Origin of the sequence: Flavobacterium olei, assembly GCF_039749035.1 — a bacterium.
Lineage (GTDB): Bacteria > Bacteroidota > Bacteroidia > Flavobacteriales > Flavobacteriaceae > Flavobacterium > Flavobacterium olei.
Window position 1 is genome coordinate 57,672 of the sequence record NZ_JBDKWC010000005.1, and the last position, 48,686, is coordinate 106,357.

General features: G+C 35.7%; 40 protein-coding genes (1 of these 40 only partly in view). 18 read left to right on the top strand and 22 right to left on the bottom strand.

Translation table 11 applies throughout. The features are described 5' to 3' along the window. The 7 genes from ABEB31_RS14205 to ABEB31_RS14235 all read left to right on the top strand — a co-directional run. On the top strand, nucleotides 1-144 hold the 3' portion of the coding sequence (locus ABEB31_RS14205; RefSeq protein ID WP_347052293.1) for a hypothetical protein. 90 nt of this gene lie to the left of the window's left edge; only the last 144 of its 234 coding nucleotides appear in the window; its start codon lies beyond the left edge, outside the window; the stop codon is at nucleotides 142-144. Then, entirely contained in the window at nucleotides 134-514 is a 381-nt protein-coding gene (locus ABEB31_RS14210) for a YchJ family protein (RefSeq protein WP_347052294.1), read from the top strand. The genes ABEB31_RS14205 and ABEB31_RS14210 overlap by 11 nt, the downstream gene beginning before the upstream one ends. Nucleotides 515-620: 106 nt before the next feature. Next, nucleotides 621-1,739, top strand: coding sequence for a vWA domain-containing protein (locus tag ABEB31_RS14215; protein ID WP_347052295.1), 1,119 nt, complete (start codon nucleotides 621-623; stop codon nucleotides 1,737-1,739). A 151-nt stretch (nucleotides 1,740-1,890) separates the two neighbouring features. Then, nucleotides 1,891-3,354, top strand: coding sequence for a magnesium chelatase (locus ABEB31_RS14220; RefSeq protein ID WP_347052296.1), 1,464 nt, complete (start codon nucleotides 1,891-1,893; stop codon nucleotides 3,352-3,354). Nucleotides 3,355-3,681: 327 nt separating this feature from the next. Then, nucleotides 3,682-4,536: an EamA family transporter gene (locus tag ABEB31_RS14225; protein WP_347052297.1), complete on the top strand. Its 855-nt coding sequence runs from the start codon at nucleotides 3,682-3,684 to the stop codon at nucleotides 4,534-4,536. 430 nt (nucleotides 4,537-4,966) lie between these two features. Next, nucleotides 4,967-6,253 (top strand): Glu/Leu/Phe/Val family dehydrogenase, encoded by a 1,287-nt coding sequence (locus ABEB31_RS14230; RefSeq protein ID WP_347052298.1) that lies wholly within the window; start codon nucleotides 4,967-4,969, stop codon nucleotides 6,251-6,253. A gap of 125 nt (nucleotides 6,254-6,378) precedes the next feature. After that, the gene (locus tag ABEB31_RS14235; protein WP_347052299.1) at nucleotides 6,379-7,602 is read left to right on the top strand and encodes a sterol desaturase family protein; all 1,224 of its coding nucleotides are present in this window, start codon (nucleotides 6,379-6,381) and stop codon (nucleotides 7,600-7,602) included. 420 nt (nucleotides 7,603-8,022) lie between these two features. Here ABEB31_RS14235 and susR read toward each other — a convergent pair whose 3' ends face one another. Further along, nucleotides 8,023-9,621, bottom strand: coding sequence for a SusR family glycan utilization regulator (gene susR / locus ABEB31_RS14240; RefSeq protein ID WP_347052300.1), 1,599 nt, complete (start codon nucleotides 9,619-9,621; stop codon nucleotides 8,023-8,025). Between the two features lie 461 nt (nucleotides 9,622-10,082). Between susR and ABEB31_RS14245 the strand changes: the two genes are divergently transcribed. The 6 genes from ABEB31_RS14245 (at nucleotide 10,083) to ABEB31_RS14270 (ending at nucleotide 19,832) form a co-directional block, all read left to right on the top strand. Next, complete coding sequence (locus tag ABEB31_RS14245) at nucleotides 10,083-10,607, top strand: DUF5004 domain-containing protein (protein WP_347052301.1); 525 nt, start codon at nucleotides 10,083-10,085, stop codon at nucleotides 10,605-10,607. Between the two features lie 7 nt (nucleotides 10,608-10,614). Next, nucleotides 10,615-11,697 (top strand): hypothetical protein, encoded by a 1,083-nt coding sequence (locus ABEB31_RS14250; protein ID WP_347052302.1) that lies wholly within the window; start codon nucleotides 10,615-10,617, stop codon nucleotides 11,695-11,697. 28 nt (nucleotides 11,698-11,725) lie between these two features. After that, nucleotides 11,726-14,737 carry a SusC/RagA family TonB-linked outer membrane protein gene (locus ABEB31_RS14255; RefSeq protein WP_347052303.1) on the top strand — a complete coding sequence of 1,004 codons (3,012 nt, stop codon included), beginning with the start codon at nucleotides 11,726-11,728 and terminating at the stop codon, nucleotides 14,735-14,737. A gap of 28 nt (nucleotides 14,738-14,765) precedes the next feature. Beyond that, on the top strand, nucleotides 14,766-16,277 hold the full coding sequence (locus ABEB31_RS14260; protein ID WP_347052304.1) for a RagB/SusD family nutrient uptake outer membrane protein: 1,512 nt from the start codon (nucleotides 14,766-14,768) through the stop codon (nucleotides 16,275-16,277). A 268-nt stretch (nucleotides 16,278-16,545) separates the two neighbouring features. Continuing rightward, nucleotides 16,546-17,790 (top strand): glycoside hydrolase family 99 protein, encoded by a 1,245-nt coding sequence (locus ABEB31_RS14265; protein ID WP_347052305.1) that lies wholly within the window; start codon nucleotides 16,546-16,548, stop codon nucleotides 17,788-17,790. 23 nt (nucleotides 17,791-17,813) lie between these two features. Further along, nucleotides 17,814-19,832, top strand: coding sequence for a glycoside hydrolase family 97 protein (locus ABEB31_RS14270; RefSeq protein ID WP_347052306.1), 2,019 nt, complete (start codon nucleotides 17,814-17,816; stop codon nucleotides 19,830-19,832). 152 nt (nucleotides 19,833-19,984) lie between these two features. On the opposite strand, the gene ABEB31_RS14275 is transcribed toward ABEB31_RS14270, so the two are convergent. The 3 genes from ABEB31_RS14275 to ABEB31_RS14285 form a co-directional block, all read right to left on the bottom strand. Next, the gene (locus ABEB31_RS14275) at nucleotides 19,985-20,899 is read right to left on the bottom strand and encodes a hypothetical protein (protein ID WP_347052307.1); all 915 of its coding nucleotides are present in this window, start codon (nucleotides 20,897-20,899) and stop codon (nucleotides 19,985-19,987) included. 356 nt (nucleotides 20,900-21,255) lie between these two features. Next, nucleotides 21,256-21,690, bottom strand: coding sequence for a DUF6526 family protein (locus ABEB31_RS14280; protein WP_347052308.1), 435 nt, complete (start codon nucleotides 21,688-21,690; stop codon nucleotides 21,256-21,258). 296 nt (nucleotides 21,691-21,986) lie between these two features. Then, nucleotides 21,987-22,472, bottom strand: a complete 486-nt coding sequence (locus ABEB31_RS14285) for a DNA-deoxyinosine glycosylase (protein ID WP_347052309.1) — start codon at nucleotides 22,470-22,472, stop codon at nucleotides 21,987-21,989. 189 nt (nucleotides 22,473-22,661) lie between these two features. Here ABEB31_RS14285 and ABEB31_RS14290 point away from each other — a divergent pair, with 189 nt between their 5' ends. After that, nucleotides 22,662-23,687 carry a helix-turn-helix domain-containing protein gene (locus ABEB31_RS14290; RefSeq protein WP_347052310.1) on the top strand — a complete coding sequence of 342 codons (1,026 nt, stop codon included), beginning with the start codon at nucleotides 22,662-22,664 and terminating at the stop codon, nucleotides 23,685-23,687. A gap of 224 nt (nucleotides 23,688-23,911) precedes the next feature. Continuing rightward, nucleotides 23,912-24,862, top strand: a complete 951-nt coding sequence (locus tag ABEB31_RS14295) for a bifunctional helix-turn-helix transcriptional regulator/GNAT family N-acetyltransferase (protein WP_347052311.1) — start codon at nucleotides 23,912-23,914, stop codon at nucleotides 24,860-24,862. 72 nt (nucleotides 24,863-24,934) lie between these two features. Here ABEB31_RS14295 and ABEB31_RS14300 read toward each other — a convergent pair whose 3' ends face one another. The 7 genes from ABEB31_RS14300 to ABEB31_RS14330 all read right to left on the bottom strand — a co-directional run bounded on the left by ABEB31_RS14300 (nucleotide 24,935) and on the right by ABEB31_RS14330 (nucleotide 34,503). Further along, nucleotides 24,935-26,134, bottom strand: coding sequence for an NAD(P)/FAD-dependent oxidoreductase (locus ABEB31_RS14300; RefSeq protein ID WP_347052312.1), 1,200 nt, complete (start codon nucleotides 26,132-26,134; stop codon nucleotides 24,935-24,937). Beyond that, nucleotides 26,131-26,652 (bottom strand): low affinity iron permease family protein, encoded by a 522-nt coding sequence (locus ABEB31_RS14305; protein WP_347052313.1) that lies wholly within the window; start codon nucleotides 26,650-26,652, stop codon nucleotides 26,131-26,133. The genes ABEB31_RS14300 and ABEB31_RS14305 overlap by 4 nt, the downstream gene beginning before the upstream one ends. Further along, entirely contained in the window at nucleotides 26,652-29,486 is a 2,835-nt protein-coding gene (locus tag ABEB31_RS14310; RefSeq protein ID WP_347052314.1) for an AsmA family protein, read from the bottom strand. Before ABEB31_RS14310 ends, ABEB31_RS14305 begins: the two co-directional genes overlap by 1 nt. Nucleotides 29,487-29,552: 66 nt before the next feature. Continuing rightward, nucleotides 29,553-30,392 (bottom strand): MlaD family protein, encoded by an 840-nt coding sequence (locus ABEB31_RS14315; protein ID WP_347052315.1) that lies wholly within the window; start codon nucleotides 30,390-30,392, stop codon nucleotides 29,553-29,555. Between the two features lie 24 nt (nucleotides 30,393-30,416). Beyond that, nucleotides 30,417-31,196 (bottom strand): ABC transporter ATP-binding protein, encoded by a 780-nt coding sequence (locus tag ABEB31_RS14320; RefSeq protein ID WP_347052316.1) that lies wholly within the window; start codon nucleotides 31,194-31,196, stop codon nucleotides 30,417-30,419. Nucleotide 31,197: 1 nt separating this feature from the next. After that, on the bottom strand, nucleotides 31,198-31,956 hold the full coding sequence (locus ABEB31_RS14325) for an MlaE family ABC transporter permease (protein WP_347052317.1): 759 nt from the start codon (nucleotides 31,954-31,956) through the stop codon (nucleotides 31,198-31,200). 276 nt (nucleotides 31,957-32,232) lie between these two features. Continuing rightward, the gene (locus tag ABEB31_RS14330) at nucleotides 32,233-34,503 is read right to left on the bottom strand and encodes a glycosyltransferase (protein WP_347052318.1); all 2,271 of its coding nucleotides are present in this window, start codon (nucleotides 34,501-34,503) and stop codon (nucleotides 32,233-32,235) included. A 484-nt stretch (nucleotides 34,504-34,987) separates the two neighbouring features. On the opposite strand from ABEB31_RS14330, the gene ABEB31_RS14335 reads away from it, so the two are divergent. Next, on the top strand, nucleotides 34,988-35,149 hold the full coding sequence (locus ABEB31_RS14335) for a DUF1328 family protein (RefSeq protein ID WP_347052319.1): 162 nt from the start codon (nucleotides 34,988-34,990) through the stop codon (nucleotides 35,147-35,149). 176 nt (nucleotides 35,150-35,325) lie between these two features. On the opposite strand, the gene ABEB31_RS14340 is transcribed toward ABEB31_RS14335, so the two are convergent. From ABEB31_RS14340 to ABEB31_RS14385, 10 genes are all read right to left on the bottom strand, one after another. Then, nucleotides 35,326-35,838 carry a DinB family protein gene (locus ABEB31_RS14340; protein ID WP_347052320.1) on the bottom strand — a complete coding sequence of 171 codons (513 nt, stop codon included), beginning with the start codon at nucleotides 35,836-35,838 and terminating at the stop codon, nucleotides 35,326-35,328. A gap of 9 nt (nucleotides 35,839-35,847) precedes the next feature. After that, nucleotides 35,848-36,225, bottom strand: a complete 378-nt coding sequence (locus ABEB31_RS14345) for a VOC family protein (protein WP_347052321.1) — start codon at nucleotides 36,223-36,225, stop codon at nucleotides 35,848-35,850. Between the two features lie 82 nt (nucleotides 36,226-36,307). Next, nucleotides 36,308-36,517 (bottom strand): hypothetical protein, encoded by a 210-nt coding sequence (locus ABEB31_RS14350; RefSeq protein ID WP_347052322.1) that lies wholly within the window; start codon nucleotides 36,515-36,517, stop codon nucleotides 36,308-36,310. Between the two features lie 13 nt (nucleotides 36,518-36,530). Next, nucleotides 36,531-36,911: a DoxX family protein gene (locus tag ABEB31_RS14355; RefSeq protein ID WP_347052323.1), complete on the bottom strand. Its 381-nt coding sequence runs from the start codon at nucleotides 36,909-36,911 to the stop codon at nucleotides 36,531-36,533. A 363-nt stretch (nucleotides 36,912-37,274) separates the two neighbouring features. Then, nucleotides 37,275-38,006 (bottom strand): GNAT family N-acetyltransferase, encoded by a 732-nt coding sequence (locus ABEB31_RS14360; protein ID WP_347052324.1) that lies wholly within the window; start codon nucleotides 38,004-38,006, stop codon nucleotides 37,275-37,277. A gap of 39 nt (nucleotides 38,007-38,045) precedes the next feature. Continuing rightward, nucleotides 38,046-38,684: a Crp/Fnr family transcriptional regulator gene (locus ABEB31_RS14365; protein ID WP_347052325.1), complete on the bottom strand. Its 639-nt coding sequence runs from the start codon at nucleotides 38,682-38,684 to the stop codon at nucleotides 38,046-38,048. Between the two features lie 414 nt (nucleotides 38,685-39,098). Further along, nucleotides 39,099-40,517, bottom strand: a complete 1,419-nt coding sequence (locus tag ABEB31_RS14370; RefSeq protein WP_347052326.1) for a TolC family protein — start codon at nucleotides 40,515-40,517, stop codon at nucleotides 39,099-39,101. Nucleotides 40,518-40,645: 128 nt separating this feature from the next. Continuing rightward, a complete protein-coding gene (locus tag ABEB31_RS14375; RefSeq protein ID WP_347052327.1) occupies nucleotides 40,646-43,810 on the bottom strand; it encodes an efflux RND transporter permease subunit in 3,165 nt (1,054 codons plus the stop codon). Nucleotides 43,811-43,821: 11 nt separating this feature from the next. Then, the gene (locus ABEB31_RS14380; RefSeq protein WP_430408232.1) at nucleotides 43,822-45,039 is read right to left on the bottom strand and encodes an efflux RND transporter periplasmic adaptor subunit; all 1,218 of its coding nucleotides are present in this window, start codon (nucleotides 45,037-45,039) and stop codon (nucleotides 43,822-43,824) included. Between the two features lie 245 nt (nucleotides 45,040-45,284). Continuing rightward, nucleotides 45,285-45,878 (bottom strand): TetR/AcrR family transcriptional regulator, encoded by a 594-nt coding sequence (locus ABEB31_RS14385; protein WP_347052329.1) that lies wholly within the window; start codon nucleotides 45,876-45,878, stop codon nucleotides 45,285-45,287. A gap of 481 nt (nucleotides 45,879-46,359) precedes the next feature. Between ABEB31_RS14385 and ABEB31_RS14390 the strand changes: the two genes are divergently transcribed. Both ABEB31_RS14390 and ABEB31_RS14395 read left to right on the top strand, forming a co-directional pair. After that, a complete protein-coding gene (locus tag ABEB31_RS14390) occupies nucleotides 46,360-46,791 on the top strand; it encodes a cupin domain-containing protein (protein ID WP_347052330.1) in 432 nt (143 codons plus the stop codon). A gap of 242 nt (nucleotides 46,792-47,033) precedes the next feature. Next, complete coding sequence (locus tag ABEB31_RS14395; protein ID WP_347052331.1) at nucleotides 47,034-47,582, top strand: type 1 glutamine amidotransferase domain-containing protein; 549 nt, start codon at nucleotides 47,034-47,036, stop codon at nucleotides 47,580-47,582. A gap of 453 nt (nucleotides 47,583-48,035) precedes the next feature. Here ABEB31_RS14395 and ABEB31_RS14400 read toward each other — a convergent pair whose 3' ends face one another. Then, entirely contained in the window at nucleotides 48,036-48,353 is a 318-nt protein-coding gene (locus ABEB31_RS14400; protein ID WP_347052332.1) for a GIY-YIG nuclease family protein, read from the bottom strand. Between the last annotated feature and the right edge of the window lie 333 nt (nucleotides 48,354-48,686).

The following is a 48,686-nucleotide window of genomic DNA, read 5'->3' on the forward strand; positions in this document are numbered from 1 at the left end:
TTATTGGAAGTAAGCGAAACACTGGACGAAATGCTGGACTTCGCCGAAGAAGATGAAGAACTGAGAGAAATAAGCCGTTATCAGGTTTTATTAAATCAGCTTCATGTAAAGATTAATGGAGAAGAAGGAGTTGATGGAAAGTAAAAAATGCTTTTGCGATACCGGATTGTTATTTGAAAACTGCTGTAAATTATATTTAAGCAGTCAACAAAAAGCACCTTCTGCATTAGCGCTAATGCGTTCCCGATATTCTGCTTACGCCACTCACAATGCTGACTATTTGTTGGAAACGACTTATAGATCGGAAAGAAAATATTATTCGAAAGCTGAAATTTTAAAATGGGCTGTTTCTAACAAATGGCAAAAGCTCGAAATACTGAGTTCTGCAGAAAATACGGTTGAATTTAGAGCGCATTTTTTAGATTACAACAACCAACCCCAAATCCACTATGAGTTTTCAACTTTTAAATTTGAAAATGGTGCGTGGTTTTATCTTGACGGAAAGTTTGAATAATTGTGAGATTTAACACTGTTAGTGTCTTATTTTATTTAAATATTTTAACTAAAAATTAATAAACGATTCTTTTTTCATAATTCTAAAAAGATGTAATTTTAGAATTATGAAAAATGAATTTAAAAAAGGCTTTTATTTTAAGACTTACGAAGCTCCTTTTCAGTCTCCGTTCGACAAACTTTTTACGATTTTTAAAGAGTTAATCACCCATACTTCAGGTGATTTTGATGAAGCAATCAGCTGGCTTCGGGAACTGGATATCGAATATAAACTTACCGACGAGAACTATACGATCGACGATTTTATTGAAGACCTTAAGAAGAAAGGGTATATTAAAGATGAAGTGAAAGGCGATGGAAGTTCAGGTTTAGGAATTACAGCCAAAACAGAACGTGCAATAAGACAACAGGCTTTAGACCAGATTTTCGGGAATTTAAAACGTTCCGGAAGCGGAAATCATAAAACAAAGCACGCCGGAAATGGTGATGAACATACCGGAGAATTCCGCGAATTTACTTTTGGAGATGGTTTAGAAAGGATTTCCTTGACAGAAAGTCTTCGAAACGCGCAAATAAACAACGGAGTGGAAAGTTTTATGCTCACCGAAAACGATTTGGTTGTAGAAGAAACGCAGTACAAAGCACAAATGAGTACGGTTTTGATGATTGACATCAGCCATAGTATGATTTTGTACGGCGAAGACCGAATTACACCAGCAAAAAAAGTGGCAATGGCGTTGGCCGAATTAATTACAACGCGTTATCCAAAAGATACTTTGGATATTTTAGTTTTCGGGAACGATGCCTGGACAATTCCAATTAAAGATCTGCCTTATTTACAAGTTGGTCCGTATCACACTAATACGGTAGCTGGTTTGCAATTGGCGATGGATATTTTGCGAAGAAAACGAAATACCAACAAACAAATCTTTATGATTACCGACGGAAAACCAAGCTGTGTTCGTGAACGCGATGGTTCGTACTATATGAACAGCAACGGCCTGGATGAATATATCGTCGACAAATGTTATACACAGGCACAACAGGCCAGAAAACTACATATTCCGATTACTACTTTTATGATTGCTCAGGATCCTTATTTACAGCGATTTGTCAATCAGTTTACAGAAGCCAATCAGGGAAAAGCATTTTACACCGGACTCAAAGGTTTGGGCGAAATGATTTTTGAAGACTATGAAACGAATCGAAAAAAGAGAATTAAATAAGGCAGTAAGGTTCTGAGGAACAAAGGCACAAAGTTTTTCTCCGTGCTTTCCACAGTTTCGCTTAGCGCAATCCAGGAAAATCTTTGTCGCTTTGCAACTCTGAACCTTATTACCTTAAAAAAAATATATAAACCGATATCAGAATATACAAATGAACATACTTGACATAAAAACATTAGGCGAATTACAAGATGCCGGATACAAAACCAAATCTATCAAAGACGAATTAAGAGAAAACCTGCGCGAAAAAATCAGATCGGGGAAACCTGTTTTTGAAGGTGTTCACGGTTTTGAAAATACCGTAATTCCGGAACTGGAACGTGCGATTCTTTCTCGTCATAATATTAATTTACTCGGACTTCGCGGACAGGCAAAAACACGTTTGGCGCGTAAAATGATAGAATTATTAGACGAATACATTCCGTACATAGAAGGCTCAGAAATTAATGACGATCCTTTTAATCCGATTTCTCGTTATGCGAAAGATTTGATTGCAGAACTAGGTTATCAAACACCCATTTCATGGTTGCACAGAAGCGAGCGTTTCTTTGAAAAACTTGCCACGCCAGATGTAACGGTTGCCGATTTAATTGGAGACGTCGATCCTATTAAAGCAGCAAATTTAAAATTATCGTATGCTGATGATCGCGTCATTCATTTCGGAATGATTCCAAGGGCCAATCGCTGTATTTTCGTTATCAACGAATTACCCGATTTACAGGCAAGAATTCAGGTAGCATTATTTAATATCCTTCAGGAAGGCGATATCCAGATTCGTGGGTTCAAATTAAGAATGCCTTTGGATATGCAGTTTGTATTTACAGCCAATCCGGAAGATTATACCAATCGCGGAAGCATTGTAACGCCTTTAAAAGACAGAATTGGTTCTCAGATTTTAACACATTATCCGGAAAATATTCAAATTGCAAGAACTATTACAGAACAGGAATCTAAGTTAGACCAAAATCAGACCGATTTGGTTTATGTGCCAGGTTTGGCGAGAGATATTTTAGAGCAAATTAGTTTTGAAGCTCGTGAAAGCGAATATATCGATAATAAAAGTGGTGTAAGTGCCAGAATGAGTATTACCGCTTTCGAAAACTTAATTAGTACAGCCGAGCGTCGTGCTTTACTTTCCGGAGTAGAGAAAACTACTTTGCGTTTATCTGATTTTGTTGGAATCATTCCTGCTATTACAGGAAAAGTAGAGTTGGTTTACGAAGGAGAGCAGGAGGGAGCAGACGTTGTTGCGGAAAGTTTAATTGGATCTGCCATCAGGACTTTATTTCCGGAATATTTTCCTAAAATCGAAAAATTAGAAAAGCCGGACGAGAAAACACCATATTCTGATATTGTAGAATGGTTTTTCGCGGAAAGCGGTTTCGAATTGTTAGATGATGCCTCAGATGCGGATTACAAAAGCATTTTGGATGAAGTGGCGCCTTTGGATGTTTTACTGAAAAAATATCAGCCCCAACTAGCGCCGGAAGATGAATATTTCGTGAAAGAGTTTGTGCTTTGGGGATTAGTAGAATATAAAAAACTTAGCAAAGACAGATTCGCAAAAGGAAATCAGTTTAGGGATATTTACGGAAGTTATATCAGTAAGTTTTAAACTTAATAATTATAAATTATTAAACCCGACAGGTTTTTAAACTTGTCGGGTTTATTTTTTTATACACATAGAGACATCATATTTTTTGATTTTCAGAAAGCTAATTGAAAGAACTAGTTTCTCAAACAAAGACAAACATAAGAGAAATTGCCAATCGCTATGTTTATTTAAGCAAGTGAAAGCCTTTTGATACACAAAGAAAAACTATGATACTATGTGTTGAAAAATACTTAGTCATTAAAAATAATCTGGTCTATCTTCTTTTTTAAAACCGGCTGAATCATTTTCTCTTCGAATACTTTACTTTTACAATCCAAAAGTCAATTTATGTTATTTCTTCTTTTAAGTATTCTATGCAGTGTAATTGTCGGCGTAATTTTCAAAATTGCCCGAAAGTACAATAGCAATCCGTCACAGATTATTTCCTTTAATTATGTTGTAGCAATTGCACTTTGTTATTTCACGTTTAGTCCAGAACTTCAGGAATTGGATCATCATGCGCCCTGGAATATCTATACTGCGGTCGGAATTCTGCTTCCGGTTGTTTTCCTTTTTCTGGCTTTTTCTATAAAATATATGGGAATCGCCAAAACAGACGCCGCGCAAAGGCTTTCCCTTTTTATTCCGATTTTAGCTGCCTGGTTATTGTTTGGCGAAGAATTTAATACCTATAAAACAATTGGAATTATAATTGGTTTTACAGCACTTTTGTTCATACTTAGAAAACAAACCGATAATAACGAGAACAAATGGATTTATCCGGCAGCGGTTTTATCTGGTTTCGGAATCATTGATATACTTTTCAAAAAAATCGCTTTATATACCGTTGTTCCTTATACAACTTCCTTGTTTTTTGTCTTTATAATTTCGTTTGCGGTTTCTGTATTTATTGTTTTGTATAAATTATTGGTAGAAAAAGAAAAACTGGCAGTTCAAAATCTTCTGTTTGGAGCTTTGGTCGGAATCTTTAATTTCAGTAATATTTTATTTTATTTAAAAGCACACAAAGCATTCGCAGACAATCCGTCAACTGTTTTTGCGGGAATGAATATGGGAGTTATAATTCTTGGAACTTTAGTTGGTGCTTATTTCTTCAAAGAAAAACTTTCTAAAATCAATATTTTAGGTCTGTTTTTAGCTTTAACAGCGATTATTTTTATTGTTTTTTCACAATTATCTTAATTTTTTATCTTGTAATATGTTGTTTTTTAATCATTTATGTGCTTTTGTTTAATTCTTTGAAATAAACTCTACTAATTCTATAGAATTTATGAATATAATTTTGTAGATTTGCTTCAACAATGAAAAACTATAGTCAAAATATAATAATGTCTTTCTCATACAGCTTTGCGATGTGCTGTATGATGAATCACGTTATGAAACGGCGTTAATAGAGAAAGTACTTGTTAGTTATTTTTTTTTAGCCTTTCATTGCACCATGAAAGGCTTTTTTTTGAATTATTAAAAATGAAAATATGAGAACCAATAGAAATACAAATAGTAGAATGCATTGCTGTTTCAGAAAGATTCCGTGTTGCATGTGGTGGTCACATACAAGTTTAAAGTAATGCTAAAAATCTATTAAATAACCCAAATCCAAAAACTATATATTATGAGTTCAGAAATTATAAAACAGAATCCTTTTCAATCGATGATTGATCGTTTCAATATTGCTGCTGATATTTTAAATTTAGATGAGTCAATAAGACAAAAACTACAGCGTCCCGAAAAACAAATCACAGTTAATTTTTCTGTTGTTCTGGATAACGGAAATGTTCAGAATTTTGAAGGTTATCGCGTTATTCACAACACCGCATTAGGACCTTCGAAGGGCGGAATACGATATGATAATGCGGTTAATCTGGACGAAGTAAAAGCACTTGCCGCCTGGATGACCTGGAAATCTGCTGTAACCGGAATTCCGTTTGGTGGAGCAAAAGGCGGCATAATTTGTGATCCCAAAAAACATTCTAAAACAGAATTAGAAAAAATTACAAGAGCCTATACAAAAACCTTATCGGATATTTTTGGCCCGGAAAAAGATGTTCCAGCGCCTGACATGGGAACTGGGCCGGACGAAATGGGCTGGTTAATGGATGAATTTTCGCTTTTGCACGGAAAACCGATTCATGCCGTAGTTACAGGAAAACATCTGCATTCCGGCGGATCTTTAGGTAGAGTAGAAGCAACAGGAAGAGGAGTAAGTATTATCAGTTTATTAGCACTTCAAAAACTAAAAATCAGACCTGCGAGAGCTACTGCGGCAATTCAGGGATTTGGAAATGTTGGTTTGCATTCTGCGTTGTTTCTGTATGAAAAAGGAGTTAAAATTGTGGCGGTCAGTGATGTTTCAGAAGCTTTTTACAATCCAAATGGTATCAATATTCCAGAACTGATTTTATATTATAACCTGAATAATAAAGCCATAAAAGGATATCCGAATTCTGTGGCAATCAAACATGAAGATTTATTGCTTTTGGATGTAGATGTGTTGATTCCCGCTGCAAAAGAAGATGTTATTACACAAAAAAATGCTGCCGATATTCAGGCAAAAATTATCATCGAAGCGGCAAATGGTCCTGTTTCTTCAGATGCAGATCAGATTTTACACGATAAAAATATATTAGTTGTGCCCGATATTTTAGCAAATGCCGGCGGTGTTACTGTTTCTTATTTCGAGTGGCTTCAGAATTCGCTTTTGGAGTCGTGGAGGATCCATCAAATTAATACACGTTTGGAGGATATTCTGGAAAAAGGTTTTGATACTGTATTTAGAGTTGCAGTAAAATATAACGTAACGCCTCGTATTGCTGCTTATATTATTGCTTTGAAAAAAGTAGCCGAGACGCAGTCTGTAAAAGAGTTTGCGGTCGAAACTCCTCAATATAAGCAAAATTAAAAATCAGGTTTTTAATAGAAGATCATTTTCATTGAGACGCTTTTTACTCTTAAAAAAAACGTACTCAGTGAAGATGTCTTTTTTATTACCTGCATATAAATTTTAGATTGTAAAATGTTGAAAATATGAAAAATATAAATTTCCTGGCATTTGCTATGCCGGCCTTTTTTCTTTTTTTATTTTTAGAATATAAGCTTGCCCAACGAAGAAAAAAGCCTGAAATATTTAATTATGAAAGTTCGGTTTCGAATATCTCAATCGGAATTGCAGAGCGTCTGATCAATTTGTTTATTGCAGCCAGCTTTTATCAACTGTATTATTTTATTTATGATACTTACAGGATATTCGAAATTCCTGTAAATCCTCTGATCTGGTTTTTACTCCTTCTGGCCACAGATTTTGTCTGGTATTGGTATCACAGACTCGGCCACGAAGTTAATTTTTTCTGGGCAGCACATATTGTACATCATCACAGCGAAGAATTCAATTTTACGGTAGCGGCTAGAATTACTACTTTTCAGGCTGTAATAAGAACGGGATTCTGGTGCATTTTGCCATTTATTGGATTTCATCCGTCAATGGTAATTACGATGCTTATTGTACACGGCGCTTATTCATTTTTTACTCATACACAATTAATTGGAAAGATAAAATGGCTTGAATATGTTTTGGTAACGCCATCAGTACACGGCGTTCATCACGCTTCCGACAAAAAATATCTGGACAAAAATTATGGCGATATGTTTACATTTTGGGATCGTCTATTCGGCACTTTTCAAACAGAAGAAGAAAAACCAAAATACGGATTAACACATCCGCTGAAAAGCTATAGTTTTTTGTGGCAGCATTTTCATTATTATTTCGAAATTTACGAATTAATGAAACGTTCCAAAGGATTTAAGGCCAAATGTAAAGCTGTTTTTGGAAGTCCGGCCGATATGGATCAGGATATTCGCCCGATTCTAGAAAAGCGTTTTCTTCAGGATAAAGCGTGTCCGAATCAAAGACTTCGTTTTAAAAACTACTTATATATTCAATTGGGGATTTCTACATTGCTTTTAACGGCTTTTACGTATTATTTTGGTTTTTTAGAAGTGTACGATAAAGTGTTTGTTCTTTCTTTAATTATAATAACATTAATCAATTGCGGCGCTTTATTAGAACAGCGAAAATGGATTTACTATTTAGAATATACCCGCATTTTTATGATTACAACGTACTTTTTGTATGAAGAAGATTTGATGATATTTTTCTTTGTCCCGCTTGTCGTGATGATTTTTGCGGAGCAATTGTTTTCGTTGAGTAAACGTTATCAAAATGTTGTTTTGCAAGTGGAGACTTCTGAATAATTTTTTCCGCCACGAATGATAATTACACGAATTTTATATAAATATAAATTCGTGAATTCGTGGCTAATCATAATATTTTTTTCCGCCACGAATTCACGAATTATATTAAAATCTATGCAGATAAGAATAGTTTAAATTGTCAATTCGAGGCTGATAATTACACGAATTTTAGGTTAAATATAAATTCGTGAATTCGTGGCTAATCATAATAATTTTTTCCGCCACGAATTCACGAATTATTTTAAAATCTATGTAGATAGAATTGGTTTAATTTGTCAATTTGAGGCTGATAATTACACTAATTTTATGCAACATACTTCGTGAAATATGCACTGATAATGACACGGATGGATAGAAAAAATAATTCGTGAATTCGTGGCGAAAAAACTCAGAATCTTAGCATCTCAGCATCTTAGCATCTTAGATAGTCTTAATAGCCATAATTTTTTCTTCGAAAGTATCTTTAAAATCAGATTTACTTTTAATTCTGGTTTTATACGTATAAATGGTAGCTACAGAAAGTTCCAGAAATTCTGCCATTTGACTGCTGTCCTGAATTCCTAATCTATATAAGGCGAAAATGCGCAGTTCGGTATTCAGAAGTTCCCCTTTTTTCACAATACATTTGTGATCGTTGGGAAATAATTTATTAAACTCCGTCACAAAAGTGGGGAAAAGTCTCAGGAAAATTTCATCAAACTGATGGAATAAGTTTTCACGTTCTTCCTTGACATTGTAACGTTTTAAACTCGCGATTACTTCGTCGGTTTTTTTGGTTATAATTTTATGGAGCGTACTTTTTTGGATATGATCTATTTTATTGATGAAAGCAGAAGTTGCTTTAATAAAATAAGTAATATACTCCTCTTTGATGGCATTGGCTTCGCTCAGACTCACATTCATTTCCTGCAATTGCAAATAGGAAGAAGCCATAATCTTTCGAGCCTTATTTTTCTCTTTTAACTGTTTAAAAATAATACCAAGAAATACAAAAATAATAACCGTAAGAATAGTCAGAAGAATGATAATCTTTTCCAGTTTGTCATTTTTGTCTTTTACATTATTCAATTGCGCTTTCTCTATAATGGGAAGAATTGAAGAAATCTCAATCTTACGATGTCTCGCGTTATAAAACGTTGCATCGTCCATTGCAATATTGATGTATTCATTGGCCTTATCCAAATAGCCCATTTTGAAAAGTTCATTAGCCAGATTGCGTAGAGCAACTGTTTCTTTTGTGGCATTTTTGACATCGGCAATGGCAGCGAGAGCGAGGTACTGAATCGCTTTTTTGGTATAGCCCCGCTCCGAATAAATATAACCAAGACTGGAAGTTGCAATACCATAGTAATCCGGTGGTAAATTGTAATTATTGATCCAGTAACTAAACGCAAATTCTGCACCCCGCCAGTCCTGCTGTTTCAGACGTTTTAAACTTTCTGCCGCCCAATATTCGTTTGTGTTTGTGCCAATTAATTCTAAAGCCTTTTTTAGAAAATGGTTTCCCTGTTGTACATAATGAATGTTAAAGCGCTGGTCACGATTATAATCGGCTAAATCATAATAGGCTCGTGCTTTAATGTTGTAGTATTCAAATTTATTTTTTATGTCAAGTTTAGAATCATCAATAACATTCAAAGTATCAATTGCTTCTTTGAAAAGTCCGGAAGACAATAAAACAAAACCTTCCTTAATTCGGCTTTTAGATAAAAATTTAGGATCTTTTAAAACCTTGGCTTTGATTTTTGCTTCTTCCAAATAATAGTATGCCGAGTCATATTTAAAAGATTTATACTCTTCAAATAAAGACATATAACAATTGTATAAATCTTCATTATTCTGACTAAGGGTAAATTTGGATACATTTTTCTTTAAGGCTGCAATCTTTCTATATTTCTGTTTCAGGTAAATATCTTTTTTTAACAGTACCTGATCTAATTCTTCTAAATAAGGATTTGTCTCTTTCGCAGTAAGAGAAAAAATTCCGAGGAAGAAAAGCAGCATGAATATTCTTCGCATGACTTGGTTTGGTTTGTGGTTGTTGTATAGTTAGTTAATTCGTTTTAAAATTAAAATAAGTTGCAGATTGATGCAATCAAAAAATTAAGAAGTTATAAAAATTGTTTCATAACAGTAGAGATGCTTTTGAAGGGAAATGTAATAACAGATGTTAAAAGAGGGTAATTTATTTGCAATTATACAATAAAAAGATAGTATACCTGTACATAGTGAAAAAAATATACCAAATATTTTCCATATTGTCATTTTAACCATTAATAATTCCACGTTTTTGATCTAAACAGTATCTTGATTTTTTACAGTATACAATAATTGTATAATGTTGAATTACAGTTTTTTATGTTTTTAAACAGGTAAATTAAATCTTGATTTTTACAGGATATTTTTTTTAGGATTTATTTAACTTATAGCTTCGCTCTGTCCTTTTGAAGGGAATAACAAACTAACGAAAACCAAAATTTATGAAATGTAAAAGTCTTTACTGGCTAGCTTTTATGATGTGTTTTTTTGCCATTAGCTGCGATAACACAGAAGACGGAAGCTACGTAGCACCCATTACCCTTTATGAAAAAGTAAATGGAAATTGGGGATTAACCAATCTCAAAATGGTAGATGAAGTTGCGAAAGCAAATAAGATCGAACCAAATGAAGAAAACCTCAGTACTTATTTTAACTACGAAGATTTTAAGATCAAATTTAATGTAGACGAAAAAAACAGTCCGACAAGTTATGAAGTAACGGGGGATGTACCGCCTTTATTTGCTCCTAAAGGATTTTGGGTGCTTAGTTCCGAATTTCAACAAGCCGGTTCTGGTGGTGCAACAAGAATCTATTTGTATAGCGATGCACAAAAAACTCAAAAAACAGATGAACTCCGACTGATTTCGGTTCCGGGAAAAAATGAGGAAATGCAGATTCAACTGGTGCGTTCTTCCGGCGGAGTTGATTTTGTTTCTTATGTGTTCAAATTAAATGCTATTAATTAAAAGTAATATGAAAAACTTTATACATACAATTTTACTTGCCCTTTTAATGGTTCCAAATTTTATTGGGGCACAAGAAACCGCAGGAGCTGTAGGGCCAATGTCATCGTATCCTGTTGTTTATAAATATGATGAACAGGTAACGTGGTACTTTGATTTATCAGGAACAACATTTGCAGAGACAGAAGATTTGTACATCTGGATCTGGTCGCCTTCTGAACCCGATGCAGGGAATTGGGAAAACTCTTCTGATTTTGCAAAACTAAAATATGAAGGCAACAAAATCTGGAGTTTTACTTTAACGCCAACGGCTTACTTTTCTAAAACTCCGGCCGAGATTGCAGCAAGCGCAGGTTTTTGGTTTCGATTAAAAAACAAAAACGGATCAAAACAAAGTGAAGTAGCTAACATGCCCTATACTGATTTCTCTTCTTTTTATACAGCAAACGAAGTAATTCGTTCTTATCCCGAAAAACCATTAATTGATAAACCGATTAGTATTTTATTCAATTCTAATTTAAAAGATGGCTTTTCAGGAGTTCCCAGTGTGCATTTTCATAGTGGTTTAAACAATTGGGCGGTTTTACAGGAATATCAGGCATGGATTCCGGAAGTGACAGAAAAAACAAAACTGAAAGATCTTGGAAACGGTTTTTACCGAATGGATCTTATTCCGCAACAGTATTACAATACAGAACCTGGATTTGTTATGGAAAATATTACGTTCCTGATGGTTGCAAAAGACTGGACCACAAATTCGGGCGATCAGATTATTTATGCGGGAGAATTTATTCCGCCGCCACCGCCAAGTTTCAGCTTTTTTCCGTTGCAGATTAGCCAAAGGGATTTTCTGGGAATGTCCAGAAAAAACAATGAGGCTGGTGTCAATAAATTACTTTATACCATCACGGCCGGACCAAAAACATTTTCGGGCGAGTTTATGGGAGGAACTACAGAAATTAAAGGCTTTGTCAATTTGGTTTCGGAGTTAAATGGAATTTCAAATTTGAGTGAAATCCATGTCTTAGTTAAAGACAACAAAGACAAAATGATTTCTGACACTACAATTCCGCTTAAAACTTTAGATAAATAATCACTATTAAATTAAAACATTAATTCTAATGAATAGTAAAAATACAAAAAGCGTCCTGCATCAAATGTGGACTGCTAAAGCGGCGGTATTGATGATATTTATGCTTTTCTTTTCTGCCGGCACTTTCGCGCAGACGAAAAAAATATCAGGTACTGTTTATGATAATACCGGTACGGTACTGCCGGGAGCTTCTGTTCTTGAAGTGGGAACTAAAAACGGAACCACTACAGATTTTGATGGTAAATTCAGCCTTCAGGTAGCCGTAGGAAGTGCGATTGAAGTTTCGTTTATCGGATCAACAACGCAGAAAGTTCAGATTACATCCAATACCAATGCTATTGAAGTCCGTCTTCAAAACGATGGTTATACACTGGCGGAAGTTCAGGTTGTTTCGGTTGGTTACGGAAAAGTAAAAAAATCAGATTTGACCGGCGCAATTTCGACCGTTGGGGCAGATGATCTGGTAAAAGGAACCATTTCTTCTACAGAACAGGTTTTACAGGGAAAGGTAGCAGGTCTGAATATCATTCGTCCTTCCGGAGATCCTGCAGCGGGTTCCACAATTCGCCTTCGCGGAGGAACTTCTTTAACCGCAAGTAACAGTCCGCTGATTGTGGTAGACGGAATTGCGGGAGTTGATATTAATGTGGTACAGCCCTCTGATATAAAATCTGTTGATGTTCTTAAAGATGCTTCGGCGACCGCTATTTATGGTTCGAGAGGAGCAAACGGAGTAATTATGATTACAACGAAATCCGGAACAAAAGGTGTTTCTGTTGTATATAACGGACAAACCAGTTTTGGTTATGTAAATGATAACCTGGATCTTTTATCGGCAAATCAGTGGAGAGGATATGTTCGTCAAAACGGACTTGCAGATGCAGTGGATTACGGGGCAAATACAAACTGGCAAAAAGCAATTGAGCAAACTGCGATTTCTCAATCCCATACTTTAAGTATTAATTCGGGTAAAGCAGACAGCGGTTTTAGAACTTCGCTTTCATATTTAAATAATGAAGGCGTAATTAAAAGATCCGGTTTAGAAAGATTAAGCGGAAACGTAAGTGCTTACCAGTTTCTTGGAGATAATAAAGAAGTAAAATTTGATATGGGTTTATTTGCCAACATAGACAAATGGCATCCCATTGATTACAGAATTTTTGAAAGAGCTTATAATTTAAATCCAACGATTCCGGTCTACGATGCAAATGGTGAATTTAGCGAGGTAACAGGAAATATCTACCAGAATCCTGTGGAGATTTTAACCAACAGAACAATCGATAACGAAAGACACAGACTTTTGGGATATTTTAAAACAGAAGTTAAATTCTTAAACGATTTTACGGCAACAGCCAATATTTCTTTAGAACACAATGCTGTAAAAGGCGGAAGCTATAAACCCTCTTATGCGGTTATGGAAGGTCAGACCGAAGGCGGTTATGCACAGAGAAGTTATGGTGAATTTACAAATGCTCAGGGCGAACTGTATGTCAATTACAGCAAAATAATAGACAAACACACTATTGGTGCACTGGCCGGATATTCTTATCTCGAAAACATTTACGAAGGTTTTGGCGCGCAAAGAGGCGGTTTTGTTACAGATGCTTTTAGTTATAATAATTTGGGTGCGGGTTACAATTACCGTTTGGGAGATGTGTATTCATACAAAGGAAAATCGAATCTGGTTTCGTTCTATGCCCGTGCGAATTACGGTTACGACGGCAAATATTTATTGACAGCGACAGTAAGACGTGACGGATCCAGCCGATTTGGAGAAAACAATAAATGGGGAACGTTTCCTTCTGCTTCTGCGGCATGGAGAATTTCTAACGAAGCTTTTATGGAATCTTCAAAAGGCTGGTTAGACAATTTAAAGCTAAGAGTAGGTTATGGAGTGACTGGTAATCAGGACGGAATTGGCGAATACAAATCACTCTCTATTTTAGGGGTTGGAAATGACAGTTATTACGATCCGGTTACCAAAACATGGAGTTTGGCCTATTCCCCAAAACAAAATCCGAATCCGGACTTAAAATGGGAATCTACAGAACAAGTGAATGTCGGAATAGATTTTGGTCTTTTTAACAGAATCACCGGTTCATTCGAATATTATTCTAAAACTACAAAAGATTTGCTATACACTTATGAAGTGCCTCAGCCTCCTTATTTAGTGGGAACCATGCTGGCAAATGTTGGTGAAATGTCAAATAAAGGAGTGGAGCTGACGCTAAATGCAGATATTGTTAAAGGAGAAAAATTCAACTGGAATGCTAATCTTACTTTGGGACACAACGTTCAGAAAATCGAAAAATTGTCAAATCCAACCTATAAAACAGATGTGATCTACAGCGGATCTTTGCACGGTTTAGCGGGTATGTCGGGGCAATATTCGCAAATTATTGCAGAAGGTTATCCGGTTGGAACTTTCTGGGGATTTAAGAATGCCGGTTTAGATGCTGATGGAAAAATCCAATATTACAATGCTGCAAACGAAGTTGTGGCAGAAAGCGCCCTGGTGGATGCAGACAAAAGGGATTTGGGAAATATTCAGCCGGATCTGACTTTAGGAATCGGAATGAATTTCACTTATGGAAATTTTGATCTCGGAGTTTCAGGTTACGGAATGTTTGGACAAAAAGCTTTAAACGCAACCAACATGATGCTCAACGACCCAAATCGATTGCCAGCCTTTAATGTTCCGGATAATTTTCTGAACAGCGGCATTACATCAGCGCCAAAGTATTCTGATTACTGGATTGAAGATGCTTCTTTCTTCAGACTTCAGACATTATCCGTAGGTTATACTTTACCATTAAAGTTTAAATCTAAAGTGAGATTCTTTGTAATGGGAGAAAACTTATTTGTAATTACAGGCTACAAAGGTGTAGATCCCGAGATTGGCCTGAACGCTCAGGACGGAATTAACCAAACCGGAGTAATGGACCAGACCGGACTCGCAGCGCCGGGAATTGACAGGTATAACAATTACCCACGACCAACTACAGTTTCTGTCGGACTAAATTTTACGCTGAATAACTAAGCGAATTGATAACCATAAAATACTAAAAATGAAAATCAAAATAACAGCAGCAATACTTTTAAGTATGCTTTTTACGGTATCATGTACTGATTTGAATGAACAGTTATACGATCAGGTAGAAGATGGGGATTTTGGAAATACTACCAAAGAAATTGATGCGCTTGTAGGTGGAGGATATTCTTCCTTAAGAGGATTCTCTGATGCTATTTCTAATAATTTCCCTACATGTGAATATGTTTTCTTTTTGAATGAAGTTGTTTCAGATGAAGCAACGATACCCACAAGAGGAACCAACTGGTACGATGGCGGACAATATCAGGATGCACAAAAACATACCTGGAAAGCAGATAACAGAATGATTCTGTCGGCCTGGCGTTACAACTATACCGGGATTGCCAAGATCAATGCGATCATATATCAAATCAATAAGTCGTCTTTGACGGAAAAAGCAAAAGAACCCATTTTTGCAGAATTAAAAGCGCTGAGAGCTTATTATTACTATAATCTTTTAGATTTATTTGGAAATGTGCCTATCGTAACCAATTTTGAAGATACAGAGCTTCCAACCAATTCAACCAGAAAACAGGTATATGATTTTGTTGAAAAAGAACTTACAGATGCAATTCCGTATTTAAACGGAAATGTGGTTTATTCTAAACTGACAAAAAATGTGGCGTATTCTCTCTTAGCAAGACTATATCTTAATTCAGAAGTATATATAGGACAACCACGCTGGCAGGATTGTATTAGTATGTGTCAGAAAGTTTCCGGATATACTTTAACACCGGATTTCTTTGCCAATTTTGCAACAGAGAATCAAACGTCGAGCGAAATTATTTTTGCTATTCCTTATGATTCAAAAGCAGGAACAGTTGGAAATTATATGAACTCCATGTCGGCGCATTACAACCAAAAACTGGCTGTTTCTCCAACAGGAAATTACCCATGGAGCGCCAACGGAATGTGCGGTCAGCCGGGCCTTTATTCCAAATTTACAGACACAGACAAGAGGAAAAAATGCATGCTGCAAGGCGATCAGATCAATCTGGCGACGGGTTCTGTAATTTTAATGGACAATGGAAACCCGTTAACGTATACTGAAAACCTGACAAGTCTTACCGATGCAAAAGAAAATGAAGGCGTCCGCCTGGCAAAATATGAGATGAAAGATGGAGAACAATGGGAGCGTGATCATGATTTTGTACTCATTCGCTATGCAGAAATTTTGATGATGCAGGCAGAATGCTTTGTTCGCCTGGGTTCACCAGATTTGGCCAGACCATTTTTACAGCAAATAACAGCCAGAGCCGGCGAGGAAATGCCGGCAACTATAGATCTTGCTTTTATCGATCAGGAATTGTTGAAAGAATTTACATTTGAAGGGAGAAGAAGAACAGATAATATTCGTTTCGGAACATTCTTCCAGCCGTGGTGGGAAAAAGGTACAACTGAGCAGTACAGAGCAATTTTTCCTATTCCAAGCACTGTTTTAACAACAAATAAAAACCTGAAACAGAATCCTGGATACCCTCAAAGCTAGATTCTAAATGTCAGTCTTCCATGTTGGTTAGTCGTGGAAGGCTGACATATTTTTATTTCTAAATTTTGCCACTCCCGATAGCTATGGGTATAAAAAGATTAAAATGATTCTTTTTTGGAGTGAATTAGATATTTTCTTTTTCAAGGCACAATAAACATGTCTTCATAAATAGCTCCGAAGGAGTTACATATGCATAAATAATGTCACTATTTGAAGTTATATATGAATAAACCTTTCTAATAATCGATGGCAAAAAAAACAAATCAATATGAAAAAATATATCACCTCAATAGTTTTTGGTTTAATGAATATTGTCATGCTTGCCGGATGCAGCACCGATGACAAAGGTTCAGACAAACCTGCAGAACCCGAAATAACAATGCCAGTTGCAATTGAGAAAACCAACAGCACTAAAATTTACATGCATTACATGCCGTGGTTCGAAACCAACGAAAGCAGTGCCGATAAAAAATGGGGATATCACTGGACAATGGCTAATAAAAATCCCAACAATATTGGAGCAAACGGAAGGCGAGAAATTGCTTCGTATTATTATCCATTGATTGGACCGTATCATTCCGGCGATAAAAATGTAATCGAAAATCATTTATTATTAATGAAATATTCGGGAGTAGATGGTGTTCTTATCGACTGGTACGGGACTTACGACGTAAATGATTACAGAATGGTCAAAGAAAATACAGAACAGCTTATCGAAATGCTAGATAAAGTTGGTTTAGAATATGCGATTGTATACGAAGACCGTTTTTTGACAAATGTTGTAAACGCAGGAAAAGCAATCTCGGTCACCAGTGCCGCAAAAACAGATCTGGCTTATGTACAAAATAATTATTTTACTGATGCTAATTATATTAAAATTAATGGCAAACCTCTTTTAATGAATTTTGGTCCGATTGCCTTACAGACTGCGGCAGAGTGGACAAATGTTTTTAATACTTTGACCGTAAAACCAACATTTTTAACGCTTTGGGATCATTCTGTAAAGACAGGAGAAAATGCTTCAGGAGAATATGCCTGGGTATACAAAGACAATAGTTTTCTCACCAATTTTTACACGAATACAAAACCAAAACTAAATGTGGCCATGGGCGCTGCTTATCCCGGTTTTAAAGATTTTTACGCTGAAGGTGGAGGTGGAGCCGCTATTGGATGGACGATTGAACATAATAACGGCAATACCTTAGACGAAACTTTAGCTTTAGCTAAAAATGCAAATGTCAATTACCTCCAGTTAATTACATGGAATGATTTTGGAGAAGGCACAATGATAGAACCAACAGTGGAATTTGGTTATTCTTTTCTCGAAAAAATTAAAACTTTTGCCGGAGTAAAAAATACAGAAAGTATATTTCCGGAGATCAGCAAATTGTATGATTTACGCGTACAGAAAAAAGGAAATGTCGAGATTCAGAAAAAACTCGATCAGGCGTTTCATTATTTTGTTTCGATGCAGCCGGCAAAAGCAAAACAAATCATGAGCGAAATTAAATAGAGCTGTAATTAATAAATTAAATAATGAAAAACAGAAAATATAGCTACTGTATATTGGCTTTAGTAACAATGCTTATTTGGGCCTGCAGTACTAAAAAAACGTATAAAATTAGTTCTCCTGAAAAAATTTCTGAACTTACTTTTGAATTGACCCCTTCCGGACAACCGCAATATAGTTTTTCGTCAAGCGGAAAATCGGTTATTGAACCCTCTCTTATGGGGTTTGAATTTCAGGGAATTGCAAAAATGACAGAAGGTTTTGAAGTAGTTTCTGCCGAAGAAAAAACCGCAGATGTAACCTGGGAACAGCCGTGGGGCGAATTCAAAAAAGTGAGAGATCATCATAGCGAGTTGATTGTTCACTTAAAGGAAACAAAAGATGAGGAGCGTCTTGTTGATATTATTTTCAGGGTTTTTGATGACGGTTTAGGATTTCGATACGAGTTTCCGAAACAGCCACATTTAGGAAAAGTTAAAATCTCTAACGAGATAACGCAGTTTACTTTTAAAGATAATAATGAAGTATGGTGGATTCCGGTGCATCGCGAAAACAGTTATTACGAAAGTGAATATCGTAAAACGTTAATGAGTAAAACGGATACTATAAACACTCCGGCAACTTTTGAAACAAAAAATAAATTATTCGTGGCCATTCACGAAGCCAACTTAACCGATTTTGCCTCAATGACGTTATTCAAAACGAGTGATAAACAATACAAAAGTGATTTAGTGCCTTGGGCCAATGGCGTGAAAGTCTATGCCGAAACACCTTTTAAAACACCTTGGAGAACAATTGTAGTAGGGAAAAATCCGGGAGAAGTAGCGACTTCAACTATTATGCTGAATCTCAACGAACCTTCAAAAATAGAGGATCTTTCCTGGATTACACCTTCAAAATATATTGGAATCTGGTGGGGTATGCATCTCGAAAAATATACCTGGGGACAAGGGGCAAAACATGGTGCAACTACTAAAAACACAAAAGAATATATTGATTTTGCTGCCAAAAACAATTTTGACGGCGTTTTAGTAGAAGGCTGGAACGAAGGCTGGGATGGCGACTGGACAGCAGATGGTTCTGCATTTAGTTTTACAAAAGCCTATCCTGACTTTAATTTGGAAGAGATAACGAAATATGCTGCTATGAAAAATGTTCGTTTAATTGGTCATCACGAAACTGCCGGCGCTACCAAAAATTATGAAAGTCAGTTGGAAGATGCTTTTAAACTCTATCAAAAAATGGGCGTGAATTCGGTTAAGACAGGTTATGTAAACAAATATTTAGACAAAAAAGAATGGCATGACAGTCAGTATGGAGCGCGTCATTACAGAAAAGTAATCGAAACGGCCGCAAAATATCATATTATGATAGATAATCACGAACCGATGAAAGGAACGGGTTTACAGCGTACGTATCCAAATTTTATGTCGCAGGAAGGCGGACGCGGACAGGAATATAATGCATGGTCTGCAGATGGAGGAAATACGCCTGAACATTTAACGACTTTGCCTTTTACAAGAATGCTTTCAGGTCCGTTTGATTACACACCCGGGAATTTTAATTTTGATTACAAAACGCCTTCAGGAGCAAAAGTACAGACCACTTTGGCCAATCAGCTCGCGTTGTATGTGATAATTTTTAGTCCGTTGCAAATGGCTTCCGATTTACCGGAAAACTATGAAGGCAAACCGGAGTTTCAGTTTGTAAAGGAAGTGCCGTGTACGTGGTCAGACACTAAAGTTCTGGATTCAAAAATTGGAGAATACACTACAATTGTCCGTAAAGACTGGGAGGAGAAAAAATGGTATTTAGGATCAATTACAAACAGAAGTGCAAGAGATTTAAAAGTTCCACTTTCATTTCTGGACCAAGACAAAGAATATGAAGCCGAAATTTATGCAGACGGAACCGGAGCAAATTATAAAACAAATCCGTATCCGGTTGCAATCTCCAGACAAACGGTAACCAGTAAATCGATATTAAATCTAAAGCTGGCAGCGGGAGGAGGAACAGCAATAAAATTCTCTCCAATAGAAAAATAAGTAAGTACGTTTTATTTTGAGTTAAGTTTAAGTTGAGCAATAAACCCGACCGCTGCAAAGTTGTCGGGTTTGTTATTTAATTTCAGATTTTAGATTTTAGATTGAAAACCTTAGAACCTTAGTCACTCAGCCTCTTAGCACCTTAAAAAAAACTAATGTTTGTAAAGTTTCACATGATTGCCGAAAGTATAAGTTGCCGTAATACTTGGGCCATTGTAACTCCATTTGACATAGCCGTTTATGCGTTCTTCATAATCTTCAATCCTAAAATTCAAACCGGTATATCCTGCTGTCAAACTAAAGTTTTCATACACATTGTAAAGAAGTGACAGGTTATAACTCACAATCTTACCTTTAATCGTATCTATTTTAGCAGCAAAATAATTAGCATTGACAAACAAACCGATACGTTTTCCTAATACAAATTCTCCCCAAACGCCAACATCCGGCAGAGGGGCAGTAAAGGCAAAATTATCTTTATATTCTGCACTGGCCTGATTGGCTTCAACGCGAAGTCCGATATCTCCGAAAAGCAAATGAGTACCAACTAATGCGCCTATTTCGTATTTGGGTTTTGATATAAAAGCATAACCATAATAAATGCGGGCAATCTGTACATCAAAAAATGACGAAACCCGGGTATTGATATTGTAAACATTATCTTCAAATTCGATTTGCCTTTCCAGTGTTTTGGAAGCATCTCTGTTTAAAACAAAATATTCTGCACCCAGTCTGGAACGTCTTGAAATTCTCCATTCGAAAGTTCCCATAAAGGAAGAAGTTGATTTTGAAAATCCTAAATCGTCTTCCAGATCAATCCTTGTTCCCGCATTTCCATTGTTTGTTCCTACCTGAACCTGAGTATTATTAAGAGGGAAAAAAGCTCCTGCTGTGACTTTAAATCTTCTCGCGTGCCATGGCAAATCGTCTGCAGCATCATACTGAAAGTCTTCTGTTGAGGTTTGTGCTGAATTTAAACTTTGAGCAGAATCGTTTTGTGCCGTAATTTGTGCTTTTGCTTCAAAAAAAGGAATTGTCATGATTAAAAAAACAAAGAATCTTTTCATCGGTTTAGGTTTTAAATACTGATTAGGAGTAATTAGTAATTAAAGTTAATGAAAAAAAATACTATTTTTTATATTATTGGTTAAAATTTTGTATGCAAAATACTGCAAATCAATGTTGTATATTGGTTTATGTCCCATCGCATTGGATGCAGTACTGATAGCAGATTTTTGATCTGACCCTATTATCTTATAAAGTTCTTTTGAAAACAGTTTGCGTGAGGGATAGGAGCAGGCTACCGAAGTAGCGTGGATAGCCCGACAGCATTATAAAAAAGGGGCACATAACCGCAAAGACGGATTGCCCTTTTTTATAATGGTGTCACGCCCAAATTGTTTTTTGTTGTTTATCTAAATCCTTAAACCCTGTGATAATCTGCTTTCCAGTGTACAATGGCTTTTTTAATGGCGTCTCCGGTTAAGTTATGTTTTAAAACTTTTTCGACAAGTGCACCAAGTTCGCTGTCGGGTGCAAAACGCAGCGCAAAGATTTGATCGTCTGTAAGTTTGTATTCGAATTCTTCAAATCGTTTTCCGGTTAGTGTAAAATATCTGTAACGCACTTCTAAGCGCACAATTCTGTTTTGGAGCGTTAGTGCATAGTGCTGGCGCAGCATGAAAGCGAGTACGAAGAGAAATACGAAGGCTACACTAATAAAAGTCCAAATTAAATGGTCTTCTGTAGTTACTGCAAGATAGATACTGGCAATTAAAAACAGTATTAAAACCGGATAATATAAAAAATGGTGCGGTGTATAGAACCGTATGTGATTATGATAGGTCTGAATTTTCATTTGTGTTTGTATTTGGATGTTATATAAAACAAAGCTGCTCTATAATGATATAGAGCAGCTTTTTCCCAAAAATAAACTAACATAACCAATGTTCTCTTTATAGACTAAACTTTTTACAGTTTGCTTTGTAAATTTTAATAAGAAGAAAGCCGTTCCATCTCGTTAATCAATCTTCAATATGGCTTATTTTTCTTGATGTAAAATTACTTTAGAGGTGGTTGCTATTTGTTATACTTTAAACGAAAAAAGTTACATGATTCCAATATCTGCATTATAATTGTATAAAAACTGAACGTTTAATATAAGGTCTGAATAATTTTCCACTCGTTTAATTTATCCTGGTATGCCGTGCTGGCATTGGCCGGACTTGTCGAAGGAAGTGTGAATATCTGATATTCTTTGTCTAAGTGAATGTACTTTTTAAAAAACGCCGCTGCTTTTTGTCCGTTAAAAAGAATGTACTCAATCTGGTTATGAAGAGTCAGGAAATTTTCAAAATCATTGGCCACTTCATTTTTAATGGCACTATCCAGACTGCCCACTCTGTCGCAAAATTGTAAGACATCCCAAAGTGCGATCCGGTTTTTTATTAACAGACTTTTACGTATTTGATAATCGGTAGAAAATTCTTCTCCTAAAATAGTGAACATAAATTTCCAGAAGTTGTTTTGATTGTGACCATAATATTGATTGAGTTCTAATGATTTTATACCGGGCATTGTTCCTAAAAGAAGGATTTTTGAATCTGCTGAACTTATTGGGTTAAAAGAAAAACTTTTCATAGTACTATAAGTAGAATAATGTACTGTTAAATTAGGTATTTATAAGGAATTATAAAACAAAAGCGAAAAATTATATAACAAATTTGAACCATGATTGGACGAACTTTGAATCTCAGAATTTTAAGAAAAGCCTTGCGCATTTTTAAACTAAATTCTGATAACAATTTAGAGAATTTAAATCCAGTCATCATGAAAATTATTACTATAAATACAGAAAGAGCTCAAAATCTATTTGATGAACTTCATACAAATTTTGGTGGGAAAGTGACTTTTGACTTAGATGAATATACACTTGAAGTTGAAAACAGCTTTGCAGAAGGTTCGATTATTGGAGCTTCTTTTAATGATAATATTTCTTATGTTCAGTTTGATATGACATTTTCGACAGATGTAAGACTTGATATACTGAATGTAAAATCTTCACCAATATATTTTGCTTATTGTTCTAAAGGAAATCTTTCGCATAGTTTTGGACTGAATGGAGAGGAGCGAAAACTAAAAACTTTTCAGACGGCAATTGTTACCTCTAAACAAAATCAGGATAATGTTTTATTTTTTGAAAAAGGAAAGAAAACAAAACTTACTTTAATTATTGTTGGGACTCAGATTGATGCTAAAAGTCAAAGCCATTCTCTTAATCAGCAGGTTAAAGATACTTTCTTTGAAAATAATCTGGTTCAGGATTTCTTTTATATTGGTTCTTATAATTTGCAGATTGCAGAAAAGATCGAGCAGCTTAATTCTATTACGCAAACCGGAATTGTTCGTAATTTACTGAAAGAAGGAATTATGAGGATAATTTTGGCGATGGAAATTCAACAACATTCTGATGATTTAAATGCTTTTGCAAATGATTCTAACGGATTGACTTTAAGAGAACTGGAAGAGATTAAAGAATTATCTGAATTCATTAAAGCAAATCCTGAAGAAGCTTTTTCTATCAAATCTTTAAGTAAAAAATCTGGTTTATCTCCGAATAAACTTCAGGAAGGATTTAAAATGATCCATAATCGTACTGTTAATGATTATATCACTCATATGAGAGTTTTAAAAGCTGAGATTTTAATCAGAACTTCAGATTTAAATATCTCTGAGATAGTGTATTGCATTGGTTTTACAAGCAGAAGTTATTTCTCGAAAATCTTTAAACAAAAATTCAATTGCAGTCCAAAAGAATATAAATTTAATTTGAATTCCTTAGCTATTACAGCGTAGTAAGCTGCCTGGCTCTCGAAATCTAACTCAAAATTAAAGTCGCTAGCTCTAAAGCATGATATATACAGATGCTGAGTTTCTGAAATACTAAGTTGCAAGTTTTGCAGGTTGGTTTTTTAGAAGCTCAGTTTTTTTATGTTCTATCCAGAAGCCTTAAAATAAAACATACAAAATATAATTTTTTTATATACTTTTGTATAACTGGTTATATAATTAATTATTTTATGGAATTTTTTAATAAAGTTGGAAAGGTGGCTTTGGGAAGCCGGTTGCGTTTAATGACTTCTTCTTTTACAGAAGATGCAGCTGAAATTTATAAATTGTACGGCGTCGATTTTAATCCGAAATGGTTTCCTGTATTTTATACTCTTACAGAAGAGCGCGAGATTACAATTACAGAAATTGCAAACGAGATTGGTCATTCTCAACCTTCTGTCAGTAAAATTATTCAGGAAATGACTGGCGCCGGAATATTGGAAGAGGGTCTTAAAAATGATGATAAACGTAAAAATAGCGTTGTACTGACAGAGCAAGGAATTTTGATTTCAGAAAAAATCAGGCATCAGCTCATGGATATTGATGTGGCTGTAGAAAGTCTAATTTCTGAAGCGAAGCATAATCTTTGGGCTGCCATTGAGGAATGGGAGTTTTTATTACAGCAAAAATCATTATTTAAAAGGGTAAGTGATCAAAAGAAAATTCGCGAAAGCAAAAATGTCGAAATTGTGTCCTATCAGCCGCAGTACAGAGAAGCATTCCGGGATCTGAATGTAGAGTGGATTTCGAAATATTTTGAAATGGAAGAAGCCGATTATAAAGCACTTGATAATGCGGAGAGTTATATTTTGAATAAAGGAGGAAAAATTTTAGTGGCTTTATATGATAATGAACCTGTCGGAGTTTGTGCGCTTATAAAAATGAATCATCCTGAATACGATTTTGAAATGGCAAAAATGGCTGTTTCTCCAAAAGCACAGGGAAAAAATATTGGATATCTTTTAGGAAAAGCGATTATAGATTCTGCAAGGGAAATGGGAGCGAAAAAGATTTATCTGGAAAGTAATACCATTTTGAAGCCGGCAATAAATCTCTATTATAAACTAGGTTTTGAAAAAGTCTTTGGCTTAGAAACGCCTTACAAACGCTGCAATATCCAGATGGAACTTGTTATATAAAGAATTATAAAACAAAGGGACAAAAGCCGAATTTCAGTCTTTGTCCCTTTGTCTCTTTGAGCTTTTTAGCGTTTATCGCCCAAATCTGTAATACTCTAAGTCTGTATTTTTTTTGTTATTAATAGAATCCAGAATCGCATTCATCCCAATTACGCTGAAGGTAATTCCGTTTCCTCCAAAACCTAATACATAATGCTCGTTTTTTCTCGGATTCGGTTTTCCGAAGTAGGGAAGACCGTCTTTGGTTTCGCCAAAAGTTCCTGCCCAGGAATAGTCGATTTTAAAATCTATATCCGGAAATCTTCTGGAGAATTGCTTCAGTAAATATTTCTCTTTTTTCGGAATTAATTTATCCCGCTTATTGGCATCTTTAAAATCTTCATCGCCGCCGCCCATTATAATGCGATTGTCGTCTGTGGTTCTAATGTAGTGATAAGGAGACGCTGTATCCCAAAATATAGCATGTTTAAAGTTTTCCGGAAGATCTGACTTACTTTCTGAAGCTATTACGTAAGTGCTTTTTAAATCGACCACTTTTTCGCTTAACGTTTCTGTACTTTCGTAACCGGTGCAGTGAATAATGTGATCGGCTGTTATAATATGTTTGGAGTCGGTAGTGGCAATGAATCTGCCTTTTTGATGTTGTATTGAAGCGATATTGGTCCGGTCAAAAATAGGCATTCCTTTTTGATGGCAATGGTACAAGAGGTCGGTCGCAAGTTTAAACGGATCCATTACTGCGGCTGTTTTAGATTCAAGTGCCGCTATTGCGTTTAAGCCCATTTTTTGCAGCTCAGATCTGTTGAGCCAGCTGATTTCGAAACCATGTTGTTTCCGGACTTTAAACTCATTTTTTAAATAAGGAAGATCTTTTTTAACTGTAGTAAAATAAATGCTTTTTCTAAATTCGAAACCACAATCACAGCCCACTGTGTCAATGATATTCCGCAGGTCAAAAATTGCTTTTTTACCATTTTGATAACTCTCAACAGCACATTTGATACCCCGGAGTTTGATGAGTTGGTGCAGCGGGACATCAATTTCGTATTGAAGCAATGCCGTACTTCCCGATGTGCTGCCTCCACATACATCGCGCCGGTCTACAAGAACAATTTTTTTACCTTCATTTAAAAGTTTATAAGCAATTAAGGCTCCTGTTATGCCTCCGCCTATAATCAAAATATCGGTTTTTATATCAGAATCTAAAGAGGGGTAGCTTTGTTTTAAGGCATTTTTTATGGGCCAATAGGTTTCGGTAGAACTTAATTTCATTTTTGGTTATTTTTAGTGGTATTTTTGGTAGTTTTTTTGGTAAGTTTTTCTGCTTTTTTAGGAGTTGCTTTTTCTTTTTTTCTATTATGAGTTTCGTTTGCTTCTGCATAAGAATGGGAAGTTCTGATGCTTTGCTCATTTTTAGCCAGCTGACTTAAACGGTGGTAATATTTCTGAATAATAATCATTTCTTCTTCGGTCATACTTTCAATGTCGACCAGACTATTACTGGATAAATCGTTGGAAGCCACAAGTTCATTAAGTTTTAACTGTATGGCAAGAGAATCTTTATTCTGTGCTTTCTGAATTAGAAAAACCATTAAAAAAGTTATAATTGTCGTTCCGGTATTAATCACCAATTGCCAGGTTTCGGAATAGTCGAAAATTGGTCCCGAAACTGCCCACGCCACAACAATAACAAATGCACTAATAAAAGCAGTTGTACTTCCAGCAGCTTTAGAAACTTTAGTGGCAAACTTTTCGAATGCTCCATTGCTGTGTGACGCTTTTGAACTCATTACTTTTTTGTTTTAGATTTATCTACTTTTTCTTTTCGAATTACCTTATTGTTTTTCTCATCGTATACCGCCGGATCAATTTCCTGACCTGTTTTACTAAAAATTTTAATTTTAGGATCTTCATGCGTTCCCGTAATTACAATTGGAAATCCAACAATTCCGAAAAGCGGAAGCCCCAAACGCATTCTGATGTCTAACAGTCCGTCGAAGCTTGTCGTTCCTTTAATTGTAGGTCTAAAACCTGCAACGCTAAAAGTAAAGGGCTCAATATGAACCAGATTTTTATCAATTGTCGATTTAATTTCAATTCCTTTCATATCGGGATTATTAAGACCGTTTTGTCCGGTTTTAGAACTAATTCCGTCCAAAAGTTTAAGACCTTTAATTTTTACATCACGCAGATTTATCGTTCCTCCACCTTGTAGCGATGCATATATAGGTCCCATATTTCCATCCAAATCTCCTTTGATATCATAATCAACAGAAACAATTCCGTATGCTTTTTCTGCTGCAGTAACCATGTCATGAAACATCGGAATCTCTTTGTATGCTCTCTGAATGTCAAAATCTTTAGCCGTAAAATGTGCATCAAAGTGCGCAGATGTTGGCGATTCGTCTTTATAGGATGCACTCACTCCCAAAATACAGTCAATGATATTAAAGGTAGTGTTTTCTAAGTAAAATCCTCCTTTTCTTACACCAGTTTTTCCATTAAGTTTATTAAGGATCAAACCATTGTATTCCACTTTATCTGCTTTGGCGTTTAAACTGACATCAAGATTTTTAGGAATAATGACAACACCGCTCATTTTAGGATGATCTTCTTTGGCATATTCTACAGCAACAGTACGGTCTTTATTTTCACCTTTTTCAAGAGCCATAAATTCATCAACATTAATCAGTTTTGATTTTAAGTTGAAATTACCACTCAATGTTCCGTTTGATTCTAAGAAATAATTTATCGTATTCAGCAAATAACCATTAATGTCAAAATCTGATTTTCCGTATGACGCATTAAATTTTTCAAACCACATTTTTTCATTTTGAAACCTGAAATTTCCTTGTCTGATAAAGAAAGATTTCGGAAATAATTCAGAAGTTGCTTTAATGTTCTTCAATACCAAAGTTCCTTTATTATCCAGCTTATCATACTGACCGTTTGTGGCGTAACTTTGTTTTCCTTTTAGCGAAAGGTCTGCTTTGGCATAACCAGTTACGTCCAGACCTTTTTGAGAAAAAACCTGATAAATTCTGCCAACATTCAATTCGCCTTTTATTTTGGCATTATACGCCAGATCGCTAAAATCGGATAAAGCGGCATTTACATAAACGGGATTTCCTTCAAAAGTAAAAGAGGCGGGCGCTATTGCGACAATCAAATCCTGGAATGTCCCGGCTTTGTTCATCATATTGGCTACAAAGGTAATATTGGTAATAGGATTTGGATAATGTTCTGTCTTAAGCCAGCCATTTCGCAAGGAAATACCGCCAATTGTTTTTGGGAATAATTTTTTTGATGTACTAAAATTTCCCCGTGCCTGGATATCGGTTTTTAGAATTCCTTTCAGATCCACACTGTTTAATCCTAATGCCGCATCAATAACAGCAAGGTCTAATGCACCTTTTACACTGGCATTTATCGACATTTCCCTTAAACCTTTGCTGCGCAGATATGCATTGAAATAATCTTTTTCTCCAACCTTAAATTTCAATGTTCTTAGATTTACCCGTAATTGTTCGGTATCCAGAGACGGAAGTACGGCATTCAGATCCATCTGAAAATCACTTAAAGGCACCGGCGCTTCTTTATAATTGACAGAACCTTCATTAATTTTTAAATTGAATGCTAAATTTGGTTTTTGTTTTTTGGCAGCGTTGTAATCTCCTTTAAAAGATACATTAAGATCACTTCGTCCTGAGATTTCTGTTTTTTCGAGCCACGTTAAATATTCGGGAGGCATAACAGAAAGTAAATCTTTTACAGTTGTATTTTCAGATGCTGCTTTAATGTTGATTTTGTAACCGTCTCTTAAAATAGTAAAAAGTCCGGTAAATTTTAGAGGCAGTTTATTAATGCGTAATTCATTTTTCTGCAGAATAAACGAAAGTGCATTTGTGTTGATACGCGTTATAAGATCGGCGCGCACTTCTTTCTTTCTAATATATCCTGTTCTGTCATAATAGAAATCCAGCTCGTCTATTCGTGCTTCTGTTGCTAGGTCAAAAATATCTTCACTCAGATTTCCTTTTCCAATATAGTTAAAACCTTTTGCGTCAACGAGAATTTTGGCAGAACGGTCATTGTATTTTACGTGACAATTTTCCAGATCAATACGTTCCAGACGAATTGCTGTTCCTTCTTCTGGTTTGTCTTTTTCTTCTTTTCTTTTTTCAGGAGCTACGTAAACATTATAATTGGCCTGACCTTTTTCATCAACCATCACATTAATCAAGGCATCAGAAACATAGAGTTTGTTGATTTTGACTTCATTATTAAAAATAAGCCTTTTTAAATTGATTCCGAACGCCACCTGATCTGCACGCAATAAAGTGTCGTTACTAAAAGGCTTAGAACCCGTGAGGGATAATTCATCTAAGGAAACAGTGAGAGAAGGAAAATGAGTAAAAAAAGAAAGTTTAGAGTTGGTAAATTCTAATTTTGCATCCAGACGTTCGTTGGCAATTTTCTTTACTTCAGATGCAATTTTTCCCGGAAATAGTAATGGTATAATAAATAACAAAAACAAAATCACCGCAATTGTTATTCCGGTGATTTTTAAAACTTTTAAGGCGGTATGTTTAAATTGAATAGGCATATATGTGAAATTTTTCATTAAGATTGCAGATTTAGATGTATCCAGAAAATGAGTTTTATATTGGAATTTGCAATTTTAAGGAGCCTATTTTTTCTTCTCAGCTTCTTCTTTTTTTGCTTCTTCCTGTTTTTGCTTTTCTTTCTCTTCTTTTTCTTTTTGCTCTTTAAGCTGTTTCTCTTTTTCTTCTTTTTCTTTCTGAGCTTTCTCCTGCTGCTCTTCTTTTTGCTCTTTTATTTCTTCTTGTTTCTTAGCTTTTTGCTTTTCTTTCTTTTTATAATAACCTCTTAACAGGAAATTGCTTTTTGCCGCTTCCATATTATCGCTGAAACCTTTTGTACCGCTTTCAAGATTAGAAAGTGTATTAGAAACGCTGTTGGCCATTTTATCATCTTTTACTAATCTTGCCAAAGCTCCATTTCCGTTGTTCATACTATGACTAAAAATAGCAAGCTCGTCTGATATGATTCCCACATTGTCAACACTTTTTTTCACGCTTTTCATAAGGTCCTGCATTTCGATTCCGTCAACAGAAGCAATTTGCCCGTTGTCTGCAATAATTGTTTTTGATTTGGATCCCGGAGTAATCGTTAAAACTTTATCACCCATTAACCCGTCTGAACCAATACTTGCTGTGGCATCTGTTTTAATAAATTCGCGGACTTCTTCTTTCATCACTAAAACGACATTAACCGTCGAGTCGTTTATTAATTGAATTTGTTCTACAGTTCCGACATTAATACCAGAGAAACGAACATTATTTCCAACTTCTAAACCGCTTACCGTTTTAAACTGTGATGTGATGTGAAAGGTAGAACCGAAAAGATTTTTTTGTTTTCCAATAAAATATACGGCCATTATAAAAAGCAGTAAGCCAATTGTTACAAACATTCCTAATTTCCACGTATATCCAGATTTCTTTTCCATGATTTCTATTATTTATTTTGCTTTTTATTCAAAAAATGAGCGAACCCATTCGTCTTCGTTTTTTTCCAGTTCTTCGTATGTTCCTTCTGCGTGAATAACACCGTCTTTTAGTACAACTATTCGATCGGCGGTTAATTTTGCACAGGCCATATCGTGGGTAATAATTATAGCAGAAGTTTTCTGTTTGTGCTTAATGTCAAGAATCAATTCGCTGATTTCTCTTGAAGTTATGGTATCCAAACCAGTTGTGGGTTCATCATAGAGAATAATTTCAGGCTTTAAAATTAAAGTTCTGGCCAGACCAATTCTCTTTTTCATACCGCCGGATAATTCAGATGGCATTTTGTCAATTGCATCTGCCAGACCAACATTATCCAGAGCTTCCATAACTTCATTTTCGATCTCTTCTGCGCTTAAGTCCCGTTTGTGTTTGGTTAGTGTAAAAGCTAAATTTTCGCGCACAGACATAGAGTCATACAAAGCGCCGCTTTGAAACAGAAAACCTATTTTTACCCGAATGGCATTGAGTTCTGTTTTTGAAACATTAAGAACGTTTTCTCCAAACACTTTAATTTCTCCTTCGTCTGGTTCAATTAATCCGACAATGCACTTTATCGTTACCGATTTTCCCGATCCCGAACGTCCCAGGACCACCAGATCTTCATTTTTATTTAAAGTGAGATTGACGCCTTTTAAGATCGTATTGTCTTTTCCAAAAGTTTTATGCAGATTCTTGATCTCAATAATCGGAGAACGGTCTTTTTCTTTTGTTGTAGGTTCTTTATGTAATTTTTCTTCAGTCATCTTAAAAAAATAAATCGGTTATTTGAACTGCCACCATATCAATTATAAAAATGCTTAATGATGCTGTTACCACCGCAGTGTTTGCGGCCTGTCCCACACTTTCTGTTCCGTTTGAGGCATTAAAACCTTTGAAACACCCAATCATTCCGATAAAAAATCCGAAAAAGAAGGTTTTTATCGTTGCAGGAAACAAATCCAGAAATTCCAGTGACTGGATAATCTGGGTCAGATAACGGTAGAAATTTACATCTCCGTGAATATTTATTCCGACATATCCGCCGATTACCCCAACTGCATCGGCAAAAAGCACCAAAAGCGGAATCATTAACATGCAGGCCAAAACTCTGGTCACAACCAGATAGTTATACGGATTTACGGCAGAAACTTCCATAGCATCAATCTGTTCGGTAACTTTCATAGAACCCAATTCGGCTCCGATTCCCGAAGAGATCTTTCCTGCACAGATTAAAGCCGTAATTACAGGTGCAATTTCTCTTATAAGAGACAGAGCAACCATTCCCGGCAGCCAGGATTCTGCACCAAATTTTACCAGTGTAGGGCGAGACTGAAGCGTAAGCACCAAACCCATAATAAATCCTGTAATGGATACTAATGGTAAAGATTTGTATCCGATAACATAACACTGTTTAAGAAACTCTTTGGTCTCATAAGGCGGAATAAATACCTCCTTAAAAAAACGCTTGGAGAAAATTGCTATATCTCCAATCTCGGTAAATGTATTTTTTAGGTTGAGAATCAAAATGTTATGTTTTTATGTGAATGTTATATAATGAAAATTTAAATAGTGTTATCGATGAACGATTTCTATATGAAAGTTACTTTTTTTATGAACCAAAAATCTTACACAACTTTTTTAGAACGTTATATAATTTTCATCGTAATAAATACAATAAAAATGCGGAAATGACGTTAGGCGCGACCTAAAAACAAAAAATCCCTTTTGTGTAAAAGGGATTTTCCGGGTCTAAGCGAAGTATTTTGGTTAGCTTCTCTTTTTTATATATGTAGGAATCAATTAAGAATTAATTGCAATTCCGGTTCTGTTTTTCATCAACGGAATAACTCTTGATTGTGACATGGCTAATTTTTCCATTAACAATCTTGCTGTCAGATAACAAACTGTAGATTCTGCACCCTGATTCAGGTTTACATTTTCTTTTTCCAGTCCGTCATATCCACCGCCACTTACCGGATTGTACATAATTTGGCCTAAATGATTTTTTCCTAAGAACCAGTTAAACGCAGATTTCATTTTCTTTTTATATTCCGGAGTTTTAAACGCATTATAAAACGCATATAAAGTCTGGATAGTGTAGGTAACATCAATTGGCTGTTCTCCGTATTCCTGCGGTTCAGAACCTTTATGATGCCAGCTTCTGTTTGAAATCGCTTTAAAGTTACCTTTAAAGAATGTTTTTGAAATTAGGAAATCTAATGAGTCTAATGCCACTTTTTTGTAAACCGGTTTGTTTGTAATTAAATACGCATACAACATTGATTCCGGTAAAATACCATTTCCGTAAGTCAGGTAATTTTCAAACCATTGCCAGTCTTCTGTTGCAGTATCTTCATAATTAGCAAGCAGTTTTGCATTTAATTTGTTGATAATTGCTGCAACATACAAATTTGGAATTGTAGAATGGTACAAGTACAAACCTTTTGTTGCGAAACCAATTGATCGTGGTGACTGAATAGTTTCTGCCCATTTTAAAGAGTTCAGTAAACATCTTGTCGCTTTTTTAGTAATCGCTTCAGGAAGAATATCAGATAATGAAACTACAGTTCCTAAAGCCCAAAGTGCACGTGCGTTAGAATCTTCAAGATTTACTTCGGCATTTTGTTCGATATGTTCGCGGTTTTCCTGATCTACATAATTGATAAAATCTCCTTTTGGTTTTTGACAACGGATAATGAAGTCTAAGTATACTAAAATATACGCTAAATCATCTTTGTCCTGAGTTTGTTGGTAATGCATACAGAAAGCAATTAACGCTCTTGCATTATCATCTAGTGTATATCCTGAATCTAAATCAGGGATAGATATCTTGCAGAATTGAATAATACCCAATTCTGTAGTCATTTTTTTAATATGATTTAATTGAATTGACGGATAGCTGAATTTGATGTCCGCCGGATTTTCAATTAATTTTTTATACGCATTCATGTGTGTAATCGCAGCATTTTCCCAGGAACAAGCACGCATTTTTGTAAATGCATTTATAGCCATTTCGTTTCTTAGATCTTCATCCGCAATTAATTTGATTGCTGCATTTGCAAATTGATCTACATCACCAATATCAACCAAAATACCTGAATCAGGAGTTAAAACTTCTTTGGTATGAGGAATTTTTGACGCTACAATCGGACATGCACAACTCATTGCGTAAGCAAAAGTACCGCTTACCGCCTGATTTGGATCTTTTGAAGTAAACATGTAGATATCAGTCGCTTTTAAATAATTTAAAAGTTCGTCTGTATCTAAATATTCATTTACAAAACGTACATTATCCTGTAAATTCAGATCAGCAACAATTCCTTCCAAAGTATTGCGATAGGCATCTACACCATCTTTAATTAGATTAGGATGTGTTTTTCCGATAATCAAATACAAAGCATTTGGTGCTTTTTCGATAATTTTCGGTAATGCCTGTAAACCAGTCTCGATATTTTTTCCTTCGCCCAAAAGTCCGAAAGTTGATAATACCAAACGGTCTGAAATATTTAATTTTTCTTTTGCCTGTTCCGGAGTTTCATATACTACGATATGAGTTCCGTGGGAAACACAAGTAATTATATTTTCATCAATTTGATAGTCGTTGATTAATATTTCTTTTGATTTGTTAGTCATTACGAAAACCGAATTACTGTAGTCCAGTAACAGTTTTACAAAAGTTTTTAATTCATCATTAGGATTCGGGATTACACTATGAAAAGTATAAGTTACCGGAATTTTAATTTCGTTTAGAAAATCTAAAAGATGATCTCCGTAATTTCCTGCAAACAAACCAAATTCATGCTGAATATGAACCAATTTTACAGTTTCGTCTTTGTTGATTTCTGCTGCAACTTTTGCATATTCTGCTCTGTTTGCTGTATTTAACGTATAAGCTTGTGTTGGATTTTCAACTGGTTCTTTTACCAAATCGCAAATTTCACACGTTATAGATTTACCATAAACATCAGTAATTCCTTTAATAGTATCCTGAGTATAGGTGGCTATGCCGCATTGTGTAGGTGGGAATGTAGATAAAAAAACGATTTTCGATTTATTAGATATTGTTTTCATGAGGATACTTTTTTTAGCTCTGTTAATAACGCTTTCAAGTTCAATGTCACCGCATTTGCTATCGGCGACGCCATAATTATATATAAGAGGTCGGTCAGCATATTGCACTCCCCGTCGGAAATACAGCATAATTCACAACCATGTCTTTTGTGATTTTTTCGGAAGAAATAAAAATCTGTTTTTTTTAAATAACAGTACTAGATATGTACTTCCGATCGTGTTTTAAATTTTATGTGAAATTACTTCAGCAACGGAGCCATAATTAATCCAATCGATCAAAAAATTAACTCAAAAGCTTAAACATGGTAATTCTGTAAGGCAAAAATGGAATAGTGAAAAATCTGCGCAAGCCTTTGCAAATTAATTGATTGAGCTAATTTTTGATTGTTTAGAGTTAACAGGATTTGTAGGAATAAAATAATTTTGAGAAACAAACAAATCAAACAGATAAAAATCTGGAATTATTAACTAAAATTTTGAAATTATGTTACGTTGGACAGTCATATTTATAATTCTGGCAATTATTGCAGGAATTTTTGGTTTTGGAGGCATAGCAGCCGGAGCCGCAGGTATCGCAAAAGTTTTGTTCTTTATATTTTTAGTGTTATTTATAATATCACTGATAACAGGAAGAAGAAACGTTTAAATAACGTTTAAAAGAAGAATCAAAGGTTCACAGAAACAGAGATTCGGAGTGTTAGAGGAATGGGGGTCCTTCTAATGACTTTGAATTTTTGTATCTGTGAACCTTCGCTTTTTACCGGTTCACAGCTACAATAAAGTTTCTAAGTTAGAAGAATGTAAGCAACTTTATTTTTTAATTTAATTGCTATTTTTAAGTTTTGCAGCAATATTTTCCAACTGATGGGTGTGTCTTTGCGTATGCACAATGGCAAAATGAATCCATTCATAAATGGTGAAATTTTCGAATCCCGGTACCTTGGCGTCCATGCACAACAAGGTTAGATCATATACTTCAGCAGCATCAGACAAATCATCTTGTATTTTCTTGATGGAGGCAAGCTGCATATCTTTCAGATAATCAACTGCAGCAGGTTTTATATTCTCAGGTGACTCATATTTGGCAGTATAATCTAAAAAAATCGAATCCAGTTTTGCAACGTTTTCATCTTGCTGTCGCGTTGTTTTTTCTTTTTGACCGGCAAATAACGCTGGTAAACCGGAACAAGCAAGAATAATGTGCTGAACATTTTGTCCTGCTGTCCAACTGCCTTCAAAAGGGATTTTGTTTATTTCATTTTCAGAAATCTCAGAAAGTACATCAGATAATCGGGAGTACGTTTCGAGAATTGTATTTTGACAAGAGTCTTTCATATTATAAAGTTAAACGATTATTGAGGTAATCCACCATACATTTCCAAAAGGATCCGTTATACCGCCCGTACGCCCATAATCCTGATTGCTTAATGCCATTAAACTGGTAGCGCCATTTTCTAAAGCTTTTTGGTATGTTTCGTCTGCATTTGGTACATAGACAAATAAATTAGCCGTTTGCTTAGCCCAATCGGTAATCTCATCGGTTACCATTATTGTACTTCCATTAATTGTAATTTCAGCATGCATAATAGTACCATCATCACGCATTGCCTTGGTATTGGTTTCAACAGCGCCGAAAACATTCTTAGTAAAGTCGATAAATTTTGCAGCACCTTGCAAAATCAAATAAGGCATTATCGTTTGATGTCCGTTTGGTAAATTCATATTCTTGATTTTTAAGATGATACATACTCAAATATACAACTTTTTTTAAAGCTTATAATTCAAAGTTAAAGGCAAGTTTCTGTCATTCTAAAACTTCGCACGAATACCCAAAGGATGCAAGCAGATCTATTATTTTTTTATTTGAAATAGAAGAGGAGTGAATACGCAGAATTTTATCGCAATCTTCTAAATCGAAATTGATCGAACTATTTGGAAAATGCTCAAGAAGTGTGTCAATAATAATTTTACATTGACATTCTTCCTGAACATTAGTTTTAAAAACTTCAATCATAAAGTTTTGGTTTTTAGAGTGCTATATTTTTATAACGCTGTATTTTATGATATGTTACATAAGAAACCATCAAAATCGCAAGAACTATCAAAGGGAAAAAACCTTGAAAATCCATTCCGTCAACAGCAAAATGACTTATTGAGGCAAAAATAAAATCGAAAGCAAATCCGGCGTAAGCCCATTCTTTGACACGTCCCGGAACTTGCGGAATGATAAGCGCCAGAACTCCCAGGATCTTAAACACTACTAAGGCATTCCCGAAATATTCCGGATAACCAAGATGTCTGATGCCTTCTTTAGCCAATTCAGACTGAGAAGTAAGTGCCGGCATAACGCCTTCAAATAAAAAAATAAGGATTGTAGTAGTCCAGAAAAGGATTTTGGTTGTTTTCATTGCGTATTTGTTTAAATAGTTATTAGTTAATGTATTACAAATGTAATTAATACTTCTATTGGAACGAAATACGCATTTACGACTATTTTAGGGGCATTTGGGACAAAGTATTGCTTATTGTTTATTGTTTGTTGTTTGTTGTTGGTTTATTGTATGTTGTTTGTTGTATGTTGTGCTGATGTCTTTGTACAGTTGTCATCCTGAGGAAGAAAGGATCTTCACAAGTAGCTCCGCAAAGATTTGTCCTCCTAAGCGAAGTCGAAGGATCGCATTGCTGAATCCATCCAGTACGTGCTCACTCTGCGTGTCCTTCGACTTCGCTCAGGAAGACATAAGTTGCGTATAAATTTGAATTTAAAATTTCTAATCCAAAAAGTAATTCGTAATCAAAAACAAATCTTCAAAGCCTAATCGGGTATAAATACCTTTTCCTAAAGGTGAAGCTTGTAAATGCGCATATTCGGCACCGGAATCGATAGCTTCGTTTAAAGCGAATTTCATGATTTCTTCGGCGAAACCTCTTTTACGCATTTCCGGTATTACACCAACTCCGTGAATTCCCATGACTTTGCCGGTTTGAAAAAGAGTAAGCGTTCCGATTGGTCTTTCATCCAAATGAACCAGATAAAATTTTATAGTCTCATAATTATGAACTAATGTTTCTTTGCTGATTACGTAGCTGAAAGATAACGGATAAATATCCGACCAGGTTGTGGCGTCTTCTTCATTTAAAACTCTTTTGAAAGTAAGATGGGTTGAGAGCGGTAATTTGTCACCCAGTTTCAAAGCCATTGCGGCAAGCTGAATGCGTATTTTGAATCCGTTTTTTTCGAAAATAGCATTTGAATGACTTCCAAAAATATCCCAGTACGGAATGATCAAGCCGGGATTTTTTTCTATAAGTTCTAAAATCTGAGGAAGATTTTCTTCTGTAATATCTTCACGGAACCACAATCGGTTGGGCCAGCCTGAGTTTTTGATCTTACTAAATTCAAACCGGTCAGTTTTATGATAAGATAGAAGAGGAGTGGCTACAGTTTTCCAAAGTGCTGTAAGATTGTCAATATTGTCTTTTATAAGATCTGTATTTTTCATTTTTTGGCTATCATATTTAAATCCGGAGCAAAGATAAAATTAGCTTTTGAGGAAAACCTTTACATATGTTGATTTACAAATCTTTTTAAGGCTTTTCCGGATTCGGCTTAACTGTGTTGGTGTAATTCCTAAGTGGGATGCAATATGCAATAACGGAATTCGCTCTGCAATATCCGGATGTTTCTCCAGTAGGCTGACATACCGCTCAGTAGCGTTCTGCATAACAAGTGCTACTTCTCTTTGTTCCTTTTCGATAATCCAGTGCTTTTCCAAATGGGCAATATAGAAGTTTTTAAGATCGTCATTCTCGTTAATAATTTCCATCAATTTTTTGTAATTGATATTGATTACAATAGCATCTTCCAACGCTTCAATGGTAAAATTAGAAGGAGTCTGAAGCATTAGGGAAACTTTCGAACCTGCGAAGTAATTTTCAAGAAAAAGATTTTTGTTGTAGAAATTTCCCTGTTCATCCGTAATAAAAGCTCTTAAAGCTCCTTTTGCAATAAAGTGAAGATTCCTGGCAATTTCTCCGTTTTCTAAAAGTGTTTCTCCTTTTTTAAGGGTTTGGAAATGGATAATGTTTTCAATCAGTTTCCATGAATGCTCAGAAAGGGAATAATAACTTTCAATAGTTTGTTTCAGGTTGTTTAAAAAGGTGTCTTTATTGAAAGTCATTTTTTTTATAAAAGAGTTGAGTTTTTGCCACGAAGGCACAAAGGCACAAAGTTTTTCTTTTTCAAAAATAAATAAAATAAGTTCTGCTTTGTCATTTCGACAAAGGAGAAATCAGACTATCACGAAGCTTCGGGGCGTTAATTAAATCGCAAATCTTTGTCGTTTACTTTGCACGTCCTTCTCCCGATCCCGAAACTTCGGGACGGGATCGCTCAGGAGAACATACAATGAGAACAAAAATTAGTGAAATTTGTGTAATTCGTGGCTAAAAAAATCTTTTCTAATCCTATAATCTGTGGCAAAAAATAAGCTTTGCGCCGTAGCGTCTTAGTGGTAAAACAAAAAAACGCCATGAAACCCAAAAGGTCTCACAGCGTTTCATCTCAAAAAATAAATAATTAACGAGTGTGGGTATTATTTCCAGCCGCCTCCAAGCGCGCGATACAAATCGGTGTTGGCTGTGAGTTGTTGTCTTTTTAAATCTGCTAATTCTAATTCGCTTTGCAAAAGATTCGCCTGCGCCGTTAAAACTTCCAGATATTCTGCCATTCCGTTTTTGAATAACAGATTGGAGTTTTTAATTGCTTGTTGCAGTGTTTTTACTTTTTCTTTCAAGAAAGTTTCCTGTTGTTGTAACTTTTCTACTCTCACCAAAGCATCAGAAACTTCACTTACCGCGACTAAAACTTGTTGTCTGAAAGCTAAAACTGCTTTTTCTCTTTCCGCAACAGCGATGTTATATTGCGTTCTAACTTTTTTATTGTTTAGAAGTGGCTGCGTTAATCCGCCGGCAACGGTCCCAAATAAAGAAGCCGGAATGTTAAACCAGCTGCTGGTTTCAAAAGAGTTTACGCCGCCCTGAGCTGTAATTCTCAAAGCAGGATATAAATCTGCTTTTGTGATTCCGACATTGGCATTTGCTACTTTTAGAGCTAATTCTGCACTTTTAACATCTGGTCGTCTGCTTACTAAGGAAGACGGAATTCCAACAGACGCATTATTTTTCACTTCAAGTGAACTTAAAAGAATCGTTCTTTGCTTCGAATTCGGAAAAGAACCTGTCAATACACTTAAAGCATTTTCCTGAATGGCTATATTTTGTTCTAATAACGGAATTAACTGTGCAGAATTTAATTTCTGCGCTTCAGACTGTTGAATGGCTAAAGTAGTTACCTGCCCGGCATCGTATTTAAGTTTGATAATATTGGTGGTACTATCATTTAATTTAAGGTTTTGTCTGGCAATATTCAACTGTGCATCGAGCATCAAAAGATTGTAATAACCTCTTGAAACATTGGCAACAATATTCGTTTGCAACGCTTTTTTTACTTCTTCAGACTGAAGATATCCTGCATAAGCCCCTTTCTTTTGGTTTCTGATCTTTCCCCAAATATCAGCTTCCCAGGAAAGTGAAGCTCCTGCAGAATAATCGTCAATATGTTTTTGACCTAAAGCCTGACCTAAATTCATTCCGGTAAAACTATTATCAGAAGGATTGCTGGTGCTGGCATTTACCATTAAATTCACCTGAGGCACATTTCCCCATTTCGATTGTGTAAATCGGTATTGGGCAATTTCGATATTCTTTTGTGCAATCAGCAGATCGTTATTACGTACCACCGCGCTGTCAATTAACTGAATAATATCTTTTTCTGTAAAGAAGTTTTTCCACTCGATATCAGCAATACTGGTTGTATCACCCGAAACCGATGCATTCCTGAAATTCTCAGGAAATGCATCTTTGGGAGTTTCAATATCCTTAGAGACTTTACAGGATATTAAAGTCGTGATCAGAATGGCGAAGGTCACGATTTTGGTTATATAATTTTTCATTGTTTTTTTATTAAATTTCTGTACAGGTATCTTTTCTGGTTTCGAGATCTTTCGAAATTCTGTACGATATATAGGCGATGCCTGCGATTATTGCCACAAGGGCTGTCGTTATATAATTTTCCATTTTTTTATTTTTCTTCGTTATGAATCACAGCGATCGGTTTGCCGCTGAATTTCTCCTGTAAATATTGGAATACGATAAATAAAACCGGGATAATGAATAATCCTAAGATTACACCCGAAATCATTCCGCCCGCAGCTCCAATACTAATAGAGTGATTTCCCTGAGCCGACGGTCCTTTGGCGCTCATCATCGGTACTAAACCAACAATAAAAGCAAGAGATGTCATGATAATTGGTCGCAGACGTAATTTGGCAGCATCGATAGACGCACTGACTAGTGCCTGTCCTGATTTTCTTTTCTGAACCGCAAATTCCACAATCAAAATGGCGTTTTTGGCTAGAAGTCCGATCAGCATGACCAGCGCAACCTGAACGTAAATGTTATTTTCAATTCCGGTTAAACCGATTGCCACAAATACTCCAAAAATACCTGCAGGAATTGATAAGATTACCGCCAAAGGCAAAATGTAACTTTCGTACTGTGCAGCAAGTAAGAAATAAATAAAAATCAAACACAGTAAGAATATAGTTGCAGACTGTCCTCCGGAAGAAATCTCCTCACGTGTCTGGCCCGAGAATTCAAACCCGTAACCTGCAGGCAATTGTTGTGCTGCTACTTCTTCAATTGCTTTAATGGCGTCTCCGGAACTAAATCCAGGTTTCGGAATCGCATTAATCGAAATTGAGTTGAACAAATTATATCTTGAAGCGGTTTCTGAACCATAAATACGAGTAAGTTTTACTAACGTATTTATTGGCACCATTTCGCCATTTTTGTTTTTTACGAAAACACGGTCAATGGCAGTTGGATCGGCTCTGTCGGCGATATCGGCCTGAACCACCACACGGTAATATTTACCAAATCTGTTAAAATCAGAGGCCTGCGCACTACCAAAATAAGCCTGCATGGTTTGTAAAATGTCTTTTACATTTACACCTAACTGATTCGCTTTTTCATCATTAATATCCAATTGTAATTGTGGATAATCGGCTTTGAAACTTGTAAAGGCCACCGCAATTTCAGGACGTTTCATTAATTCACCAATGAAATTTTGAGAAATTCCTGAGAATTTATCGAGTTTTCCTCCGGTTTTATCTTGTAAAACCAAATCCAATGCTTCAACATTACTAAATCCGGGAACAGTTGGGAAACTGAATACGAAGAAACTTCCGCCGGAAATAGCGCCCAGTTTACCACGAACCTGATTCATGATTTCGTCAATGTTTTTAATGTCGCCACGATCTTCATTTGGTTTCAGTAAAACGAAAACTACAGCAGAAGACGGACTTGTTGAATTGGTCAATAAGTTGAAACCTGAAATCGCGGTTACGAATCTTGAAGCGTCTAAACCTCTTAAAGTATTTTCGGCCTCGGTCATTACCTTTTGAGTTCCGTCAAGCGAAGTTCCCGATGGCGTGTTCACCGCAATTGCGATAAATCCCTGATCTTCTGTCGGAATAAATCCTGCTGGAGTTGTTTTTACTAATAAAACAGTAGCCAAAGTAATTAAAGCTAATCCGCCTAAACTCAGCCATTTTCTTCTGATTAAGAATTTAAGTCCGCCAACATAACGGTTGGTCAAAGATTCAAAACTGCTGTTAAAAGCGGTAAAGAATTTTTCTTTAAATCCTTTTTTGTCATACGGCGCCCCATGCTCGTGAGCGCTGTGATTGTCTTTTAAGAACAAAGCAGCAAGCGCCGGGCTCAAAGTCAATGCATTAACAGCCGAAATTACAATTGCAATTGCCATCGTAAAAGCAAACTGACGATAGAAAACTCCTGTTGAGCCCTCCATAAAACCAACCGGCAGGAATACAGCAGCCATTACCAGCGTAATCGAGATAATAGCACCCGTTATTTCGTGCATTGCTTCATGCGTGGCGACTTTTGGAGACAGACGTTTGTGCTCCATTTTCGCATGCACGGCCTCGACCACCACAATGGCATCATCGACCACAATACCAATCGCCAGAATTAATGCGAAAAGCGTAAGAAGATTAATCGAGAATCCGAATAGCTGCATGAAGAAGAACGTTCCTAAAATTGCTACAGGTACAGCAATAGCCGGGATTAAAGTTGATCTAAAATCCTGAAGGAAAATAAATACCACAATAAATACCAGAATAAAAGCTTCGATCAATGTATGCTCAACTTGTTCGATAGATTGATCAAGCGAAACTTTTGTACTGTAGAAAATATTGTGTTTGATGCCTTTTGGAAAATCTTTAGAGGCTTTTTCCATCATTTTATTGATCGCAATCTGAATATCATTCGAGTTAGAACCCGCTAACTGAATCACACCAATTACAATACCCTTTTTACCATTCAGACGCGTTAAACTGTTATAAGAATACGCACCCAATTCAACTCTGGCAACATCTTTTAAACGGAGCACAGAACCGTCTGCGTTAGAACGAATGGCAATATTTTGATAATCTTCTGGTTTGGTCAGTTTTCCTTTGTATTTAATTACATATTCGAAAACCTCTTTACTGCGCTCACCAAATTTCCCCGGAGCCGCTTCCAAACTTTTATCCTGTATCGCGCCCATTACTTCGCTAGGCGTAACATTATGGGTTGCCATTTGTGTCGGGTTTAACCAAACGCGCATCGAGTAATCCTTAACACCACCAAAAATACTGGCAGAACCCACACCCGGAATACGTTTTAACTCCGGAATAATATTGATTTGTGCATAGTTGGCAACAAAAGTCTGATCGTATTTTGATTCATCATCGGTATACATACCAATCGCCATGATGAAAGAGTTTTGTTGTTTCGCCGTGATAACACCCTGCTGCACAACCTCCGCAGGAAGCTGACTGGTAGCCTGAGCCACACGGTTCTGAACGTTTACAGCAGCCTGATCGGCATCTGTTCCTAATTTAAAGAAAACAGTAATCGCTAAAGTTCCATCGTTACTCGCCGTAGAACTCATGTACGTCATGTTTTCTACACCATTTATCGACTCTTCGAGAGAAGGTGCCACAGAACGTAAAACCGTTTCTGCGTTTGCTCCCGGATATACCGCCGTAACCAAAACAGATGGAGGTGCAATATCTGGAAACTGTTGTAAAGGCAGTTTAGTTAAACCAAGTACACCCAGGATCACCAATAAAATGGAGATTACAGTTGCCAATACTGGTCTTTGTATAAATATTTTGAACATTTTTTTTGAAATTATTTTTTAGTACTTACCTCGGCAACTTTTGTTGATTTTTCAGGCTGAATTGCTTGCCCGTCCTGTAATTTGTCAATACCGCTCAATACGATCTGATCGCCTGTTTTTACGCCATCTTTAATTAAATAGTAGGTACCGTTTTTACCCACAACTGTAATTGGCATTTTAGTTACTTTATTGTCTTTTCCTACCGTGAAAACAAAGACTTTGTCCTGCATTTCGATTGTAGCCGACTGTGGAACTAAAATCGCATCGTCGTGCTGTAAACCTAAACGGATTCTTCCTGTATTACCGGAACGTAACGTACCATTTGCATTTGGGAAAGTCGCTCTAAGTGTAATAGCTCCGGTTGTTTTGTCAAACTGACCGTCAACCATATCAATTTTTCCTGTTTTTGGGTAATCTGTATTATCAGCTAAAATTAATTGCACGGGAGGTAATTTTTTGATTTTATCACCTAAAGAATTTCCGGCGTATTTCGATTTAAAGTTGATGAAATCTGTTTCGCTCAAAGAGAAATAGGCAAACACTTCATGAACATCAGACAAAGTAGTTAAAGGTTCAACATCAGAAGCAGAAACCAAACTTCCTTGTTTTTTAGGAAGTCTTCCGATGTAACCACTTACCGGGGCTGTCACATTAGTATATCCTAAATTAATTTTGGCAGAACCTACCATGGCTTTTGCCTGCTCAATGTTTGCAGCAGCAATTTTTTGAGTGGCTTTAGCCGTTTTCAACTGATAATCAGAAACTACTTTATTTTGTACAAGCGGAGTCAGTTTATCAACTTCTAAGTTAGCGTTGATCAAAGCCGCTTCTGCCGCGTGCAGACTAGCCAAAGCATTGTTTAACTGCTCGCGGAAAGGACGTTCGTTGATTTTAAATAACGTTTGACCTTTGCTTACATAAGAACCTTCGTCTACAAAAATTCTGTCAAGGTTTCCGCTTACCTGTGGGCGAATTTCAACGTCTACAGTTCCTTGTATAGCAGCAGGATATTCAGCGTCAGTGGTCGTATTTGCACTTGTGATTGCCAAAACTGGTAAAACCGGTGGAGGCGGAGCAGCAGGAGCCTGATTTTTATCGGCACAGCTGCTAAAAACTAGAGCCAGAATAAAACTGGTTATTATTGCATTTTTCATTTTCATTATGGTTTTAATTGGTTGAACATTTTCTCGGATTAATTCATTTGGTATTGTGGCATTCTCGGGATTCATATTTAATTATATTAAATTATCTAACGTTGTTAAGTAAAAGTGCGCAAATTTCTATACAGTCGTCATTTCAGTTTATTTGTAAATCGGTATTAAATTTTCTAACACCGTTAAGTAAGAGTCTAAAAAAAAACTTTTATTACCTTTATTAAATTTTCTAACAGTGTTAAGTTAACGTTTCAAAAAAAAGGATTTTATATTATCCAATTAAATTATTTTACACCGTTAAGTAAAAATTGAAAAAATTTTTATTGTATTGATTTGATGATACCGCCAATGGCATCTTTCAAAATTTGTGCATTTATAGTTTCTAAGATATCACTTTTATTAATGATATTGATGGCGATTAAACCATGAATAACAGAAAAGAAAGTGAAATACTTTTGTTTAATGATATCCTGACTCGGATTGCTGTCTTTCATTACTTCAGCAATCACATGAGTGAATAATTTGTAAGGTCCCTCCTGAGCCGAACATCGCTGTGCGCAACACGTCATCTGAACACCAAACATCAACTGATACATTTCAGTATTCGTAAAAGCGAAATCCCAATAGGTCATCCACATAGCTTCTAACTGGTCTTCCGGTTTCTCAAACTTATCTATTGCAGTTTGCAATTCTTTAGTCAGTTTTACAAAACCTTTACCGGTAAGTTCTTCTAATATTGCTTCTTTATTCGAGAAATATTCATAAATAATAGGAGCAGTATATTCGATCTTATCGGCAATTTTACGCATACTCAAACCATTCCAGCCTTCTTCTTTTACGATATCATAAGCAGCGCCAAGAATATTATTTCTTGTCTCTTCTTTTTGTCTTAAAATTCGATCTTTGCTAGCCATTTTATTCGAGTATTAAATTGTTTAACACTGTTAGGCAAATGTATGGCGGTTTTTCGAATTACAAAACATTTTGGTCATAATATTTTCTTATCGTACGATAAGCGTTTCTTAAAAAGCTCGTGAAGTGCTAATTTTAGTAAGTTTTTTGCTGTGTGAATCTTTTTCAGGAGCAGCACATTTTTTATTTTCAAGACCTTTGTCCCGCTCTACATTATATCTTTTATGGCGAACCCCGCCATAAAAGGATATCATTTCGATCGGGGCTAGGCGAGAAAATTTAGTTTTTCATAATTTTTTATAGATTGAGATTAGCTATTTAGCATGAAGTTGTCATCTTAACGAAGGATCTCCGCAAGAAACTCGAAATGCTGCATCCACAATCTTTGTCGAGCTACTTACGTGTCCTTCGACTTCGCTCAGGATGACAAAACATCAATAGACCTAACTGTAATCTTTTTTTCGTAACATTACAATAAAAAAAATGAAACCATTAACTTTCCTAAAAACCACAATTACTCTTTTATCTCTGCAACAAGCTTTTGCTCAGGAAACTAAAGAGAAAACAGAAATAAAATACACCATAGAAAACTGCGTCAATCATTTTGATTTAGACAAAGCGACGAATACCAAAGTCGGTTACCAATATTGGTTTGGCGACAAAAATTTTACTCAGGAAAATACACTTAAAATGAGTATCGTAGAACCAGGAAAATCGACACACGCGCCGCATCATCATCCTGAAGAAGAATTCTTTTATATTCTTGAAGGTTCTGCTTCTTTTTTCCTTGTCGGAAAAACGGTTATCGTTGGTCCAAATACAAGTTTATATTGCCCGCCAAATGCCGAACACGGAATCAGTAATGCGGGAAATACTAATTTGAAATATTTGGTGATTAAGAAGGATTTGAGGTAATCACGTAATTTCCCAACTAATTTATATACTTCACTTTTTCATGCTTTACTTTCATGTTATAAAATAGTAAAGTAAATTGACAGGCATCTTATATAATTATCATTAAATTTTTAATAAAAAACTGTACTTCAATTAATTAACTTTTTTTAAAGAAAGCTTTAACAGCAACTGCTTTCGCTGGCTGTCTGAAATAAGTAATTTTAGGTAAATCAAAATTAATAACGTTTTAAAAATTTAAAATTATGAAAAAGAATATCGCCATATTAGCCACAAACGGATTTGAAGAATCAGAATTAGCATCTCCTAAAGCATATCTGGAAGAGCAAGGATGGAATGCAGATATCATCAGTCTGAAAGCAGGAACTATCAAAGCCTGGAAAGACGGAAACTGGAGCAATGAATATAATGTAGATGTTGTATTAGATCAGGCAAATGAAGCCGATTACGATGCTTTGGTGCTACCGGGAGGAGTTTTAAACCCGGATTCATTAAGAAGAGAAGAAGCTGCAGTAAATTTTGTACGTTCGTTTTTTGAAAGTAAAAAACCAGTAGCGGCTATTTGTCACGGACCACAAATTCTGGTAGATGCCGATGTTTTACAAGGTCGAAAAGTAACATCTTTCTTCTCTGTTAAAAATGATTTGAAAAATGCCGGAGCACAATGGGAAGATTCAGAAGTTGTAGTAGACAACGGATTAGTAACCAGCCGAAAACCAGATGATTTGCCTGCCTTTAATAAAAAAATGGTGGAGGAAATTAAAGAAGGAAAACACGAGCGTCAGACTGTGTAAAAGATATTTTATTTGGATTATCAAATTATAAAAATGCAGGATCAATTTTGGTCTTGCATTTTTTATTGAATAGCCCCTAGGGGATTAAAAGATTTAATAGTAAAAGGCTTTAGCCAAATGCGTATTTTGGCTAAAGCCTTATTTAGCTTTATTTATACCTCCAGCTAAAGCTGGAGGCAATTGATTCTTTTTAATTAATTGAGGATCAATCTTTGCGTTCCTCTGGTTGAACCAGAGGCTATGTTCTCAAATGATTGGGGAGTTTCTCGTGATTTCTTCCCTTTGCTAATGTGCAGCGCTCGCGTTTTCCATCTAGTTTGTTATTTCGACCGAAGGGAGAAATCACACTCGTATATCGACAAAGATTGACAAACAGGAGCGGAGTTTCTAGTGTGATTTCTCGTTCCTCGAAATGACAAATACTTTGTGTTAAAATGTTCGTAAGAACATAACTTACTCAAAACGAAAATTCAGAAATTCAAAGTTTTCATTAAAACCTTTTATCAATTCAATTTTCTTATCACGTCTCCATTTTTTCAATTCCTTTTCTCTTGCAATCGCTTCCTGTATCCAAGTGAATCTTTCATAATAAACTAAAAACTGAATATTATATTTTGCCGCAAAAGAATTGATATTTAAATCAATATTTTCTTTATGTTTTGCAAGTCTTTGTCTTAAATTATTTGTGACGCCAATATAAAAAGAAGTACGATGTTCATTGGTTATAATGTAAACGTAATAACTATGAAAACCAATTTGAGGATTAAGCATTAGATATAATATTTTTACTAGGTTCTATATAATTCGTTTTTTATTTTTAACATCCAGTTTGTCATTTCGATGAACTAGAAATCGCACTCGTATATCGACAAAAATTAGCGAATTACTTTGTGTCCCGAAGCTTCGGGATAGTGTGATTTGCTTCACCTGTTCGCTATAGCTCGAGTCTCCTTCCAGTCTAAATGGCAAGATCACAAAAATCACATCCAGTTTGTCATTTCGACGGAGGAGAAATCGCACTCGTATATCGACAAGGATTAGCGAATACTTTGTGTCCCGAAGCTTCGGGATAGTGTGATTTGCTTCACCTGTTCGCTATAGCTC

What these genes read in the sequence shown, in the direction of transcription:
- ABEB31_RS14210 (WP_347052294.1), top strand. Translation starts at nt 134, where the DNA reads ATGGAAAGTAAAAAATGCTTTTGCGATACCGGATTGTTATTTGAAAAC.
- ABEB31_RS14215 (WP_347052295.1), top strand. Translation starts at nt 621, where the DNA reads ATGAAAAATGAATTTAAAAAAGGCTTTTATTTTAAGACTTACGAAGCT.
- ABEB31_RS14220 (WP_347052296.1), top strand. Translation starts at nt 1,891, where the DNA reads ATGAACATACTTGACATAAAAACATTAGGCGAATTACAAGATGCCGGA.
- ABEB31_RS14225 (WP_347052297.1), top strand. Translation starts at nt 3,682, where the DNA reads ATGTTATTTCTTCTTTTAAGTATTCTATGCAGTGTAATTGTCGGCGTA.
- ABEB31_RS14230 (WP_347052298.1), top strand. Translation starts at nt 4,967, where the DNA reads ATGAGTTCAGAAATTATAAAACAGAATCCTTTTCAATCGATGATTGAT.
- ABEB31_RS14235 (WP_347052299.1), top strand. Translation starts at nt 6,379, where the DNA reads ATGAAAAATATAAATTTCCTGGCATTTGCTATGCCGGCCTTTTTTCTT.
- susR (WP_347052300.1), bottom strand. Translation starts at nt 9,621, where the DNA reads ATGCGAAGAATATTCATGCTGCTTTTCTTCCTCGGAATTTTTTCTCTT.
- ABEB31_RS14245 (WP_347052301.1), top strand. Translation starts at nt 10,083, where the DNA reads ATGAAATGTAAAAGTCTTTACTGGCTAGCTTTTATGATGTGTTTTTTT.
- ABEB31_RS14250 (WP_347052302.1), top strand. Translation starts at nt 10,615, where the DNA reads ATGAAAAACTTTATACATACAATTTTACTTGCCCTTTTAATGGTTCCA.
- ABEB31_RS14255 (WP_347052303.1), top strand. Translation starts at nt 11,726, where the DNA reads ATGAATAGTAAAAATACAAAAAGCGTCCTGCATCAAATGTGGACTGCT.
- ABEB31_RS14260 (WP_347052304.1), top strand. Translation starts at nt 14,766, where the DNA reads ATGAAAATCAAAATAACAGCAGCAATACTTTTAAGTATGCTTTTTACG.
- ABEB31_RS14265 (WP_347052305.1), top strand. Translation starts at nt 16,546, where the DNA reads ATGAAAAAATATATCACCTCAATAGTTTTTGGTTTAATGAATATTGTC.
- ABEB31_RS14270 (WP_347052306.1), top strand. Translation starts at nt 17,814, where the DNA reads ATGAAAAACAGAAAATATAGCTACTGTATATTGGCTTTAGTAACAATG.
- ABEB31_RS14275 (WP_347052307.1), bottom strand. Translation starts at nt 20,899, where the DNA reads ATGAAAAGATTCTTTGTTTTTTTAATCATGACAATTCCTTTTTTTGAA.
- ABEB31_RS14280 (WP_347052308.1), bottom strand. Translation starts at nt 21,690, where the DNA reads ATGAAAATTCAGACCTATCATAATCACATACGGTTCTATACACCGCAC.
- ABEB31_RS14285 (WP_347052309.1), bottom strand. Translation starts at nt 22,472, where the DNA reads ATGAAAAGTTTTTCTTTTAACCCAATAAGTTCAGCAGATTCAAAAATC.
- ABEB31_RS14290 (WP_347052310.1), top strand. Translation starts at nt 22,662, where the DNA reads ATGAAAATTATTACTATAAATACAGAAAGAGCTCAAAATCTATTTGAT.
- ABEB31_RS14295 (WP_347052311.1), top strand. Translation starts at nt 23,912, where the DNA reads ATGGAATTTTTTAATAAAGTTGGAAAGGTGGCTTTGGGAAGCCGGTTG.
- ABEB31_RS14300 (WP_347052312.1), bottom strand. Translation starts at nt 26,134, where the DNA reads ATGAAATTAAGTTCTACCGAAACCTATTGGCCCATAAAAAATGCCTTA.
- ABEB31_RS14305 (WP_347052313.1), bottom strand. Translation starts at nt 26,652, where the DNA reads ATGAGTTCAAAAGCGTCACACAGCAATGGAGCATTCGAAAAGTTTGCC.
- ABEB31_RS14310 (WP_347052314.1), bottom strand. Translation starts at nt 29,486, where the DNA reads ATGAAAAATTTCACATATATGCCTATTCAATTTAAACATACCGCCTTA.
- ABEB31_RS14315 (WP_347052315.1), bottom strand. Translation starts at nt 30,392, where the DNA reads ATGGAAAAGAAATCTGGATATACGTGGAAATTAGGAATGTTTGTAACA.
- ABEB31_RS14320 (WP_347052316.1), bottom strand. Translation starts at nt 31,196, where the DNA reads ATGACTGAAGAAAAATTACATAAAGAACCTACAACAAAAGAAAAAGAC.
- ABEB31_RS14330 (WP_347052318.1), bottom strand. Translation starts at nt 34,503, where the DNA reads ATGAAAACAATATCTAATAAATCGAAAATCGTTTTTTTATCTACATTC.
- ABEB31_RS14335 (WP_347052319.1), top strand. Translation starts at nt 34,988, where the DNA reads ATGTTACGTTGGACAGTCATATTTATAATTCTGGCAATTATTGCAGGA.
- ABEB31_RS14340 (WP_347052320.1), bottom strand. Translation starts at nt 35,838, where the DNA reads ATGAAAGACTCTTGTCAAAATACAATTCTCGAAACGTACTCCCGATTA.
- ABEB31_RS14345 (WP_347052321.1), bottom strand. Translation starts at nt 36,225, where the DNA reads ATGAATTTACCAAACGGACATCAAACGATAATGCCTTATTTGATTTTG.
- ABEB31_RS14350 (WP_347052322.1), bottom strand. Translation starts at nt 36,517, where the DNA reads ATGATTGAAGTTTTTAAAACTAATGTTCAGGAAGAATGTCAATGTAAA.
- ABEB31_RS14355 (WP_347052323.1), bottom strand. Translation starts at nt 36,911, where the DNA reads ATGAAAACAACCAAAATCCTTTTCTGGACTACTACAATCCTTATTTTT.
- ABEB31_RS14360 (WP_347052324.1), bottom strand. Translation starts at nt 38,006, where the DNA reads ATGAAAAATACAGATCTTATAAAAGACAATATTGACAATCTTACAGCA.
- ABEB31_RS14365 (WP_347052325.1), bottom strand. Translation starts at nt 38,684, where the DNA reads ATGACTTTCAATAAAGACACCTTTTTAAACAACCTGAAACAAACTATT.
- ABEB31_RS14370 (WP_347052326.1), bottom strand. Translation starts at nt 40,517, where the DNA reads ATGAAAAATTATATAACCAAAATCGTGACCTTCGCCATTCTGATCACG.
- ABEB31_RS14375 (WP_347052327.1), bottom strand. Translation starts at nt 43,810, where the DNA reads ATGTTCAAAATATTTATACAAAGACCAGTATTGGCAACTGTAATCTCC.
- ABEB31_RS14380 (WP_430408232.1), bottom strand. Translation starts at nt 45,039, where the DNA reads ATGAATCCCGAGAATGCCACAATACCAAATGAATTAATCCGAGAAAAT.
- ABEB31_RS14385 (WP_347052329.1), bottom strand. Translation starts at nt 45,878, where the DNA reads ATGGCTAGCAAAGATCGAATTTTAAGACAAAAAGAAGAGACAAGAAAT.
- ABEB31_RS14390 (WP_347052330.1), top strand. Translation starts at nt 46,360, where the DNA reads ATGAAACCATTAACTTTCCTAAAAACCACAATTACTCTTTTATCTCTG.
- ABEB31_RS14395 (WP_347052331.1), top strand. Translation starts at nt 47,034, where the DNA reads ATGAAAAAGAATATCGCCATATTAGCCACAAACGGATTTGAAGAATCA.
- ABEB31_RS14400 (WP_347052332.1), bottom strand. Translation starts at nt 48,353, where the DNA reads ATGCTTAATCCTCAAATTGGTTTTCATAGTTATTACGTTTACATTATA.